The organism is Marinobacter adhaerens HP15, assembly GCF_000166295.1.
In the GTDB taxonomy this organism is placed as follows: Bacteria; Pseudomonadota; Gammaproteobacteria; order Pseudomonadales; family Oleiphilaceae; genus Marinobacter; species Marinobacter adhaerens.
This window is the reverse complement of the sequence record NC_017507.1, coordinates 57,672-115,342: the sequence shown is the minus strand read 5'-3', so window position 1 is coordinate 115,342 and position 57,671 is coordinate 57,672. Positions and strand designations below refer to the sequence as shown.

Sequence of the window (57,671 nt, the reverse complement as noted above, 5' to 3'; positions counted from 1 at the left end):
CCTGGAAGTCCACTACCGCACCGGTGAGACGCTCTGGTATGGCCTGAAGGAATGCCGTTGGGCTCGTCGGTAACAACTCAACAGGCAAAAGGCCCAGTCCAGACACAAGCGCCATCCAAGAGGGTATGAATGTGGCGTTCACGTTCCCACCGGTAAATACAATATCTCGGTAGCCGTCCCCGATTGGCACAATGGGAAATGATGCTTTAATCGCCGGGTGATTAAGCTGTGAAGTGAGAATCGCAGTAATACCCAGATATGAAATACCTTCAACGCCGATGCTGTCTTCAGCCCATGGTTGGTCCACTACCCACTCTACCACCTCAAGGTAATCCGCCTGCTCAATTTCACCAAACGCTTCCCAGTTCCCCCCAGAGTTACCGGTTCCTCGGACGTCGACAACCACGTGGGCATAGCCCCGTTTTACCAAGAACTCATTGGCACCGCCCAATTCTGGTATGAACTGCCCGACCGATGTGTTGTACGAGGTTTGAGTGAGAACCACTGGAAACCGGCCTTGTGCTGGCTCATTTGCTGAGAATCCCGGCAAAGATACTTTCACGAAGAGCTCAATGCCGTCTCTCAACGTGATTGTGTCTGCGGGCAGCGTGACTGCGTGGGTGTGGGTTGGTGCCCTTTGATAAGACTGCCAATTGCGAGCCTCGTGCTCGTTTACGGGCCGTGCCTGTGCGAGAGTTGCCCTCGACCCAAGTGCCATGACGGTTCTTTCCGGGCTCGGTTCGGAATTATCTGGGGCCAACTCCTCAGGCGCAGCATTTGCCGGGGATTCGGTCGTCACAGAATTTGCTCCGTTAGAGGAAGACCCTCCGCATCCTGTTACTACCATCGACACAAACACAGCGGTTAAAAGAGATTTGTTTAGCCATTTCTTATTCATGAAAAGAATCCTTTAGCCCGAATCAGTCAGAACCACGACCTCAAAGGCCAGTATTACGACAAGATTGGTTGCATCCTATGGCACGGCTGACGGTACACAATGGCAAGCCAGCACCTTAATAGCATCACCTCTTCGATGCTGACCTTTGCCATTTGGACCCAGGGAAATCCGACGGCTTTGAAGCCGCGTAAAGAATAACTCAAACGAGCACTGCCACTTACCCTCACTGGTATGCATTCATGCAAGAAACGATTCTGAGTGTTAGGCCACGCCCATCCGTGTGTGAATTAGCAAGGCAACGCAAACGTTTCAGGCGAGAAGCTGCGAGGTTAAACCGTAGGTTTCAAGACCACCCCGCTATTGACGTCGCAGACCTTACAATTCGGAAGGGTGATGGTTCGGTGTCGATGGTTCTCTCTGTCCAATCATTCAGGGGGTTACGCGAGCAGTGGCTGGAAGATGTGTTTCGGACTTTAACTCCGCATTCAAAGATAAACATAGCCTTAATTGAGGACACTCAAGACGGTGACCTCCAACCACGCACATTTTTCGTCGATTTATGGTTATTGCCCACTTTCAGTGTCTTGGCATGAGAAGGCCTGGATGACTCCTCTTTAAGTCTACCGAAGAGACCTTTATCGGGAAGCACTTTTCCATGCTAAAAGACCGTCGATCAGCCAATGCCAGGCGTGCCCTCGTTCTAACACTTATAGGTCTGTCGGCTTTGGCTGTGCACCTCGGGGACTTTAGCCATCTCGAAGCATGGCTTATCGGAGTGGCCACGGCTGTAGCCAGTCTCAAAATGGCGAACAAGTATAAGTCGTCAGCGAGGCAACGTGCCTAAAATTGTGTTAACCAACAATCTTCAAACCCAGTTTGCGAGGTTACAAAACACGGATAGCTGTTCCCTTTCCGGGTTCCATTGCCTGTACATGGCCCCCTAGGCAATTTCCCTTTCGCCTGCTGGCAACTGTTTTTAAAAAGGCTAATTCAATTAAAAAAGCCGCATATAAATGCGGCATAAACGGGACAACTCGATGCTAAGCTTCTGCTTTCGCAGACTTCAAAATAAATATAGCGCCTGAACATAAGTTTGTCGCCGCCAAACAGCTCAATGGCCTACAAAGATAATAGACGCTGACTTCAATCCAAGCTCTTACAGCAGTTAAAACGAACTGCGATGCAGCTATTGGCGGTGGAGCTGTTTCTGCGACTCCTCAGTCACTCGTTAACCCCCAATCACGGAAGATCTACAACGTTTCGAGGGCCCGGCACAGCGCACAGGCTAAGTGAATCCGTCTACAGGTCAAATTCATTTATAGTGCTGCACCGAAGGTAACCTCACCAATCTCAATACGTACGAAACCTTGCTCCCTTCCCGTTTAGGATATTTGCGTCCATACGAACATAGCCCGTTATGACAATAAAAGTCACGCGCTTGAAACATAAGACAGCCAAACTTCAGCGATTTAGCCAGAGTTACAACCATGAACCGAAGAAGCTTTATATTCTCAACAGCCGCCGTCACTACAGCTGCACTATCTGGATGCGGAGGAGGAGGGAATTCCTCGTCCCTCAATAGCACGGATGACGATGGGCAAGCGGTTTCAAATCCACCGACAGACAGCCCGAACGAAGCACTTAGGACCCCTATCGGTTCGTTTCAGCATGGAGTTGCATCCGGTGATCCAATGCATGACCGAGTCATCGTTTGGACCAGAATTACACCCGACGACCCTACGTCCGAAACTATTCCGGTCGACTTGATCTTTAGCAAGACGCCGGAATTCGACAACCCATTTGTCATCCAAACCAGTGCGAATGCCGAGCGCGATTTTTGTGTAAAAGTGGATGTAACCCAGTTAACCAGCAACACCTGGTATTACTTTGCCTTTAATTGTGGAGATGCGACATCCCCAATCGGACGGACCCGAACGTTTCCTGCCGAAGGTGAGCGGACGCGACGCGCCCGGTTCGCCACCGTATCGTGTTCAAATCTACCTTATGGTCATTTTTCAGTGTACACCGCGTTGGCAAAAGTTCCTGAGCGAGACCTGGATTTTGTGCTGCACTTGGGAGACTACCTTTACGAATACGAGCCAGGCAATTATGACGACCCAGCCTCGGTTCCCAACCGCGTGCACGAACCTGCTAACGAAATTGTTTCCCTGAGCGACTATCGAACTCGGCACGGACAATACAAAAGGGATCCAGACCTTCAAGCGGTGCATCAACAGTATCCCATGATTTGTATATGGGACGACCATGAGTTCACCAACGACGCATTTAAAGACGGCGCCGAGAATCACACCCCAGCAACAGAAGGCGACTGGGAAACACGAAAAAACCGGGCTATGCGTGCCTATTTCGAATGGATGCCCGTTCGCGAGTTTGCAAATGACGAGGGACGCATCTGGAGGCAGTTTCAATACGGTGATTTAATCGATCTGTGGATGTTAGATACCCGAATTGAAGGTCGCGATGCCCAGGCTTCGTTGCCCTTCGGGCCTGAGCGAACTGATGAATCGCGCGAGTTAATTAGCGAGGCGCAAATGCAGTGGCTTACTTCTGGGCTTGCGAACTCCCAAGCGCGGTGGAAAATGATCGGTCAACAAGTGATGTTCGGGCAACTCAATATTGCGGAACTTCCCCAGCCCGATGCCATTGCGGAATTAGTGCCCTACGGAACGACGCAGCAAGGGGTCAACATGGATCAATGGGATGGATACACATCATCCCGCAACAAAATCCTGGACGCCATTGAACAAAATGAAGTTTCTAACGTCGTCATTTTTACCGGAGACATTCACACCTCTTGGGCCAATGAAATCTATCGAAATCCTGCCACGCTCCTCGGCGACCTATTTGACTCTCAATCAGCGCTGGCCGTTGAATTTGTCTGCCCAGCAGTGTCCTCACCCGGCTTTCCAGATGGGTTGGCTGAAGCGGTTGCGCCTTTGCTCAGCGTTACAAACCCCCATGTTAAATACTCTGAATTGAAAAAACGCGGCTTCATTTTGATGGACGTGGATCGCTTCGGAACGCAAGCGGAATATCATTATGTAACGTCCATTAGCGATGAATCGAGGAAGGGCGAGCTCGAGTCGACGCGCAAGCTTGTCAAAGTCTTCGCCACAGAAACGGGTCGACCATACCGACTTGAGCAGGATTTCCTATCCGCAACTCGTCCCCGCACGACGCAAACCGCCTTTTTGGCACCGCCCGCCACTGAAGCTCAACGCCGAGCGTTAGGCGAGGCACTTAAAATGTCCTATTCCATGGAGCTTTACGCATGAAATTGTTTATAAACGCCCTGTGGGTCAGCTTTTTTCTGATTCTGGCTGGTTGTGGTGGATCGGGCGACGGCTCGAATGAACCACCGGGCAACGACCAGAACCCGGGTGTTACACCTGAACCTGCGCCAGATCCTGAACCTGCACCGACACCCGTTGCCACAACTCAGTTTATTGCGATGGGGGATTCAGGCTCCGGCAGTCCCGGGCAATTCGCGGTTGGCGAATCTATGGCCGCTGTCTGTGAACTAAAAAGTGTCGAGACTGGTCCGTGCGAATTTGTATTAGGCTTCGGTGACAATATTTATGAGGACGGCGCAACATCCGTTGAAGACGCCCAGTTCATCGAAAAATTTGAGAAGCCGTTTGAACCAATGGGAAACACTCCCTTCTACATGGTTCTCGGGAATCACGACAACACCGGCTATGTCGGTGGCGACGGTGCGAACAACAGCCGAGGCGATATCCAGGTCGACTATCACTACGAGGGGAATAGCCCTCGGTGGAATATGCCCAGCCGCTTTTACGCATTCGATACCAACGGCATTCCGAGCGTTCAAATGCCAAGAACTCGCGATGGAAAACCGCTGATCAATGTCGTTTCTCTGGACTCAAATCCTATCGCGTCGACTTTGGCAGATGCCGATTCCAAATACAGTTGGCAAAACTACGGCATGAACCAGCTGGTCTGGGCACAGGATGAGCTGCTGTCCTCTGAGGCCCTTTTCAATATTGCGATGGCTCATCACCCATACCTATCCAACGGTTTCCACGGCAACGCTGGAAATTACGACTTTATTCCTTCGTTCATTCTACCGGTTATATCAGGACAGCGATGGAAAGACTTCATCGAGGAGGCCGTTTGCGATTACGCCGACTTTATCATGACTGGCCATGACCACGATCTTCAGCTTTTGGAGCCTGTGGAGTCCTGCGGAAGAACGCGCTTCGTCGTGAGCGGTGCCGCAGGAAAGATGCGATCGCTTACCGATGAAAACCGCAACAACGCCATGTTCCAGCAGGGGGACACCTACGGCTTTTTCTGGGTGCAGGCATCAGAAAGCGACCCAGAGACTGGAACACCGGCACAGATGTGCTTTGAGGCCTACACCGTTGACGAGGACGTTGAAGGTTTTGGCGTGGTAAATGACGCTGGGCAACTGACACCGGCGCACACCCAGTGCATGGCAAAAGCTGACCCGATGGGCATCGGTCGAGGCAAAGATTTCTCTGGAGCCCCGATCTCAATGCCGGTGCCGCTGACCAACGGTGATCAGTTTGATCAGTCCTTTACCGGGCCTTTAAAAACGTTTCGAGAAGAGCTCGTCAGTGGCCTGAATACTTACAATATGGCGAACCCGAATCCGGAGACGCAGCAGGCGGTTGCGCAACTCATTAATGGAATCGATACGCTGCTCGTTGCCATCGACGCGGCTGCTTCTTCCATGACGGAGGGGGGATCAGAGTCCGACATAACGCAAGCAAACCTCGCCGTTCAGGCGGCCGCTGACCGTTTAAGTGCGATGGACACAAGCGGCCTACCCGCTCCCTTTGATCGCCTCGGCGATGCTTTTGACGCATTCTCCGATGGCTTCGGCGGTGTTGGTAACAACGACTCCGGACAGGGTTTGTCGCAGGACACCGCATTTCTGCTTGGTCCGGTGGTACAGCTCGCCATTAACATCGACAACATACTCGATGCCGTGGACCAACAGGCGGAACCCGTCCCCGTGTTGCGTGGGGTCACCGGTTTGCTTTCGACGGTTCTGCGCGGAGTAGGCGGCACACTCGAACAAGTAGCTGCTCTCGATAGCTCTGGCGGCACAGACGCTCTCGTCGGCAGCGTCAATGAGGCGCTGAATACCCTGGTGCTAGAAGTTCTACTGTTGGAGAACGCGCCGGAATCAATCAACCAAAACGCCACGTTACCGGCTAATTTTCTATCAGATATTCTGTTGACGGCCCTGCGGGAAGTGACCGAGCAACTTGATCGTACTGTGCTCGGCGTAGTCGATGGTTTGCTTGGCAGGCTTCTGTCGCCCGTAACGGGTCTGCTGGAGGGCATACTAGACAGGCTTTTCTAGCGGGAGCTGCAGGTATGAGGCAGTGGCTCGAAGCAAGGATGCTTCAAGCACTGATCCACCAATATAGGGTCTTCATTTTAAACGACAGGCTACTCGCTCACGCATCACTTTTGGGTTGGCATTCGTCGACCAGGAAGCTTCGATCAATCTATGCGAGTTCCTCTCTGGTTTCACCGAACACACGTAGACATAATTTTGCAACATTGTTCACTTATGTTATGCGATACGAGTATTATGTTTTGGCGCACCTTAGATGAGTTTTACCCTACCTCCCTATCTTTTTTATAAAAATCAAACCTGTTGCCACTTTATACTGCTAGTCGCATTGGCAGTCAGTAGCTGCGCCAGTCCTGCTTACAGTGAACCCCGATCCATTGGATGGAACGATCTCGTTCCTTTGGGATGGCCTGACAGAGATCCGCTCGATGGACGCGATATTTCGAACCTGTCGGATCAGGACCCTGAGGCCAAGCGTCTTTACGCCATCTTACGTGAATACCTCGACAACGCGCCCGTCGTCGAGGAACTTGATGGACAACAGGTCAGTATCCCGGGCTACGTTGTACCAATGGAGTTTTTCTCTGGAACACGCCAGATAAAAACGTTTTTGCTTGTGCCATTTCAGGGCGCCTGCATTCATGTGCCACCGCCAGCGAGCAATCAAATCGTTCTTGTTAATAATGATCGGAAAGATTTCGACTTCACCTACGATCCGGAAGTTCCGGTCCTGGTCTCTGGTCTCTTAACCATAGACCACATCGAATCAGATCTTGCCGTATCCAGCTACCAACTCGACGCATCATCGATTACCGAGTATGGCAATTGACATTGGAGTACCCCATGAGAAGTTTGTTACCAGTCTTCGCCTTATTGCTCAGCACATCCATTGTTGGTTGTGGTGGTTCCTCGTCGGATTCCACTGGGCCTATTCCGCCAAACAATATCAGCGACAATCCGGCTCCAGTAGACCCCAACGAGCCAAGCAACCCGACTTCCCCCCAAACTTTCAACGTCAATGCGGGTGAGCCGATCTCCGTTGATGAAGCGGAAGAATTCATTCTTGAAGGAACAAGTTCGATAAGCGGTCAGTCTGACATCACCATTGTACGTGTACTTTGGCGCCAGATATCTGGATCTCCAGCGTCTCAGCTGACTCAACCAGATCAAAATTTAGTAACCTTTCAGGCTCCGCAAATTGAGGGAGGCGCCGAAACCATCGTGTTTGCCTTTGAGGCAGAGACGTCCTCGGGAGATCTTTTTGAGGACACAGTGACCGTTACAGTAAGGGATACCATCGCTAATGCCCTACCCTTGGTTGACGCTGGCACAGATTCGCAGGTCATTGGTGGTGAAACTGTTACCTTGAACGGTTCCGCTGAGGATGAAAACGGGATCGCCTCCTTTGAATGGCGCCTACAGGAACCGGACTCTAATCTTACAATTACCAATGCGAACGAGCCTGTCGCTACAGTCACTCTGCCACGGACGGAACAACGTGAAGAGTACCGTTTCGCTTTACAGGCTGTCGACAACCTCGGCGGGGCATCGGTGGATTTTGTTACGATTACCAGCCTTCCTTCTAGCACAAACACAGCTCCTGTGATTCAGAGTCTGAGAGCCAACCCAGGCGTTGCGACGGGTGGAGAAGTCGTTAGACTTGAATCGAATGCCGTTGACTTTGAGAACGATCAACTCAGTTACCGGTGGAAACAAGCGCCATCAGATCCTTTCCCTCTGGCCATTGATAATGCTCAGGCTGACATCGCCCAGATCGTTATCCCGGAGATTAGCGATCCGGCAACGCTGAATTTTGAGGTTCTGGTTACCGATGGTGCGCTGCAGGATATTCGCACTACGCAGTTGCAAATTGTGCCCCGCAGTGAGCCCAAACCGGGCCTCGTTAGTTGTCTTTTTAACGTGTTCCAGCAAGGTTGCCCGCTGCAACTGGTCGATGATCTTATCGGTGATGGCGGAGCGTTGCGGTGCGAGGATAACCCCTTTTCTCTCGAGTGCCCGCTGAACATCCTGGCACGTATCAGCCCACCCATTGCGGACTGTATCAGTTCACCTTCTGTTGCAGGATGCGGTCAGATATTAGGTCAATTGGCCGACCCGCTTTTTGTATTCCGCTCTCTACCAACGCCGCAGATGGCATCGGAGTGTACGCCCGCATTCGACGAGCAGTCCTTTGAGCACTTTGCGGGCGTTCTCCATGGCCACACTGGTTATTCCGACGGCACGATTGGCACGCGACCGGCGACTGCGTTTGAACGGGTGAAAAACGAGGGTCTTTCGTTTTTCGGTATCAGCGACCACTCAGACAATGCTCGTTTGCCATTGACGGTAACCGGCGATTGCTTTTCCGCGCAATTTCTCGATTGTTTGATTGCCGATAGCGAAAACCCCGAGGACAGTTTTCGCAAATGGCGAGCAACCGCCGAACAAGCAGAAGCGGCCACAACGCCATTATTCACGGCTTTTCGGGGTTTTGAGTGGACGTCAGATCGTTTCGGCCATCTGAACGTCTTTTTCTCCGACAATGTGATCAACGCAAAAACCGGCCCCGGCTACCTGGTTTCAATGGGTTTGTTTTGGCAGTGGTTCTTGTACCCGGAGTTCCTGGGCGGCGGCAGTGACGGTCTCATTGTTTTCAACCATCCGGGTCGCGAGGATCTTTTCGAAGGTATCATTCCAAACATTCCGGGCGCGGGAGATCCAGCGTACACCTTTAACGATTTTGACCATGTGCCGGGCGCGAATATGCGAACGGTAGGCCTGGAGGTATTCGGTAAAGGCTCTGAATACGACACATCCGGCAGAAACGGAAGTTGGCTCTCTTACGCGTTGGATAAAGGCTGGTATTTAGGCGCCGTTGGGTCTGAGGACCATCACGGGACATCATGGGGAGCGCCATCCCTTCCAAAAACCATCATGATTGCCCGGTCGAACGATGCCCAAGATATCAAAGAGGCGATGCTGGCGAGACGGTTTTATGCCGTTGCTCAAAACTTCAACGACCTGAGGATGGAGTTTCGCATTGACGAAGCACCTATGGGCTCCAGGCTTGCTCGCGGTACCGGAGCAGCCTTGCCTGCACGATTCGAGTTAACACTTGGGGATGCGTTACTAGACGCGAAAGTCGAAGTCGTTACCTCCAACAATCGCGTAGTGTCCACTCTAGAGGGGTCTCAGGGCCTGTTTGAGGTGTCTGTGTCACCGGACGAGCGGTATTATTTCTTGCGAGTGTTAAACTTGGATACAGGACGCCCCATCGCTTTCTCGAGTCCAATCTGGATTGACGCCGATGCCGCTCCGAAGCCTTTTTGCAGATATGAGGCGCTCGATGGGGGAAGTTTACTCTGACGAGTGGTTAAAAAACACGTGAGGCATAGCGTTCGGACAATTTCTTAGCTCAGTCCGAACGCTACATTTATGTCTGTATTGCCCAATCAGCAAGACCTCTTTGGCCGCGGTGAAAGCAGCATGATAGGGCGCACAAAGCAGCATTGCTGCGATATAAGTGTGTGCTGTGGTGCCCCACGTTTGCTCTATCTGCAATCGAAAAGAGCCGTTTGCCACTCCCAGCGCAAAACGTCCCCTTCGCAATAAAAACTTCAAAAGAATTTAACTTTATAACCCATTGGTTTTACGAACATTTAGTTTTACGTCTTATTTGTGCACAAATAATTTTATCCATTACTGCATCCAATTGCCGCCTGCCAGAGTATACGCCTATGCAACATCCCAAACAGGATATGGAGTGTTATATGACAATCACGAAAAAACCTCTGGCCATTGGCGTAGCCTTGTGTGCGCTTACGCTACAGTCAGCGACCTCATTTGCTTCAAGCCACCGCGAAGCCCCATTTATCACGGAAATCCCAAAGGTCGATGGTACCGATTTCTACATGTTTCGTAGTTACGAACCCACGCGGGAAAACTACGTGACATTGATTGCAAACTACCTTCCTCTGCAAGACGCCTATGGCGGCCCAAACTACTTCGATTTGGACGAGGATGCGATTTATGAGATCCATATCGATAACAATGCCGACGGAGTGGAAGATTTAACCTTCCAATTCCAGATGCAAGATAACTTCCAAGACATTCAGTTGCCGATCGGAAACGAGATGGTGTCAGTGCCGCTTAAGAACATCGGTGACGCCGCAGATCCGGGGAACGTACAATTTAGCCAAAGTTACACTCTCAAGATGATCCAGGGCGATCGAAGAACTGGCTCCGCAACGACCTTAACGAATGCCACAACAGGGATGTCGACCTTCGACAAGCCGCTGGATAACATCGGCGAGAAATCTTTCCCGAACGGCTATGCCAATTACGCATCAGACTTTGTCTACGATGTAGATTTGCCAAACTGCAGCGCAGACGGACGTGTATTTGTTGGACAGCGCAAAGAAGCCTTTGCCGTTAACCTTGGTGAAATTTTCGACTTGGTCAACACCAACCCGCTAGGTGAAAGGAATGCCGAGGGCCCAGGGGATCTCGCTGATAAAAACGTAACTTCGTTCGCACTCGAGCTCCCGAAAGCTTGTATCACAGGTACCGCCGCAACAAGCAATGGACAAGCGATCATCGGGGGATGGACAACCGCAAGTGTGCGTCAGGCTCGGATCATCAACCCAGAACCTTCATTAGCAACCAGCGATATGTCTGGCCAGAAGGGTGCAACAGTTGAAGGCGGCGCCTTCACACAAGTATCGCGACTGGGCATGCCCCTAGTAAACGAGGTCGTAATCGGGCTGAAGGACAAAGACAAGTTCAACGCGAGCGAGCCGAAGGACGATGGACAATTCTTGACCTACGTCACCAATCCGACGCTTCCAGCGCTGCTGGAAATTCTCTTTTCCGATGCAGGTGCTGAAGCGCCAGCTATTGGGCCAAACGGTCGAACAGATCTCGTAGCAGCCTTTCTCACTGGCCTAGACGGGGTAAATCAGCCGAGCAATCCGACGCCTTCAGAAATGCTTCGTCTGAACACCGAACTGCCAATTACGCCGCTAAGCGAGCAAAATGATCTGGCAGCACTTGCGGGAGATGTTGGTGGCTTCCCCAATGGCCGTCGCCCCTACGATGATACTGTAGATATCGCCCTGCGAGTCGTCATGGGAGCTTTGGTCGATGGGGCTCCGAACCAAAACGTGCCCTTTACCGATGGAGTGCGTCTGGATCGTAAAGAACTGCCAAACGAGTTCCCGTATCTCGCCATGCCCATTGCTGGCTCACCCAATGATGAAGTCATGGTTGGAGGTATGAGATGAATCGGTGGATTAAGCTAGCCACTATACCTGCGTTGGCGTTTGGTTTAACAGCCTGTTTTGACGGGTCAAGTGGCGGTGGTGCAGCGCAAGCCGACGAGCCGCTCGAAAAAGTCGCTTTTGGTGAGTTCGTTGAAGGCATTTTTGCCAACCCCAACCCAAACCGCGAACCGGAACAAGTTAATAACAAGGAGTTTGTTTTTAATGACCAGGCTAACGACCAAGCGTTTGATTCGCTGCTCTGACAAGCCTGGCACCCAAAGCGTGAGGCGTCTTCGGACGCCTCCGCTCTCTGCGGGGCCATGCAAAACCCTTCTCTTTGGTTTGTTTTCTATAATGCTTGCCGTCTCGGCCCAAGCATCCATTCCTGCCGCTGAATCCTACGACGACACCGACGTTTTACTAACGATCACAGACACAATGGCAGCGGCTTCTTACAACACGTTTGAGGACGACGTTGAGTCTCGAGTTCGAGAACTCATCACATTACATCGAGAGACCGATGATCCGAGGTTCTTGGGTTACGCTAAGTCAGCCCTGCAGAATAGTGAGGAGTCGGGAACAAGTGAAGATCTGATCGTGCTGTCTGCGATCGTAGATCAATCACTTCATGACTTCGATTCTGCGCGCACCAAACTCACGGATATTGTTGCATCGTCTGAGAGTAAGGCGACCTATTTGCAGGCGCTGACTGTTCTTATCAATCTAGAAATTGTCAGTGGCCGCTATGAAAAAGCAGGGCAACTGTGTGCTCAACTTTCGGAAACGGATCATCCCTACATCAGGGCGAATTGCCAGGCCCAGATCAAAGCGCTCACAGGCGACCCTGAGCGGGGCTATCAAACGCTGAGTAGTCGAGCACAGCGTATGCCCGCGACCCATCCATACGCCGTTTTTATACAGAACACGCTTGGGGATATCGCCTCACAGGCCGGTCTACCGGATGCGCCAACACACTATAGTCGTGCTCTTGCGATTGATCCGACCGATTTGTATGCACGGACAGCGCTGGCAGATTGGCACCTCGAATCAGGAAATTTTGATCGTGTCGAGTCTTTGACTCGCCAATATGACGATGTCGATCGCCTTGCAGTTCTTCGCGCGATTGCTCAAAAAAGACAGGGGCTCACGCAGACAAATCTCATGGAAACGCTCAAACAACGCTTCGATGAGGCAGCGTGGCGCGACAGTTCTCTGCATAGCAGAGACCTTGCAAGGTATCTTCTTGATGTGTCGGATGCGCCCCAAGCAGCACTCACGTTTGCTTACAACAATTGGGCTGATCAGAAAGAGCTCATAGACACTCGCTTGCTTATCAGGGCCGCCAAAGCCGCTTCCGATGAAGCCATTACCGAGGAGGTGACGGCGTGGATGGAAAACCAGGGCCAGCACGATCACCAGATCAAGGACGTTCTCTGATGGGATTAAATAAAATAGTATTCTTTGTCTTTTGCCTCTTATTCTTGTTTGCCGGCCCAACCTGGGCCCATAAATCAAGTGACGGTTTTCTCTACATCGATGCCGAAAATAACCAAGCTCGATACGATATAGCGCTGCGCGACTTGTTACTCGTGACCGATTTGGATCTGAATGGCGATCGAACCGTCACGGGCAATGAATTGACAAACCGCTGGTCATTTATCGAAGATTTCGCGACGACGCATCTAACGTTCATGTCTGACTCCGGTAACTGCGGACTGCGTTATCAAGACCGTGGCATTGCTCGGCACAGCGATGGCGTCTATGCCAGCTTGACTTTGGATATCAATTGCAAAGACGGAGAAGCACCGAGTGTGGTCGCTTACACCGCCTTTGCTGAACAAGATCCACTTCACCGGGGTCTGATCAACGTGTCCGACGAAGCCAGCGAGCGACTGTTGACCGCGATTCCCGGTGGCGACGCTGTGTCCATTCGGCTCGATCCGTCGGAAAACCACATTTGGTCCATGTTCCTGACGTTCATCTACGAGGGAATCGTCCATCTGCTGATTGGGCTAGATCACATTCTATTTCTGTTGGTGTTGATAATACCTGCGACGCTTCGGGCTGCCGGCATAACCTCTGCCAAGGAGAGGGTCTTGCAGCTCGTCGGTATTGTAACGGCCTTCACGGTTGCTCACTCGATTACGCTAGCTCTCGCCGCCCTGGATATCGTACGACTCCCGATTGCATGGGTGGAGACCGTCATCGCGCTGTCGATTGTCTTGGCTGCCATCAACGTCTGGAAGCCTATCTTAGGCGAGAAAACGTGGAAACTAGCGTTTGGTTTCGGACTGATTCATGGTTTTGGTTTTGCCAGCGTCTTAGGAGACCTCACAAGTGGGGTTGGGAATCTTGCTGTGGCCTTGGCGGGCTTCAATATCGGCGTCGAATTAGGACAGCTTGCATTAATTGTTGTGTTGTTCCCGGTGCTGTATGCCATGGGGGATACCGCCTTTTATCGCAAAGGGATGGTTCCTGTTGCGTTGCTGGTTGTTTCTATCATTAGCATTAATTGGGTCATCGAAAGGGCACCCGTTTCATTTTAATCGCACGAATCAAGACGAAAGAACAATACGGTTAACGCCCTCAGTTTTATATTGTTAAAGGCGAGTTAACCGAACATCAGTGCTTTCCCGATAGGGCGGCAGTTTTGCCGCCTTTTTTTGGATTTCTGACCCGTCCTGAATAAGGTTTACACCTTCCTACTTGAGATTACGGAGGGTGTTATGAATACGAAGAGGCGTAGGAGTCAACGAGATTATTCCCTGGCCTTTAAATTGGCGGTGGTAGGCCAAGTTGAAAAAGGCGAGATGACGTACAAGCAAGCCCAGGAACGATACGGTATCCAGGGGCGCTCGACGGTGCTAACGTGGTTACGTAAGCATGGTCAGCAGGACTGGAGCCCGATGGCTTTGCTTTTCGTTCGCAAGGGGGCTGCGATGACCAAACCGGATCTTCCACTGACACCCGAGCAGCGCATCAAAGAATTAGAACAGCAGCTAGATGATGCCAACCAGAAAGCTCAATTCTTTGAATCCGTTGTGGATGTACTGCAGAGAGACTATGGCTGTCGCGTTATAAAAAAGCGGTCCGGCAAGTCCTCGCGCAAAAGCAGATCCAAAGCCTGAGCGTTACTCGGGCTTGCCGATATCTAGGTTTCTCCCGTCAGGCGTATTACCAGCACTTCAAAGCTGATGCGGTTCGTCAGGCCCATAATCGCCGGGTGCTGGACTTTGTACGGGAAGAGCGCCTGCACCAACCTCGTCTGGGCACCCGCAAGCTGCATTCACTCCTTAAACCGAAGGCCCTGTGCATAGGCCGGGACCGACTATTTGATCTCCTGCGAGCCCACCGACAACTGGTTCCTCGCAAGCGGGCTTATCATAAGACTACGCACAGCCATCACCACTTTCGCTGCCATCCTAACTTGCTGAAAGCAGGGCCGGAGCAGGTCGTGCCAGACGCGCCCGAGCAGCTCTGGGTAGCAGACATTACCTATTTGCCGACACGTCAGGGCTCAGCCTATCTCAGCCTGATTACCGATGCCTTCTCACGCAAAATCGTGGGCCACCACGTGCATGACACGCTCCATACGGCGGCCGTAATACAAGCCATGCAAAAAGCGTTGAAGGGAAGGCAATACTCTGGAGGGCTGGTTCACCACTCGGATCGGGGCGTCCAGTACTGCTCAGCCCCTTATCAGCAACTTCATGCCAAATACGGCATTCGTTGTTCGATGACAGATGGCTACGACTGCTACCAGAATGCGCTGGCCGAGAGGGTGAATGGGATACTAAAAACAGAGTTCTTACTGGTGCTTCCCAAAGACTTGGCGGAAGCTCAAAAGATGGTCGATCAGTCCGTGCAGACCTATAACACAAGGCGGCCACATCTGGCCCTAAAATACAAAACGCCCGATGCGGTGCACCGGGCGTTTCGATAGAAATAGGTGTAAACCTATTTCAGGACTAGACATTCTTCTCTTGAACTTCAGCCCTCCGGACACCCTCACATTGCGTTTCCAAACAGCTTCTAAAGACCGCGCCTGGCCTCTTAGGACAAGGTTGTTTCAACCACAGATCATTTAAGCTAGAAAAGCTTACAAAACTGGGAAAGATGCTTCGATTAGGGCACAGACAGTATTGTTAGCAGCCACTCGAAGGAATAAAGGCTTATGAAGCTGAATAACAAGGCTACCGTCATACTACTACACGGCATGTGGAGTGATGCTGAAAGCCTGGTAGAGGTCAAGCGCGCCTTCGAAGGGGCGGGTTATACCGTCCAGTCACTCACGCTTCCGAACCACTGTCCACGTGACGACCACACAGGAGCAAGTCGTGCAGCCCTTGCAAAGTGCACTCTCCAGGACTATGTGCAATTCGTCCTTGAAAACATCCAATATTTAGAGGCTCCCCCAATTCTTGTGGGCCATTCCATGGGCGGGCTTATTGCGCAGCTCACGGCTGCACGTGTGGAGTGTAAGAGACTGGTACTTCTTTCCACCGCGGCTCCAGCTGGAATCTATAGCCTGAGTTTCTCGGTTTTTAAAACACTGGGAAGAAACCTTTTTAGATTCCCTTTGTGGAGAAAACTGACCGGATTAACTTTGAGTAGCGTCCAGTACGGCATTGCCAATTCTCAAGACAGATCTCAACAACAGGACATCTACGAAAGGTCTGGCTACGAGTCAGGCATGGCCACACTTCAAATGAGCCTGGCGGCCTTCACCAACTCCAGTTTCGCAAGCGTTAATCCTGAGCGCATCGGCTGCCCGATCCTAATGATCGCCGGAACAGAAGACCGCATCACACCCATTAAAGTTCAGCGCCGAATCGCTCAACATTATGGAAGCCAAGCTGAGTTAGTTGAGATCCCTGGATGCTGCCATTGGACGATCGGCGGCAGCTTTTTTCCTCACGTCAGCTCTGCCCTGTTCAACTGGCTGGAATTAACCTGTACTAAACTTTCAAATCCGTCATAACAGTATTAGTGTTCATCAGCAGCGGAGCTCTACCAAGAGATGCAACTCCTGGGTGTTAGCGCGACGATATGCATGAGTGCAGTGTTCAGGCCCACTACACTCACACGACATTTCCTACACGTTACATGGCTTTCCAGAATACATAATCAGCTGTATACCCACTGATATATCGACGGCCCTCGGCCATCGCGGTGCAACCTCCTGCTGGCGCTTTGCCACCATTCAGGTTGATCCGCTGGATATAGGTGACCCCAGACATTGCGCCCTGCCCCATTGCCGGATTGGCCTTCACGAGCTGCATCGGAATGTTGCCTTCTCCAGCCGGAGCGGTTGCCAGCTGTTTCCCAGTTACCTTCGATCCGTCCACGGACTCCCAAGTTGCAGGGGGGCCGTAGTAAGAACCGAGCTGTTCACCTGATGCGTCCATGAGGTTTGCACTTGGGCCCGCAAATTTCCAATCATAACGGCCATTGTCTTGTTGAGCACACACCCACGCAACGTTACCGTTCTCGACGGTACCGATCATCGCAACTGAGTTTCCAGCCGGCACTTGAATAGCGGCGGGCAGCTCGCTTTGCGAAAAGCCATCGGACATCATGTTGTCCAAAGTGCTACAGCCACTCAACGCCAGGGCGCAGGTCAAACCCGCAAAAATAGGCATTTTTTTCATATCACGTATCCTATATTGACTATGTAAGATGCACCGTCGTCAGATGCATTATCAAAGACGTTTCGAGACCTGTATTGGATTCAAAAGTTGGCAACTTTTCTAAAAATTGATGACTCAAAACTACACAGAGGCTTCTGAATAACGGCTGGTGCGAATCTCCTTACTAACAAGAAATCATTTTTTATCGGCTCGGCCGTTTTACGCTGCATCTGAAAAGAACTCGGATCAGTATAGATCAATGGGCAATCCGCTCCTCTTTTCATATGAGACTAAGGAACAAAATATGAAGTCAGTATACAAACCTTTATTCGATCGTCATAAGCTGGTCGTTGCGGTAGCCACGACCTCGCTGATCCTTTCCGGATGCGCTCTAGAGGGTGATGATGGGCAGAAGGGTGAGCCGGGGAACCAAGGCAGAGCCGGCACACCTGCCTTTGCACCGGCAACCTTATTCGTTGCGAGCAACAGCTCAACCGACAAAGCTGTGCGGGTCCGCAACGAAACCTTCGGTTTATTGAATACTTATGAGACCGGTGGGAATGAGGGCATCGTTGTTTCCAGTGCCGGAGCTATTATCCAGGCGGATGATAGCGGAACGAATGGACGCATCATCACAGCGTGTAACGCATTCGATCGAACTACAAGCGGCCCTTCCTATGCAATCTCTGGAACCAACACAGGTTTGGTCAATCCTAAAGGCGTTGAAACGATACCGAATCTTGGTTTGACCTTGGTCGCCAATAATGGACAGTCGAATATACTGATCTTTGGGTCGGCTGCATCAGGCGACGTAGCCCCTTTCGCAACGCTTGGGCTTACCAATGACGCATGGGACCTCACCTATGACGGAAAAACTGATACCTTATTCGTAGCCCTGGTCGATGGCAGCGTCGCTGTTTTCGATAGGTTCGCAGAAAACGAGGGACAGGGCGGCATTACTCGTCTGTTTTGGATTGAAGATGCAGACGGCGAAGTGTCAGTCAACCTGCACGGGATCGACTACGATGCAGTGACTGACTCACTCGTTGTGTCTGATGTCGGGCAAGCCTCATCAGCGGACGACGGAAAACTGTATGTCCTTCAAAACGCAAGCTCCATTGCGAGCGGCACCGTGAAAGCGGCGACTACATGGAAAGGCTCTGAAACACGCCTTGGAAACCCAGTGGATCTTCAGATTACTGGCACAGATGTACGAATCGCTGAAAAAGCCAATGCAGGTGGCGCCGTACTCGTCTACCGCAACATTTTTGAAGCTGCAGGCGGCAATGTCGCCCCAGACGTCATTTATGACACGCCAGCTCCAGAGTCGATTGCCGTGGTATCTGAACAACTCTCACCTGTTGGCGCGACAGATGTCGTTAACTCCCAACTGTCCTATCAGCTCCTAGCAACGAGCAACCCCGCGCCTGGTTCACGGACGTCTGGGGCTATCTTTTCAGTGGATCGCAATGTTGCACAACTAGAAACTGTTTTCGACACCACGCAGGATAGCATTGAAAACATTACGCTGGATCGACAGGGCACTGCCTACGTCAACTTCAACAACACAGTCAACGGACCGGGGATTGCGGTGTTTGGCGCAATTGTTGAACGCGATGAGGCGGATCCACAGCTCGACCGCATCATCCAAGGTGACAACACTCAACTGATATCGCCTAAGGGTATTGAGCTAGCCGATGACCTTGGTTTACTGATTGTGTCTGACACCGGGACTCAATCAATCTTGGCCTTCAGCGCCTGTGCTGCAGGTAACGCGACACCGATCGAGATAGACACCGGAGGCATCGCGCCTTGGGACAGCGATTACGCACCATCGGTGGATACACTGTTTGTAGCCCTGACCAATGGCACTATTGCCGCTTACGATAAATTCTCTCAGACGCTTGGCGCCGGTGGCCCAAGTCGAACTATCGAGCCCGCCAATACCGTGAATTTCCACGGTATTCGGTACGACCAAATATCTGACACGCTGATTGTAACCGACGTTGGGAGTGCTCAGGATAACAGTGATGGTGCTATTTTGACGATTCCACAAGCGTCCAATGTCTCCGGGCCAGCGGCTGTCGGTAAACGGGTTACGTCACCCTCACCCACCGGGCTTCTCGGTAGTAGTCCGGACGAAAGCATCCTTGGAAATCCTGTAGACATTGCCTTTGATGGAAAAGACTTGTTCGTGGCAGAGAAGGCAAATGATAGTATTCAAGTGTACCGTGACTTTTTGACAGATCCCTCTGTCAATGGAGTCACTGCACCGACGGACACCATTGCCGCAACAAAACCTGAATCCCTTATACTGTCTATTAAACGATAATATGTAAACCGAAGGGCGGAGCGAACTCTCGCTCCCCCCTTTTTAATGACCGGAGGTCAGGCGGCCGATAAACAGGATTTCTCCGGTCGGCAAGCCGGTCGGTGACCCTCCCGGAGGTTCCAGTGTTATTTCAAAGAGTTGGTTCTCTTCCACACTGTTGAATGCGTCGGCGCGTATTTCCTGTTGCCTGTCTGAACCAAGTGTGCCCAAGCTAATCGGTTTCTCCCAACTATCAGCTTTTGTCCAAAGCTCCATAACACTATTTTCGGGTTCTGGAAGGTGCGTCAGCGCCTTCAGGACGCCTGACTGAGAATTCTGAGTGCGCAAAATCAGACCAGGCTGGTAACGTTCAGGCGTCACGAGAACGACGAATGGTTCTCCCTCTGTAGGCGATGAAGTTTGACCCTCGAACATCAGCATCATCGCGAGCAACGCAACCGCAAACCCCGTTGATACACGCCAAAGCCACAGGTTAGTCAGCATCCCTTTGAGTCGTCCGACTTCAGACGCCTGCGGCTGTACTGCTTGACTGGTCTGTTCTTTTGCAATTTCTTGCTGAATAACTCGCCAGACTGAATCCGGTACATCAACAGGTTCAACCGACTCTAACAGCGGAGACATTTTTTCCTCGAGAAACAAAACCGCGCTTCTCAGCTCAGAGGACCTTTCCATACGCAAAACGAATTGCATACGCTCGTCGTATGGGAGAGTTCCAAGAGTGTACTCCCATGCCTGTTCCCACTCCGTATCGCTCAGATTGATTTTGGTCATTTCAAACAGTCTCTAAGGAACTTTAGGCTCCGCCGAGCCCATGATTTCACCGTACCCAGTGGCGTGCCCATTCTTTTACTGATCTCTTCATGGGTGTGGCCCTCGACGAACGCCATGTAGATCGCGGTTCGCCTGTCCGTTTCTAGACGTTTAAGGCACTCGCTTAGATTCACTGTCGCCTCGTTCAGCTCCAAATTTGCAAGTATGCGTTCATCATTGACCAATGAGGGCAACTCTTCGACTTGTTCGCTTGAAGTTTGGTTCAAAGGTTGCGCGCGTCGACGGATCTCATCCAGCGCATGGTGACGAGCAACACTGTGAATCCAGGCTCGCCCCCGACTTCTTTGCGCATCAAAGGTGTGCGCCTTATCCCAAATTTTCAGGAAGACATCCTGAGTGAGGTCTGAGGCGAGGTCTGGATTGCCGACAATCCGAAGGATGATGCCTCGTATTTTTGGGGCCTCAACTTGGTACAACGTGTGAAACGCATAACGTTCCCCGCGCGCACAGGCACAAAGGCACGCCGAGTAATCAAAGACAGAAGACGAATCATTGTGAGAGTTCAAAACAACAACCGGTGTATTTTTTGATCAATCCGTCAGGCCTTTCGCAGACACACTCGCTTAGACATGACGATGCGATAATGCGTATTCCCTAAGGTCTCAAAATTATGATCAATAATCCAATGAACTTACATCTAAAATCGACGCACGCTCCTCGTTTACTCAAGGGAAACTGTCAACCAAGATCTGCCATCATGTGTGCAAGATCCGCGATGCCCCGATCGACCTCAGAAATACCCTCCGATAGAGACGCAATTCGCTTGGAGCTGCTTGAGGACAACTGACTGACATGGTCCATTCGGCGTCTCATGTCCGAGATCATTTCGTTATTGGCCTGAACAACGTCTGAAATCTGTGCGAGCGATTCAGCCGTGCGGGCTGCCAATGTGCGCACCTCGTCGGCAACAACGGCGAAACCACGTCCGACATCACCGGCTCTTGCCGCCTCAATGGCGGCATTTAAAGCAAGCAGATTGGTTTGGTCAGCGACCGCCTGAATGGTTCCTACAATACCCTGAATTTGAGCGGCTTGATCGCCCAGGCTTTCACTCAACCGCAGAGCCCCAGCGACTTCGTCTGCTACATGAGCGGAAGCTTCGACGGCCTCTGTGATCGCCCTCGTTGTTTGACCCGCTATCTGAGAGGTTTGCTCTGATGTAGCTGCCGCGGACTCTCTGGCCACCTCAGAACGTCGCACCTGCTCTGTGATATCCATCGCAAACTTCACGATCTTGCTGATGCGACCGAGTTCATCGTAAACGGGGCTGTATGTTGCCTCAAGCCATATCACACGGCCTTGAGCATCTTTTCTCTGAAATCGGCCAGAGAAGCTCTCACCGGAGGCCAGCCGTCGCCAAAAGTCAGGGTTGTCACGATAAAAATCATCCAGACAGAAAATTCGATGAGCCTGTCCGACAATCTCACTTAATTCATAACCCATTGCGTGCAAGAAATTTGAGTTTGCATCGAGGACGGTTCCATCTGGTGTAAACTTAATAACCGCCATATACGAGTCTAGCGCCGTCAGCAATGCCTCCTTGTCGGCACTTTGGGTTTGGGCATCCGTCACATCAGCAGCTATTTTTACCACATTGATGACTTGTCCCGTTTCGGTCTTAACAGGAAAGTAACTGCCCTCAAGCCAAACCTTTTCTCCGCTTGCGTTCAGTCGCGGAAACTGGCCGTGAATAAACTGACCTGCCCGTAAAGATTCCCAAAACTCAGCATACTCCGGGCTCTGAGCGTAGCTCTGCTCAACAAGCACTTTGTGGTGCTGACCAATCACTTGTTCACGGGTGTACCCGAATATGTGAAGCAGTTTATCGTTTACGTCTTCGACGATGCCGTCCGGTGAAAACACAATAAATCCAACTGCCTGTCGGATTGCGTCTAACGTCCTCTGTACCTTGCTTTGGCCAGCCTGGCACTTCTTTAAAGCAGCTTCAGCGTCACGTAATTCTTGTTTGTTAAAAAAGCCCACGCAGACCCCCTAACCCAGTTCAGGCTCAATGCTTACGTTCTAAATCTACCACCTTTATCGTGAACGTGGTTGCCGATTCACATTTCATAACGAAAAGCCACACAACACTGCGCAATGAGGTGATACGTGGCATCAAAACGAGATACCTGGCGTCTGAACTACCGCTGATCATATGAATTCGGTGTTGAGGATCTATTATCTCGACTCTGGCAAAAAAGAGCGCCTTGCGAAGCGGCTTACCACAAGTGGCACGAAAAACCTGCGGTACAGATCAGGAAGCCATAGGCGTTCACGCCCAGCAACATAGCGTATTTGCCATCGCCAATGGCCCAGCTTGACGGAATCAGCCCAACCGCAAGCAACACACCAAGTCCCAGGCCGGTCCAGAAACTCAGGTGGAAACTCCAGGGCGACCATTTGGTGAACCCATAAAACAGGAACACCGGCGCCAGCCCCATCACCATGGTGCCGGAGATGGTGGTGGCCTTGAGGATATCGGTGCCGGCGAACATTGGCAGGTTGCCCAGGAAGGCAAAGATAACCATCACAATCGCACCTACCCGCATGCTCGGCAGCTTGTCAGAAGCACGTTGCGCCAGCCTGGGCAGATCCACCGCCAGTGACTTGGCTAGCGACGTGAAAGTGGAATCCAGGGTCGACCCCGCCGAGGTCATCATTACCACGCTCATAAAGAACAACGCGGCCAGGCCCAGCGACTGGCCCACGGCAGCAGGCGCGTTGCCCATCGCCTCAATGCCGTTAAGCCGGGCGTGAACACCCACCAGACTGAAGATAAACACTGCCACAAAGCCCAGCAGCCCGGCCACCACAAAGCTTTTGAGCATGGTCTTTTCCTTGTTCACAAAACCCCGGTCGGTCAGCACCGGATCGTGGAACGGATAGCTGAACAGCTGCAGCAAAGCCACCAGCAAGAGATCAAAGCCGGCATTGAGCCGGAACTCGCCATTGGTCAGCAGGGCGCTGGTATCGTTGGCCGGAATGATCAGGAAGAGCACGGCACCCACAAAGAACACAAACACGAACGCTTGAATCACATCGGTGAAAATCGACGACCGCAGCCCGCCCTTCAGGCTGTAAGCCAGGGTAAACACCGTAAACAGCATCGCCGCCGCGTAATACTCCCACTCACCGGGCAACCCGAAATAACCGCCCACCACCGCCGTATTACTCCAGACTTCGTTATAAAGCCGGATCAGAATCGCCGCCGCAAACGCCAGACTCGCCAACCGACCAAACCGGGAGGTCAGAAAATCCTGCAAACTCCGCGCCCCGGTCTGCGTCCGGATCAGGTAGATCACATACCCCGCCACCGGAATCGACAACCAGTAACTGGCATAAGCCAGACCGCCCACCACGCCATAAGCCGCACCCAGGTTCGCCGCATTGGTCACCGACTTGGCAAAGATCCAGCTGATAAAAATACTCGCCGTCAGCGACCACTGCCCCACCGGGTTGCCCTGATCATCGGCGCCTTTATAGAACGAATTCGCGTTCTTGCTCTTGGGCGACAGCCAGTACATCACCACGCCGTACACCAGCAGGAATCCCCAGAACAGGGAGGCCTCTGTGAAATTCATGTTTTCTTTCCTTTGTTCTTTGTCGTCTTCCGGGGCTTATTCCGGGGTTTCTGGTTTGGGTGCCTTTCGGGACAGGCCGGTAGGGATTTCAAAAAAACGCCCGTGAACCCATCCATGGGGGGCTTGGTCGCGCCGTCCATGGCGCTCCACATTTTTTGAAATCCCTACCGGCCTGTCCCTTGTTTAACCTCGGTGTTGGCATCCCCGGCAACGGAAATAGGCTCCAACGAACTCTGACGGACCTTTCTTCTTTCTTTTCTTTCCCACTCAGCAACCGAATAGCGAAGCCGTACCCGCGGTCTGGGTGGTGAGGTTATTTTCCCGCCAGGAAAAAGATGTCTGAGCGAAGCGAGTTGTTTTTCCCAAGGGAAAATAACCTCACCTCCCAGGCCGCCAATGACCAGCCATCAGTCCTCCAATCGACAATGCCCAAGCCTAGGCAGGCGCCGAACAACTAGCCCCAAAGCGGTAGCAGGAAAAACACCGGTGGTGCCGCAACATGATCCGCTCATCCATACTCTCCGCGAGCGTGCCACCCAGATCGTACTGCGGATCATCATCCACCAGCGTGCAGGCATACACCCGAACCTGGTCGCCCTTCTTCACCAGCATCCGCGTATAGGTGCACATGAAGTGGGAACGAGCCTCTTTGGTCGGATACTTCTCCATACAGGTCTCGGTAATCTCCGGGCTGCCGTCTTCCGAGCCGGGGGTACCCAGATCCGGAAACGCGGTAAACGCCAGGTCCTCCGGAATATTCCATTCCCGGAAGATGTCACGGAAAGCCGCCTCGACATCTGCAGGAATTTCCTCCGGATCGGTCTGGCGGGCAATGGACACCTTGAAGCCCTGTTCAACCAGCCAGCGGATGCCCTGCAAGGCCTCATCAAAGCTGCCGTCACCGCGGTCCTTGTCGTGACGGGCCCTGTCCGGGAAGTCCAGGCTGACCCGGAAATGAATCGGGTAGGGGTTTGTCCAGCAAAGGCAGTACCTGATGCTGGCGCTTGTGCAGCGGCTCGGTGGCGTTAGTCAGCACGAAGCAGGGCCGGTGCTGGCTGGCGTAATTCAGAATATTGACGAAGTCCCGGATCACGAAGGGCTCGCCACCGGTGAACGAAAACTGCTCCACCCCCATGTCGATGGCTTCGTGGATAAACGGCTTCACATCGCTGAGCTTCATGCCCGGGATCCGGCCATCGCCGGGGTGCGAACCTTCCAGGCAAAACGGACACGCCAGATTGCAGGCGGTGCCGGTGTGGATCCAGAGCTCTTTGAGCTTGCCTGCATCGATGTAACCCCGGGGGTCGCCGTTGCGAGTGTGAGTCCAGCTATCACGGGCACGGGGTTCCAGAATCTCCACGACTTTAATCTTTTCTCTCGTCACCCCAGTAGCTACAGCGTCCGCGTAGCCCTCTTCAAGTTTCATACTGATCAGCCTTAGCAATTTATTGCCTGTTAAAAGCTTGCGTACCGTCTCCATTGCACCTTGCAGATGATGCAATATACTCTGAGGGGTAAACCTAGCATATTATCGGATAACCAAACATTATTCATAATCCTCATTCTTTGGCCGGCGCCATTGTTCGCCTTGGCAAAGCAGAGCAACTCAGGAGCGCGAGCTTTTCATGGTTTGGTATGTCATACAACATAAGCCCGGACAGGGTGATCGAGCAATGCAAAATCTACTTAATCAACATGTGGATTGCTTTCACCCTAAAATTTTGGTGGAAAAAGTCAGGTCGGGAAAACGCACACAACGCCTGGAACCTCTTTTTGCTGGCTATTTATTCATCAAATTAAAGCCGGGAGAGCAAAACTGGAACAAATTAAGGTCGACGCGGGGCATCCTACGGATTGTTGGATTTGGCAATACACCAGCAACCATTGACCAAACTGTTATTGATCAAATTAACGCCCGCCTTGCCTCCGTAACAACACAAGGTGGTCTTAAATCCGGCCAAGCCGTCGAACTCGACGATGGGCCTTTCAAAGGCCTCAACGCAATTTTCCAGTGTTACGATGGTGACGAGCGAGCGGTAGTCCTCATCAACTTTATGCAAAAGCATCAACGCCTGAAAGTACCAATCACGTCACTTACCTTGGCCAACTAACCATCTGCGTGTACGTATCGCGCTGAACCTCGATGATATCGCCACAGAGATGAAGCTCGTTTTACAAGGAGTTGACGAAAAGCCTCCCCGTTTGCGAAAGGGAGTTGTCAACTCTGCATAGACGCAGCCAAGTTCGCCGGCCTTGGTGCATGGTGCCAAGGATTCTGCGCCCTTACCTCACGTTACATACGTTGCGCAAATTCCGAGTCTGGCAACAGTTCCTGACATTCGGTAAACCCAATCGAACTGACTTTTGAGGCCCGTGTCGCATTATGTCTAAAGACCATACGCATAGGGTTATACGATGTTTTTCCGACACCAACACATGTCCAGCGTCCTTGAACAGTGTCTCGACGCCGTTGTGAGTATTGACCAGAAAAACCGAATTATTTTTTCAATAAAGCGGCTGAACGACTCTGGGGCTATAGCGCCAAAGAGGTGCTAGGAGAAAACGTCAAAATCCTGGTGCCCGCTTCGGTAAAAGACCATCACGACGCGCACATCGAACACAATCGTCAAGGCGGCAGCGACAGGATCGTTGGCACGAGCCGAGATGTGTGCATGGAGCGCAAAGATGGGTCTCAGGTTTGGGTCAACCTCGCCTTGAATAAAGTTGTGTCCGGGCGCTCGATTACCTATACAGCTTTCGTCCGAGACATTACGGCTGAACGAGCCTCACGGGAAATGATCAATCAGACGCTTGAACAGGCATTGGATGCTGTCGTCACGATTGATGAAAACAACGTCATTATCTTTGTCAACTCGGCCGCTGAGCATCTGTGGGGATACGATCGGCAAGAAATGTTGGGCAACAATGTCAAAATGCTGGTGCCTCATGACATTCAAGGCCGGCACGACGAAATGGTCAATGCGAACCGGCGCACTGGCGTTGATAAAATCGTGGGGACCTCCCGAGAGGTGCCCGTGTTCAGGAAAGATGGGGCCCGACGCTGGGCAACTCTAGCGTTGTCTAAAATCCAACTGGATGATCGGATCCTCTACACGGCGTTTCTCAAAGACGTGACAGAAGAAGTCGAACGCCGGAATGAATTTCGTATGCTCTCCATGGTCGCTAACGAGACCGACAACGCAGTCATTATAACAACTCCAGACCGTAAAATTGTCTATGTGAACCGGGGCTTTACCCAACTGACGGGCTACGGTTTGGACGAAGTTGTCGGTAAAAATCCCGGTGATTTTCTTCAAGGTCCACACACCGATCCGGAGACCATTGACCAGATCCGTCAAAAACTGAGGCACCATCAACCGTTTTATGACGAGGTGCTTAACTACGATCGTAATCAAAAGCCTTATTGGGTATCGCTGGCCATTAACCCGGTTTTCGATGAATCTGGCACATTAACCCATTACATCTCGATACAGGCTAATGTGACAGAGACAAAAGAAAAGTCGCTTGAATATACGCGACGCTTCGAGGCAATTAGCGACAGTAACGGCGTCACGGAATGGGGCCTTGACGGCTCATTATGGCATTGCAACGCATACATGCTTCGCAGTTTGGGCGATGGGTCTGCGGAGCAAACCAAGGCTCGGATTAAGAATTTAAAAGAAATTATCGGTACGGACAAATTTAATACACTTCTCGGTGGCTCTCAGATATCCGGTTCGTTCGCTTTCCCTGACGCGGACAACCAGGCGCACTGGTTCGATGTCACTGTTTGCCCGATCGCTGATTTCTCGGGAAGTATCAAATATTTCGTCGCGTATGGAATTGATGTTCACTCCAAGATGCAGGCGGTTCAGGTGACTGATGAGGAAATGAAATCTGTCTTAAAGTCCTCTGATGAAATTTCGCAAATCGTCAGTGCCATCAATCAAATCGCCGAACAAACCAATTTACTCGCTCTTAACGCAGCCATTGAGGCTGCGCGTGCAGGAGAGGCAGGTCGCGGCTTTGCAGTCGTTGCTGATGAGGTTCGACAACTTGCTCAAAAATCCGGTCAGTCGGCCGATGAAATCAATCGGTTAGTCACCGAGACAAATAATCGAATCGAAAGCCTGGCCGAATCACTCAGAGCTCTGAACGACATTTCCCAGGAGTAACTAAATGACCGGCGTACTAGCAAGCGTAGACGAGCGGACCAATCTGGCCGGACAAAACCGGCTTGAAATGCTCCTGTTTTCCCTCGACTCTCAACAAGCCTACGGGATCAACGTTTTCAAAATTCGAGAGGTCATTCACTGTCCCGAGTTATCTGAAGTTCCGGGTGGCGGCGGAAACATTCGTGGAATCGCTTATCTGCGAGGTGAAACCGTGCCAATTATCGACCTAGGCAAATCCATCGGAAAAGCGCCTTACGATGGCGAGGGTGGGTTTGTCATCGTCACCGAATATAATCGGAATATTCAGGGGTTCCTCGTCAATAATGTTGATCGTATCGTTAACCTAAACTGGAACGACATTTCGCCGCCGCCACAGGCTCTCGGGCAAGAGCACTACCTGACCGGTGTCGTGCAACTCGACGATACTCTCGTTGACATCATAGACGTTGAAAAAATCTTTGCCGAGATTGCAACAATCGACACTGCCGTAAGTCCAACCGTGACGGCGGCCGTCGAAGTTTCAGAGTTTAACCAAATAACGATCCTTGCGGTTGATGACTCCAGCGTCGCACGGAATCAAGTGAAGCGATCTTTGGAAGACCTTGGATTCCTGGTTGAAACCGCAAATGACGGTCGCGAGGCATTGGAAAAACTTCAAGCCATTGAAACCCGTCTGGGCAACGATTTTCTAGCGTCTTATCCACTGGTCGTTTCAGACATTGAGATGCCCGTTATGGATGGGTACACGCTAGCTGCGGAAATCCGAAAACAGTCTACGCTGTCTGGGTTGAAGGTCATCTTACGCTCCTCGCTCTCAGGACAGTTCAACGAAAGCATGGTAAAGAAAGTGGAGGCCGATAAATTCATTGCCAAGTTCAATCCAGATGAGCTGGCCAAGGAAATTCTCCATTTGCTGGAAGTGCCAAGGAAACAATAGCCAGAAGGTACACGCCAGCGATCATGATTTCCGCCAAAAACGCTCCGTCGTTTCGTAGCGAGGTAATGCAGGCTGGTGCCATCAAACTGTTTGAAAAGCCACTGCGCATGTCGGAATTGCAGGCATCGGTTCGGGGCCTGACGAGAACCTGAAAGGGACACACAAAAACCGTCGACAGCAGAGTCCATTGGCAGGTCCGTTCGCTCTTTGAACATCTACCCAACGCCTTTTCTGGACATTCGTTCAGACTCTGACTTACATTGTCGTCTTGGCCATCATCAATGTGGATAAACAGTTTGACTTCGCTACTCATTGACCAATCCGCTCCCGTTCATGCACTGAAACGTATGTTCGAGGACGCTGCAACGAATCTAAGAGGCGCCGAACTCGGCCCGTTTCAGCGTCGAGCAAAACAAACGTTCTGTCAGGCGTGCTTCGACGGCGACGTAGACAAAGTCTTATTCTTTTTAGACGGACTGCCTGAGTTTTTTACATGGTTGTCAAAAGAGTGCGCGAACGACTCCAACGCTGTGTCTTGGGCGTGTTATGGAAAGCAAACAGAAATCGTGCGTTTGATTTCCGAACGTCAGGATCCCGAGACGTTCATTGGGTTCGACTTTGACGTTGCATTGGAGATCCTTGATCAGGCCCGAGATGACGAGGCTCCCCTTAAACCGATCGATTATGACCAGTGGCATGGGCGCTCAACGGCAGAGGCCATTCACAAGGTGGCCATACGGGAAAATGACAAATCGCTGCTGCGCGTTGTCGCCGACGTTCTTGAGAAGAATCTCGATAAATTTTTCGAACAAATTGGTGTATGAAGGCCGCTCGGCGGAATATCGATGTTTCTCGAATAGCCAGAGCAGATTGAAATACTTTCCCGCGGTAATCAGCAGCCGATTGGCCCTTAAACGACAACTTCGGTTACGGTTTTGCATCGCCTGGGCAGCATCAAATGGAAGGTTGCGCCCTCCCCTTGGACCGATTCTAAAGCGATCGAAATACCCAGAGCGTCAGCGGCTCGCTTGACGATATAAAGACCGAGTCCGCGTGACTCAGCATGACCGCCAAACGACTGGTAGGCCTCAAACACCCGAGACACCCTATCCGGGTCGAAGCCCGGACCACTGTCTGCAACCGTTAATTCTAAGCCGTCACCAAGACGACGGCTACGAACCGTCACGTGGCCCTCATCCGTGTATCGTAGGGCATTACCTATGAGGTTCTCCAAGATTTGAACGAATAACACTTTGTCCGTGAAGATCGTTTCGTTTTCGAGCTCAAGCCTCAAGTCTAACTGTTTTGCTTGAGCTTCAGCGGCGAACACACTCACCAAATCACTTTGGACGTCTAAGAGTTTTACTTCCTCTGGTGACACCGCCAAAGCCTGGCTTTCAAAATGAGTCACACCAAGAAGATGATCTAGGAGACGATTGCCTTGATCCAAGACCGAGCGGATTTTTCCAATTGTATTGACCTGGGAGGGTTCAGCAATCGTCGATAGTTCGGCAGAGTAAAGCGTGGCTGCCTGGATGGCGTGCCTTAAGTCATGACTGGCAATCGCCAGCATACGAGTTTTAGCCAGATTTGCCGCATCGGCCTCCTCTCTGGCGTCTCGTAATCGAATTCGCAGGATGATTGCGCCAACTTGGGTTTTAAAAATCAATAAGCTGTAGACGACCAATGATAACCACGCAGCTGGAACCAGCCATTTATGCAGCCACCCCTCCATTGGCAGTTCTACCATATGATAACCAAACGAGCAGAATACCGGCGTCAGAAACGTTACATAAATTTCAGGGTAACACCCCATCGTCACCGAAGGCGTGGAAGACAAAATAATGATCATTAACAGGACAGAAAAAATCTGGACGAGGGACGCATCTGGAAAAAATAAAAACGGTGCAAGCGACCACAGGGCACCCCAGATAACCGATAGGTACAAGTTAAGAAACCGCCAGGTCGCCAAGAACCGCGGATTCGCCAAGTCGGCTCTGGGGCGAACGCGATGGTAATGGCGGATGATCAACCACGAATTGAGAGACACGAAAGCAATCATGCCAAACCACAGATACATCTCAGACAGATCAAGGTTAGAGACGAACAACACACCGATCACGAGCGCAGCAATAACACTCGAGACCATGCGTGCCCCAACCTCTTGCATGAACAAATGATGGCGCTCGGCGTTGACCTCAGGGGAGAGTCGAAATCGATTCAGCTGTTGCTTTATCACGTTTTTGTTGGTGGTTGGGTGTTGTCAAAAACGCCAGAACTTAATAAAGCATCTGGCAATTAGGAGCGGCTGTCTGCCAATGCCAATGGCTTCTTAGCCTACGACCCCTCGAAAATCGCCTGACAAAATAACCGTTGCTACGCTTCTATTCCAGTTTTTTTAGACTTTCGATACAGCACTACAGTCAACGCCGCCCCATTGATACTGATCCAGAGTCGTGTTCTTACCCAAAGATGGCGCTCGATGGCTCCAAAGACTGAGGCATTGGATATCATGGCCAATGCGACATCGCTTGGCCTTTGGTTTTATCTCATCCCTCATTCAGGAGCGATTGACACTGCCCTTATGCCGATTTTCTTCTTCTGCTTGGTCTCGTTAATTGCACCATTTCCGATTTACGCAGATTCAAGCTGGCCCCAAAAAATGACTGACTTTAATTACACCGCAGATAATCTCAGTGAACATTGGCAAACACTAACGGGAGGGTTTCGGGGGCCACTCCCGTCGGGTTCTTGGGTCGAGACAAGCGCGGCCCAGTGGCCAATGTTGGAGGCGGCGACGCGGATGCACCTCGTAACACTGGCAGATTCGCATCCTTACATCGTAGAAGGTCTTGAAGCCGATGAGAAAGAACAATATGGACGTTATGCCCATCAACTCCGAGAAACTTGGGCGCTGATATTTAACGGTCAGCTCGAGCGTGCCTCTGAACTTGGGCTCTCGTTAGGGGCTGGGGGCTACTACCCAGCCCTGTACGCACAAGCACTTCGAGCAACGCTGACGGAGCAGGCACCAGCCCAACGACGGGCTTTACTGGAGGAGATTGCTCATCGTACAGACGAGCTGCTAAACATCGCACCAGATCACCCGACCATCCGATTTGGGAACGCGTACGCAAAAGCGCGGATTCTGGAAACCCTGTCAGTTACCGAGGCACTTTCCAGCGGCTACACGTCAGAGGTCCTGTCCACACTCGACAGGCTGCTAAGCGAAAATCCGAATCACATTTACGCAATGACATTGTACGGCGGAGTCCACGCCGGCATCGTTGATAAAGCCGGCAAACTCATGGCAAAACTCAGTTACGGCGCAACCCCAGCTTCCGTTCAAGACAAGTTTGAGCGAGCCCTATCACTCGATCCCGATTCGGCCGCCATTCGTTTTGAGTACGCAAAAGCGCTCCTGAAAGTTGGCGATCGCAGTGGTAGAAAGATCGCTAAAGCGCATCTTGAGAAAACCGCAAACCTGGTACCTGCCAGTGCCGAACAAGCCCTCTACGTTGATGCGGCCAAACGTGCGCTCGCATCATTTAAGGATTGATTGGCTGCAAAAGCCAGCTCTTTTTCCCGAGCATGCATCGACATAAGGCAGACGAGATCGCAGCGAGCGAGAGTCACCTCTTGTCGAGGCGATTCGTCTTTAATCCTTGACGCATGCATTTGGCGTCGATGGCGAGGTTGATCAACCTCGCCCGTAAAACGTTTCACCGGCCTGTACATCGTTTCTCTTATGTCGTAACTTTATTGTCATCATAGGTTAGTCCATCCGATGCATTAATATTCCGACGGCGAGAGAATGGCTTGCGACGATTCCCATTTTCAGTGATAACGACAATCACAACGATGAACGCGCTCAGGAAAGCGGCGTTTGAATCGGTGACACGGAGAGTTGCTCGCGTTCAGCGTCCTCATGTTGACGATCGGCATCACCCAAGGGCAGGGTTGGAAAGTCTGATGGCGCCAGATCTCGTTGATGCAGATGCACGTCTAACGCTCTTGTACCAACGGTCAGTTGAACAAACGTATGAGGATGCAGTGCAATCTCTGCGCGCAAGCGTAGCGCTTCAATTGGTTCCAGATGAAATGCGTATCCTGGCTTACGCAACATCGCACTCAGCAATCCCCATTTCTCATGCCGTTATCGGTTCTCGACTTGGTGCCCAAACCATGAGAGTCCACTCTTACCTGAGCCGTATGCCTCAAGAAGCCGGCCTCATGCTACCTGATCACGCTCCTTACTATTTGCAGCACCTTTGCCAGCTCAGCTTACTCGACATTGGACCTCCCCTGCTTAAGTCGGAAAAAGAGTATGAGCTAATTGAAAATGGGCTTGAAGTGCGTTCAAAGGTGCAGGCATCACGTCAGCAATGGGGCAAAAAAATGAGTTTTGAACGCCTGTCGGTATCGGTCACAGAGCTAGGTGCCCAAATTTGGGAGCAAGCATCCAATCAACGCTACCTAAGTCAATCGGCCTCCCGACGGGCCTGAGACACAAAACTGAGGACTTATGGACTCCATACTGGCCACTTTTTTGGCGAACCCATTTGTGTACTTGTCCATGCCACTTATTAGCGGTCTGGTCGGTTTTGCAACAAACGTTTTGGCCATAAAAATGATGTTTGAGCCGGTGGACTTTATAGGTCGAAAGCCACTTCTAGGGTGGCAGGGCATCATCCCACGCCGTGCACCCAAAATGGCGGCTATTTCGGTTGAAACCATCACCCGACACCTCATCTCACAAGAGGAAATCTTCAATCGTCTAGACGCTAATAAAATCGCCTCGGCACTGGAACCAGCACTAAACGATCTCGTACCCGATCTTGTCGACGACATTATGGAACAGTATCAACCCAGGCTGTGGGAATTCACACCGACGCTGGTCAAACGTCGCGTCTATCACAATGTACAACGTGAGGCCCCCGCGCTCATTCATGACATCATGGATCAGCTGACGCGAAATATTTCTCAGGTTTACGATCTTGAAGATATGGTTGTCACAACGTTGAGTGACAACAAAGCCCTTCTCAACCAAATCTTCCAGGAAGTGGGCCACAGTGAATTTCGATTCATTAGCCGGTCTGGATTCTACTTTGGCGTGTTATTTGGTGTCTTGCAGACGGGCATTTGGCTCTTTTTTCCAGGAGTTGTGGCTGCTCCCCGCGTTTGGACTCCTTGTCGGTTACGCAACGAACGTTATCGCTCTGCAGATGATCTTTAAGCCTCGTGACCCCATAGGTGTGGGTCCATTGAGTATTCAGGGCCTGTTCATAAAGCGCCAAAGTGAGGTTGCCCGAGATTATGGCCGTCTCGTTGCCAATTCTGTTCTGACACCCGCCAATATCATCAAAGGGCTGTTGCAGGGGCCACATTCCGACCGGTTTTTCAGTATGATCACCCGCCATGTGCAGCGCGTGGTGGACAACCAATCCAGTGTCGCCAAACCCGTCGTTACACTCGCTGTTGGAACACAAACATATCGAGATATTAAACAAAGTGCGGTCAATTTACTGATCGAACGATTACCAACGACCCTCCAGCATATTGAAAAGTACGCCGACGAAGCTTTGGACCTGGAAAGCACGTTGTCACATCGGCTTCAGCGTCTGAGCCCAGCAAAGTTTGAGGGTATGCTTAGACCGGCATTTGAACAAGACGAATGGCTATTGATCCTCGTCGGTGCTGCACTTGGGTTTTGTGTGGGAACGGCTCAGCTACTGTTTTTTCTCTGATCAATCGCTGCGCCTCGGGTTCTCGAAACGCAAGTATCGCTGCATCTCATAGTGATCAGGCCGATAAAAAAGGGCGCCTTTTGGCGCCCTTGACTTTTGCTTAGTGGCTACTGAAGCCTAGGCGCTTGCGGTACCGCTTGAGAAGGAACTCTGTGTCGTGATCCCAAGGATGGAAACCCGGCTTAAAATAATCCAGAAATTCAGGAATGATTTGTCGGAACATACCCTCCTTACCCCACAGATTGCGCAAGCCATCCATCCAGAGTTTCGGCTTAAGCAATTTTCCGTCCTGGCGAAGTAGCTCCGCGGTAAATGCGTGAATTGCGACCATAATCAGTACCGTGGCCAATACCATGGTCCCCATTCGGATCGCATAATTGATAGCACCCTCACCGTACACCAATTTATAGGTGTCAAAAGCCACAGCTTTGTGCTCGTTTTCTTCCACACAATGCCACATCCACAGGTTTCTCATGGACTCATCAATGGACTCCACCACGTCTTCCCGACGAAGCAGCTGTGCTGACAGGATGCCAGTAAAGTGCTCAAGTGCAACTGTTGCGGCCAACTGCGTCCGCTTGTTGTTGAGCCCAGGCAAATCGGCAACGGCCAGGAATTTCTGAGTCCACGTTTCAAGGCGTTCGACTTCGTATCCATGCTCAATCGCGCCGCGATTGAAGGCACTGTGCTCTTTGGCGTGCATGGCCTCTTGGCCAATGAACGCACTAATATCCTTTTGGAGCTGTGGATCCTCCACGGCCTTCCTCACCGCGCGGACGCTTGCAACGAAAAAGCGCTCTCCGTCCGGGAACAAGGCTGATAAGCCATTAAATAAGTGCGTCATGAACGCATCATTCCCAACCCAGTACTGCGGCACTTCTTCAAAATCGAAATCTTGCCGACGCACGGGGAAGGACGCGACTGCTGCATTAGTTGCCATGTAATCTCTCCTCTGTATGTCTTGCTGCGCGTCAAATATAGGTGCCCTTTCTCACTCTGGACTTGCCATTTTAGGACAACAATTTATCTCACCATCTAATTCCTCGCGTTTTACAACTTTAGCCTCCCCCGATTTACGTCATATCAGTCGCTTGGCCGTCTCGTGTCAAATGTTTGTCAAATCTCGCACCTTAGGATTTTAATTTCGCATCGCACCACTTATACTGACGTACGTCATACGCACAAATAGGAGAAATCTCGATGCGCAAGACCCTTTCGACGGCGATTACTGCCGCCTTATTTATGCCCCTAATTGCAGGAGCATCTCAAAGCTTCCCAATCAGCTATTCGTCAGTCGGTGTTGAGGGTAGTTATGTCGACTCTGGCAACTCTGACAACAAAGGCTCCGTTCAAGATAATCTTTCAAATTATTTTGAAGGTGGCCTGAACGTTACGCATCAATTCAATCCAACGTTCAGTGTACTGCTGCAGGGTAGCTACGCAGAGCCGGAAACCCGGACTCAGAATCTTGATACCGAGCTGTTCCGTGGATCCCTTGGCGCTCGCTTGCACCCAGGTAAGTTTCGTTTGGGTGGCTGGCGTCCTTTCGGTGGCGCGGGTTACAGCTACACAGACATCGATGTGGATCAGGGTGGCGGCAAGACTGAAGATGCCATTTATCTTGAGGGTGGCTTTCAACGGATGGTTGCGCCACGGTTTATGATCGAAACGGGTGTTCGGGCTCGCACGGAACTCGAAGAGGGTTACGTCGATGGTCAATACTTTGCAGGTATTCATTACCTGTTCGGTCGTGAATTTCCCGCTGCGCCCAAGCCGGTGGTTGCGGTTCAGCCCAAACCAGAGCCCGTTGTCAGGCCGCCCATGGATACTGACGGCGACGGTGTAATCGATGATCTTGATAAGTGCCCTGACACACCGATGGGCGCGTTGGTCGACTCCGATGGGTGCCCGAAAGAGCTTACCAAAGATATCAAAGAGACTCTCTACGTAGAGTTCGATCTCGACAAAACAGAGGTCAAGCCTCAGTTCTACCCCGAGATTGGTGAATTGGCCAAGGTTCTCAAGCAGTACCCCACATCGACCATCTTGCTCGAAGGCCACACGGATAGCACAGGGTCCGCGTCGTACAACCAGCAGCTGTCTAAAAGTCGCGCCGACGCAGTCATGAAGGTGTTGATCGATCGCTTCTCTATCCCCTCAACTCGAATCAGCACCACCGGCATGGGCGAAAGCCAACCGATTGCCTCAAATGCCACGGTAGAGGGCCGGGCACAAAACCGTCGAGTAGAAGCCATTGTATCTGGCGAATACTCGGAAATTATCAAAAATAAAGGGAGTTAATTAACATGGCGACGCAAAAAATTTCGTTACTAGCGATATCCATGGCATCGGCGCTTACCTTGACCGCCTGCGGTGGTGGAGGCAGCGGTGGCCCCAGCGAACCCCGTCTAGATACTGGCGGCAACGACGTCGACAACCGAACGCCACAAGAGCGTTTTTGTGACGATCCCAACTCAGTACTGATGGTCGAAACCAATGGCGTCATGCCCGCCGACGGTGCCGGGGATGTCCCCCTCAACAGCTCTGTTCGGGTCACATTCAACGCACAGCTTGATCCAACCACGGTCAACATGGCTAACGTCATGCTCAATGGTGGATCATCAGGTTCGGTGCCATCTGTTTTGGCACTGAATTCCGATACCATCACGATCGATCCGAACATGAACCTCGAACCTGGCACTGCGTATGAGGTCAATCTCGGCAGCGGCATTATGGCAGCCTGCGAGGATGTCGCAAAAAATGCCGAACCGTTTATGTCCACTTTCACCACGAGTGACGTCGTTGACACTACTCAGCCTAGGGCGTTGAGTTCCGTACCCGTCAATGGTGAAACCCTGGCCGCGACAGACTCACAAGTCGTCGTAGAGTTCGACAAGCCCATTGATGCCTCCTCAGTGTCGGAATCATCCTTCACTGTTACGCCGACGCAACAGAACGGCGATGCAATTGCCGCTGCGGGGCCGGTTTCTGGAACATTCAGTTTCAACCAGGGCACCGTAACCTTCATTCCAGATGAAAGCCTCAACGGTCAAACCTACTACAATGTAAGCGTCTCTACTAACGTACGTGACCTTTCAGGCAACGCCCTCGAAGCACCCTTCTCTGCCGATTTCAGAACCGGTGGGCTTGTGGTTGCATTGAATGATGGTTTGGTAAGTCAAATTCCTGGCCTTGGAGATGGTCTTAACCTCCTGGTCGGCCAGCTGTTCGGATTGCTCGAAACCGGCGATCCTGACGATGGATTGAGCAGCGCGGACAACTTGCTCACTCTGAAGCTACCGCTTGTCAACGATTTGGCCGAATTGCCCGCAAACTTCGATCCGGCGAACTTTGACCCTGCCGATTTCTTTGGCGAAGGCAATCTGCCAGAGTTCGACTCAGCCGTTGTTGCGGTTTGTGACCCAACGGCTATCGCACCGGGCGGAAATCCTGAGTGCACCGTATCGTTGGACCTGGGCCTGGACGCCACACAGCTCCAGAGCTTGGCTGACGCCTTCACCGGAGGGGACCCCAGCCAAATTCCCGAACTGTTCGCAAACGCTCTTTTTGCACAGAACGACGGTCTCGGTCTTGATCTCGCCGTCTTGGATGATAGCGGGCTCCCGCTCCCGACAGCAGTTCAAGATGGCCTCGGCGTCGTACTGGACGGACTGAGCATGATTCCGGAGCTTGGCGTATTGTTCGACCAAACCGACTTGCAGTCCCTGGCTCGTATCGGTCTGCTTGAGGGCTCTTTGCTCAGCGTCGAAACAGGCGGTGATCTGATCAACATCGATCTTTTGAACTCTCGCAGTTTCACAGGCGACGGTGGCTTGATTACAGTAGGTGGCGGTCTAGTTGACTTGCTAATGCTCGACCTGCTTCTTGATAACGTCACCTGTCCAGAGGCCCTGCCCTTTGGTCTGATCTGCCGAGGCTGATAGGGAACTTGGGGCAAGCCCAAGTGTGGCTTGCCCCCGTTGGACCGCCAATTTGGATGGCATTGTGTTAACTCGATAAGTTCGTCTTTGGCCCGCACCCGCCTGCGGGTCTTTTTTTATTAGCGCTTTCGTCGCGACTTTTGGAACTGGGCGATCTCCTGCTGCAGTCCCTGAGCAAACGATGCAACATCGTCGAGCGCCTCCGCCGAATTCATCACCTTTTTCTGTAATGTTTTACGCAGAGTTCCCTGCGTTGCTCGGCGTTGCGTTAACTTCGTCACTCGTGAAGGGATCCGCTCAGAACCAGACTTGTTTAAGTGATTCCGCAGACGCTCAAACGCATCAACCGTCGGAACATTTAACAACACTCTCGCAATATCTTTCTCACGAATCTCGTATTGTCGGCCCCAGGTTCTCACGGCTCTCTCCCAGGCTTTATTTAAAGGCCGGTCTGACGTGATTGCCACTTTTGTGATCGTGGATTCCAAGCCCACAACGAAATAACACAGGTAATCGTTTGACGAACCCTCAAATGCAATCTCTAGTTCGATTCCATGGACACCGGATCCTCTCAAGCCCGCCTTTGGCGAACTTGTACTAATAAACCTTAGGTACTGTAGCGCGGCCTCACGGGCTTTCCATCGCGCGTCATAATAGCGCGCCCGTTTCTTTTGGTACTGATTCCAAATTTCAGCGGTTGGCTCGCCTCCTCTCCTCAGTGGAAAAAACTTTTCATATTGCTTACCGGCCAGTCTAACAGTCGTCAACCAGCCCTCGGTGCTAATGCCATTCTCTGTCACATAATGTTTTCGAATCACAAAAGAATCACCTGAAATAGATCTATACCCAAGAGCTATATTAACAGTAATCATTTCGTTCAGCATCATGTAAACAAAAGGAAGGCAGCAATTTCCGACTGCTATTGGTAGAGCGTTGTTCAAAATGGGATTTTATTTGTTGTTAAACATAGACCATTTTAGTCTGACGTTATTCTTCAATAGAATATCTGTCGAGGGCTTTTTATCTGTCATATTTGATGGGCAGACGGAGAAGTACCGAAAAACAAGGGACGTGGAGGTTTAAGACAAAAGCGAGGAATGACACGGCCTGATTTCTTGCCCTTCAGGCTGTGTAAAAATGGCTAATCCTATCTTTGGCTAACGAACTTACGTTGCTACTAACCAAACGACGAAAGCGGTGGCCCTCATCCCCTCTCGAGGGACAAAAAACCACCGCTGCAGTCATTATTACAGCACTTTATGTTGATCAGCGACCGTTCGTTTCAACGGGCAACTGCTTTATCGGAAACGACACAAAGTTGAGGTTAATCCCACCTGCCGGGATCTCCAGAGGAATGTTTACGGTTCCCTCAGCCTGGCGGGGTTCGTCGCAGTTTGGGTCGAGAAGGCAAAGCAGTCCGTCCACAACGTTACCCACCTCCGTCAGCAAATCATCCGTCACCAGATTCAACAGATCCCCAAGAACAGGCACATCGCCGACGAGTGGGAGCACGATGTCGACGTTAACATCCAAGGGGATCGCCTCTACTGACAATAAGGTCACTTGCATACGACCATCATCAAAGAAGCGGATCGGGCCCTCAAGCTTGAGTGTGATCTCTTTGCTGTAGAGGTCATGCTCGAGGAGCTGTGCGGCAGGCAAGCTGAGATTGGGGCCGTCTAGGTATAGCTGCGCAACCGTTTCAAACCGAGTCCCTCCATCTGGCCCCTCAAATATGCGGCCAGGGATTAAGCCCTCTGGGTTGTCTTCGGTACGGGGCTCATACCGCATTCGAAGAATGGTCGGTCCTGTCGCCTGCTCACCAAAGACGTCCAAAAAGACACTCAAGGACGTTGCAGCGAGCTGCGTTGGGTAGAGCAGAACCCGCACACCACTCTCAGGATCGGAAGGATCGACCGGCCCAACCACTTCGGTGTTCAACGCAAATGTTTGATAGATGAACTTATTCCTCGGGCAAGACTCGCCAGGCGAACACCCGACATTAGCTCTCAGCGGAATGCCCAAAGCCGACGCGTTCTCGTTTTCACGCACGACTAACTTGGCGGCGTTTTCAGACGGCAGGAACTCTCCTGCGTTCAATGGGTCAGCCTCGTGATCAAATGGTTCAAGACATTCCGTTGACCCAAGCGACCCGCAATCCACCTCATAGTTGGAGTTTACGTCGCGAACCGGCAGATTGCGTAGTGGTGTATAAACGGCTCGTATGGGATCTTTTCCACGGAAAGCAATCTCGAGATCTGGCCCGCCAACATCGCTAGGATCGACCAGCAAATCCGTTTGAATCGGCAGACCGTCTTCGGAGCATATGGCAGCGGTACAATCGCCGACTGTGTTAGACCTGAGCGTGTACCGGTACGCAGCACCTGGTTGCCAGGGTTCATCGGGGAAGAATCGAATCCGCTGATGGCTCAGTTCCAACCGTCCAGCGACAGTTTCGGCAGCAGAGCCGCTCTCATTCAACCGTTCAACCGTGAAGGTCTCACCCAACCGCACGGTGCTGAGATCAATTGAATTTGAAAACACCACGACGATCGGCCGGTCAGACGGTATCCGAGTGATGGGCAAAACGTCACCAAGAGGACCGCCCGGCGCATCATCTAAACACTGACCGTGATTATCCGCCTGAAGATTGACACCCGTCGTAACACAGGGGTATCCGGGGTAGGTAGTCAACGGCAATGGGGACACCCTCGCCACAGAATTGCCACCCAAATCAGGCAACTCGAATTCGAGAGACTGAGAAACGACACTGTTACCCGCCACATCCGTCAGCTCACCACCAACGGCAATCGTATAAGGCACACCATGCTTGAGCCCGCCGAGTGGGTTAACCGTCACCGCCGTTCCATCGACCTGTACTCGCGCAGGCACCTCTACACCGCCCTCGAAAACAGTGATGCCCTGCTCTGCAGAAGCCGGCAACAGGGGCTCGTCATAAAACAATGACACCGGATCACCTGGCCGCTGAATCTGGTCCCTGTCGCCTGGAAACACCTCATCAGGCCCCGGTTGCCAACTGACAAGCTGTGGTCCTTGTGTGTCTTCAAGCCGCTGTTGAATAGCTTCAAATTGGACATCCACATCGGTGTCCGCCTGGATCTGAAAGGCGACCGTCGCGTCTGTGACCTCTTGGCCCAACAAATTAGGCTCAACAATCGACAACGCATCGATTGTGAGAATGCCATCCTCGACAAGGGCAATACCGACCAACTCAACATGCAGAAGGTTTTGGGAGAGCGAAGCGTTCGGCTGAGGCCGTTCGGTATTCATCGCCACATCCATAAACAGACGAACGTGCTTCGGCGCAGCTTGGTTATCGGTATAGGGATTTGGCAGAAGATATCCAGTCGCATCGGACACCATCACAACGTTGATGTCACCGGTACGTTGCAGGGCCTGGGTTTCCTCATCGATGATCGGGACCGTGCCGTTCACTCGAACCGGCAGTGAACTGCCAAGCAACCGACTGCCACGAGGAATCCGCAACGGCAACGCCTCGTCGGCCTCAAACGTCGGGGCAAAGGCCAATTCGGTAAAGAGACTGCCAAGCGACTCTGACTGATCCGTTGTCCCTTGAAGGACCGAGTTCAACACAATACCGTTTACGGCCTGATCGTTTAGGCGCGACTTTATGACTGGGCCGCCTTCTGTGACTCCAGGGTCGGTCGCGTTCTGAAACTGAACCGCGGTCGGTTCGGTTTCTCGAACACGGAAGGTCTGCGACTGATTCAGACGCTGCCCGCTCAAAGACGCAAGGTCGGTAATCTCAAGTGTGTACGCCTGACCGCCGATCAACTGATCATCCGGACTGCCACACCCTCTCTCCGTCGACGTGGTGCAGGGGTCGACTGTGATTAGGCGATTGTTGATCAAGACATTGACGGGGACCTCGGAACCGTCCTGATCGAGCAGTCGTATCGAGCCACCCTTCTCTCGCCAGGACGGATCGATCGCTTGTGAAAGTTCGAGCCGAAATGCCGCCAGATCCGATGGCTCAAAGGGCGTGCCATCGGCAGGAACGACCGAACGGATCGAAAATTGTTCGCTCGTTGAGTCGAGACCGGCAATACCCGTCAGCCCTGCCCGGGTCGAGAACTGAATACCCGCTTGATCGTTGTTACCCCTCACGGGATTGGCGATCTCAGCCCCAGAAGCCGTTATCACAGGGCGCTCGAAAACCACCTCGAAGTCAGCGCCCTGAGCCAATGACTCAGAAAACCGCAAAACAACACTGCGCCCTCCATCGACCGATTCAACCGTAAACGGGAGTTGAAAGTCTGCTTGACGCACCACAACGTTGTCTGCCACAGAATCCAAATCAACCGACTCGCTGAAGCGCAAAACAACGTCCGCCACCGGGCTGACATTGCGCTGTGCATCAGCGGGGTACGAGAATACCAATGCGGCTGGGTCGGCTGGCGTTTCGATCGATTGAATTTCGTTACCACCGCCACACGCTGTGAGCAGGAGAACGCTGGATACTGCTCCAAAAAGTGCACGTTTCATACAACCCTCCTACTCAGAACTTCAGCGTGATTGAGCCGCTGAACACATGGATATCACCATCGGCGACGACCGACGAATCCGTTGTACGTCCAGACGAGTCAACGGAGACAGTCGTGAAATCGCGCTCAAGCAATCGCTGATACTGGTAGGACAGGTCCAACCGTACCGGGTAGCTGAGAATCCGAGTGCGGTTGTACAACGCCGTCAAACCAAGGCCAAAGACCGCCTTGTCGGTGTCAAAATAATTCAATTCCTGGTTACGGGTCGAATCCAGAGGCGATTCCTCATAGGCGATGCCGGAGGATACGATGAAGTTCTGATTCAACTGATACTCTGCACCCAAACGAGGAATGATGATGTCGCTGAACTGAATGCGTTCGGCAGGAGAAAGACTTTCCTGATCTTTGATGGTGTCCGAGGCAAATTCGTCCTCCAGTTCCGACCACCGCTGTTGTTCAACGGAACCACCGACGCGCCAACGGTCGCCTTTGTACTGCACACCCAGAGCAAACGTCTCCGGTTGGAAGGAGTCAATCGTGGATACGGCAATGGTTAACCCGGGATCGGGAATGGTTTGATTGACAATAACGTTGGAATCAACGGACGTCGAAGCGGCCGATTTGGTTCGATACGCCAGAGCCATCTCCCAGCCATCCCAAAAACAATCAGACTCGCAGAACAGCTCCGCGGGCGTAATGGTCGCGCCCAGAATCGCTTTGAGTGAAGGCTCTGCGTTGACAGATAACCGCTCCTGAGTGGTCTCACCGTTTAGCTCAGAGACCGCCTGAAGGTTGGCCGCTGCTTCTAGCGTCACCCGAGCAGAGGCACCGACAGACAAGCCATCCATCAACGGTGCTGCGCCACCGACATTCAAAAACAGCGGCTCGCGTCCAAATTGAAGAAACTGCCCCGTTTCAGACGTCTCTGACTTGAATGCCAGCATTTCCTTACCGTACTTCTCAACACCGAGTACCAGCCCCAAATACAAGGGCCGCTCAGCACGGGTTAAAGACGCCAGATTGGTCTTGAATCCAAGTAAAACGTGCTGGGAAGGTGAATCGGACAGTACGTCGCTATTGGCGCCCGAACGCGCGGCACGAAGCTCCTGGTCGGCATGCAGAATACCTGCGGTCATTTCGCCACGTTCATCTGCTGTGAGATAGGACGGGTTATAGTAGGTCGCAGAGGCTTGCTCATTGAACATGGACAGGGCCTGAGCCGTCGCAATGTCTCCTGGCATCAAGCCATACGTCGTGCCAAGGTTACCCATACTGGCCTGCGAAGAGCCCCAAACAAACGGCAATGCGATCGCGAGTGACAGGCGGCTTTTTTGTTTTCTCATAGAGATACTTCCTTTATTTTATTTTTGGCATTCGGAAAGTTATCGTATCGTCCATCTTATGCCAAGGGCTTATTGACATGTTTTACATTTTATCACTCAAAACTCGTCGCCGTTACGACTCTTGCTTGCATGGACTTACAATGCTTTCTCGACGTACCATAATGTCGATCCGGTTCACGCAACCACACACCACCGTTGCGTCGATGTCGCACGTAAACATGGCATACACATCCATTACGCTCGTTAACCTATGACTACCAATGCTAAATTGCGTCCAATGAGGCGACTGGTCCAAATTCTTGAAGGTGACGCAGACACCAAAACGCCCACTCTGTTTCGCACAACAGGGCTCTGGCATCTGTTCCCTGAACAATCAGAGGCTTCTCATCGATCTTTGATCAGTCGAGCCAAGGACTTTGGCTTCATTTCACAAGTCTGCCGGGGTTTTCTAAAAAACGAACTCACCAGTGGCGACGAACAATGGTATCTATTCCATTTAGCCGACCTACTTCGGCCACATTGCTTTAACTACGTTAGCCTGGAAAGTGCGCTGGCTATTCACGATCAAAATGAAACATCCTTCAACAAAACAGTCAGCTTCATTACGACGGGCCGATCTAATCGAATTCGGTGCAACGGCCTCGGGACACTTGAGTTTGTGCACAGTTCGACACCCATCGAACTGCAACGTCGGGGCTTGGAGTATGACGATACTCGGAAAGCGTGGATTGCATCACGAGATATTGCCTTGAACGATATGGTGAGGCATCGCCGAAACCCCAGTTTCTAGGGGCGAGCTCCATGAGAATGTGTATACAGGCTGGAAATTGCCATCAGATTAGGCTTCGAGCAAAACCTTTTCGTTGCGACAACCAAAAGCAATAAAGCCGCCGGTTTCACCCGGCAGCTTTGTTAGACCTCAGCACAACACGCGTTATTGGGGGCTAATATTCAACAGCAAATTTGGCGAGCCTTTCAGGTCCGTGAGTTGGTTAGAGCTACCCTGCGAGATAAGCGCTTCGGCAACCTGCTCGGGCGTCATCGAGGGATCCTCGCTGAGCAGGAGCGCGGCCGCGCCCGCCACGTGAGGCGATGCCATCGAGGTGCCACTGATCGTGTTGAAATCCATGTCGCCGGTATGCCAGGCAGCAGTAATGCTGCTACCGGGCGCCATAATATCGACGCATTCCCCGTGATTTGAAAAGCTGCTTCGACGGTCGCGACGGTCCGTCGCGCCAACCGTGATGGCTTCCTCAACCCGGTTCGGTGAACCACCACACGCGCTCGCGTCACTGTTACCCGCCGCCACAACGACTGGGATGCCCGCCGAGACCACTTCACGGACGGCGTTGTCTAGCGCTTGGGAATTACCTCCGCCGAGCGACATGTTGGCCACGGCCGGATATTCTGCATTTACAACGAGCCAATCAAGTGCCTCGATAATGGCGCTGGTTGCCCCGGAACCGTTACATCCCAGTACTCTGAGGCCTACAACCTGACTTTGTTTTGCGACGCCGAACAAGGTGCCGGTGGCCGTGGACGCCACGTGCGTACCGTGCCCATTGCAATCCTCCGCCGAATACGCGGAAATTGCCTCTTCATCAGAGAAAGGAATTAATCCCCCGAACAACAGGCCGAGTAAATCGCCCAACAGCGGGATTCCTCCCCCGCCTCCACCAGCCAACCCGCTATCATCATGGAAATTGACGCCCGAAGCCCGGCCCTGAAAATCCACGTGATCTGTTCTGATCCCTGTGTCCAAAACATACACATTCACGCCCTCACCTGAAACCGCGGGGTACGTATACTGCGAGTCTAAGGGCAGCGTTACCTGATCGACACGGTCGAGGCCCCAAGTGGCATCCTGCTGTGTCTGAGTATTAACGGCGGACATCCACGAGTCTTGCTCAACGGACAACACACCCGGAAGGCTTTCCAAGAGGCGCGCTTGACGCTCAGTCAGTTGCACCGTCGCCCCCTGCATCACGTTCTCATAAACGAAAAGAATCCGCCCACCTCCAACAGCAGTCAGCAACCGATCCAAAGCCGCCTGCACACCGTCCGTAATGTTCAGAATGCGGTTAACGTTTGGCGCAAGCGTCACAATGTAACGCTGTTCCATCACAGACACAGCGTCCCGCGTCGTTTCTTCGACGGGGACTGGCGCTGGCTTTGAAAACAAGGAGGAAAACAATCCGGCATGTGCGGACAGCGGTGTCGCGGCCAACACCGCGGCTAGGCAACTTGCTGGGACCATCGTTTTAAATGCAATATTCATAAAACACCTCTTCGTCTGTTTTGCCTTAGTCTATACTATGCCCATTACAGTTTGTGCCGCAGCCCCCGCCTTCTCACGTCATAAGAGGCCAACAAAAGGTTTTAATCCACAAAACAGGTCATCACGGTAATGACCGAAAGTTGGCCCAAGGTGAGGACAACTCGTTCACATCGGGCGCGTATATTCAAAATGTGAACCGCGTTTAATATGAATCATTGAACCGCATCTATTCCATTGGGAGAGCCAGATCATGAGCACCAACTTCAACCGCGCAATCGGTTTGACTCGTGAAAAAGAAATTGAAGAGGCGTGTGGCGTCATGGATCTACATATAGGTTGGCATCTGGAAACCGACCAACAGGACCAAGTGGGGCCAGACGGTGAACACTATCGGGCGCCCCTTGTGAGCTGGGTAATCAACGACAACCGCCAAACGTTCGTACCGGTTCTGCAGTTTGTGGAAAACACGGACAAGTTGGCCTGGATTAAGGAGTTGCTGAGCATTGATTTTGACCCACAATACACCATTGATGTTCAAAAACTTGAGCAAGACATCAAGGCGCAACTGAATCAAAAACGTTGATACGATCTGCCAAAGATAAAAAAACCCCGCCTGGGGCGGGGTCGTCAATACGCGACGATATTCTCGACTGTGCTATGCAGTTAGGGATTCACCGAACTGCAAAATAAACGTATCATCACAGACTCGATTTGTACAGTCTCAAATAGTCCATGCGATGATATTGGAATAGTTAATGTCGAACGAATTGAGCGAACGCGACCAGCACGTGATTCACGTCGTCCTCAACAACGGATTTCGTCAACCCCAACCTGAAGTGTGTATTGCCGGCTTCCCTATGACTTTCAGAAGGGTCATGCTGGGAGACAACACTGCACTTTGGGCACCGAGGGGGTTCAGTCGGCACGGCAAAGCACGTGCCTGGCGCTTCAAACGCAATCATACCCACGGTTCTATATCTGCTTATTGCTCGGATCAAACAGATGATCCCGAGGAGTCACTTAAACGATTGTGGGTGCGTGCGTGCCAGAAATTAGCGGAGGTGCAGTGCCCTACGACGTCATTAACAGCACCCGCCTCATCCCTAAGAGCCCGCGATCCGCTTCTCGATACCGGGATTACCGGCGTAAGTATTCAGCAGCGACGGTGCCCGTTCTCTGGCGAGTTTTCAATATTCATTGCCGTACTGCAACGATTGCGAGCCGCTAACGGTGACCACTACAGCCACTACGAGTGCATTCGAAATGTCAGCGCCAAAAAATTCCGTCAAGACCCAGACTCCGAACAGGCTGACTTTGACGAAGCGCTGGTTACCGCGGCGATGATTCGATTTGAATACAACTACTGGATAACGGTCGGAGCCAGACCCAGCGAGCCAGTCACCTCAAAGTGGATATCAGAAACTACTTTGGCACAGCGTGCCTGGATCGCCTCTCACATTCAGCCTGTCAGCCTGAGAGCTATTTTTGACCGCGAGAGACAGGCCGAACCGGCTCTGGCGACGCCTGAGGATCGCCAACAGCTCCCCACAGACACGTTTTCCGAAAGAGTACCAGCAAACGCCATACATGACTGAGGGCTCGGTCATAGAGCATGAACAGCCCCAAAAAACCGGCAAACATGATCCACTCAGGCACCTGATAAACCTCTCCGGTCAGCCCGACGGCCGCGAGAACGGTTGCAACAAACGTGATCGTAAGCAGTGCCTGACGCTGGTTAAATCCTGCCCTCAAGAAGATATGGTGCAAGTGCTCCCGATCGGGTTTCATCAAGGACTGCCCCTTGCGCGCCCGACGAACCATAATAGCGACCATATCCATCAGAGGAACGGCGATAATCCACAATGCGGTCACCGGCCTGAACGCTTGAGCATCAGATTGTGTTCCGCATACCAACAACCACACGATGGCAAAGCCCACAAAGATAGAACCGGCATCACCCATGAAAATTTTATGCCGAAACAATGGCAACTGCAGATTCATTGCCATATAGGGTCCGAGGGCGACGCAAATGCCGAAAGCCAACATCAATTCAAAATCAAAACCAGGACTGGCACTGAACAAATAGGTCAAGGCGAGCAAGGACACCAGGCTCATCATACCCGCCAAGCCGTCAATGCCATCCATCATGTTAAAGGCATTTGTCGCGCCGATGACGGCTGCAATAGTAACCAAGGCCCCCAGCCATGGCCCGAACTCAATGACGCCAAAGCCCAACAAATCCCCGAAGCCGTCCAGGTATAGTCCGGTGCCCGTCACCAACACGATAGCCATCGCAATTTGAGCCCCCAATCGAAACTTCGCCGGGAGATCACGCGCGTCATCGATTGCTCCAATCGATACCAACACAAAGGAACACCAAAAAAACAGCTGGAAATGTTCGTTAGATGGCATCAGAACAAACCATGCCAGAGCAAGGGCTGCGAACGAGCCAACGCCTCCAATGAGTGGAATATGGCCCGTGTGTTGTTTGCGATCACCCGGCACATCGATCAAACCAACCCGAGTCGCCACTGGCCTCAGAACCAGCAGCATTAACAGAGCCAGTGCCGTTGTGGTCAACCACATAGTCCATTGCGCGTCCATGCTGTGCCCTTTCTACGCATACAAATGGGAGAGGCGTGTATCACGCCAAAAAATTACTGAAAGTATTTTGAGTGGTCATTAGTTTATCAGATAAACTATGACATGCCATATTTTCAATTTTAAGACAACGGAAAAGAGGCAGAGTAGTCGATGAACGATCAGGCAACCAAGATAGCTGACAATCTGCCAGGTGCGGTCTCAGAAGACGAATGGCGGCGGGCACTCCCCGCGCTTCGCAGAGCGGAAAGTCTTCCGATATGGCATTCACACGTGCCTGCATCCCTATGCGAGGAGCTCGACGTCATTTTCAGCGTGCTTTATCGCGTCGAACAACAGCTCGACACGCGGGAATGGGCAGCATCGAGGCTGGTTGATAGGGTTTAACGCCGGTCAGTTAGGACCCATTACGCTTGGCTTGTATTGCCGCCGCCTTCTCGGCGGCCTCGATGCAGACCGCGCACACCTCCCGTGTGCACGCCTGAACATCGTGAACCGAATAACCTAACTTATAATCATCGCTTTGTTCTCGGCTGGTCGCTCGCGCCCTGTGTTTGATGAATTGGCTGAGCGCTTCCTGGGCCATAGATCGAGATTCGAAGGGACCAAGGTCCTGATTTTCACGTGTTTTCACAAACCAGCCCTGCTGTGTCGAAACATACCGGGATGTTCGTGGCGGGGCGGCCTTTTGGCTGTCTCGCTCTGTGTTACCGTGCTCAGCAGATGCTGTTTTTTCAGAAGCAGCCGATCGCTTAAAACCTTTTATGCTGAACTTTTTCATAGTAAAGGCTCTGGATCAGGCTTGAGAGATCGTCCGGCCGCCGACGGCCGGCTCTTCGGGCACGACCTCGCTTATAATGGGCAAGTCGTGCTCCATGCGTCCTGCCAATTCGTGCAACACTTCATTTTGAATCGTGTCCAGCTGCTCGCGACGGTCAAGATAAGCCTCGATGCGCGTTTGAAGTTCGATGCGAGCAATGTGCATCTCGCGCACTTCCTCAATGAGCTCGTTAATCAATGAAGAGGCCGATCGCAATGCCACTTGTTCGTTCGAGCGAAGACCCGCACGATCGATGTGGTACTCAACCAATGTGGCAATGCTTTGCGGCGTATCAACGCCTTTTAACACGATATTATTTACGCTTTGGTCGGCGTATTCCAAAACAACGTTGCCATAGCCAAACAGGCGCCCTAAAGGGCTTTCCTCAACCCTCACCGCATAAACTTGATCGAGCCTGGCACTTCGAATCGTTCGGGAGAGCAGCCCGCGCACCTCTTGAATTTGATCATCCGTAACATGGTACTGCCTCCCTAATACGGGCAATGCAACAAGGGAATAGAGCAACACTGCGACAGTCAAAAGCCCCAAAACCCTGAATGACCCTTGCAGAACGACATCGAAACCGAACCCCAGCAAAAAAGCTTCCGTGGGTACCGCCACGTTGTTCGAAAAAATCGTAAAAATCGTTGCGGCCAGTACCAAACAATACGCCAGGGACAAAGACTTCAAACTTTGGCGAACCTCGGTTGACTTTGACTCATTCATCATGAATTTCCTTTATTATTAACAAAGTCTCGGGCTTACTAGCATTACGCCGCCAATGCTCAATTGGACTGCTAAACTGGCGCTGCGGCAGAGACGATGAAGAACTACTTGGCCGTTTGTGTTCCTTTGCGTTGAGAGCAACAGGCCTCATTCGACTGTTACGCTTTTGGCTAAATTTCGAGGTTTATCGACATCCGTGCCTTTAACCAACGCAACATGGTATGCCAACAACTGCAAGGCGACGACGTGAAGCACGGGAGACAACTCGCCGTAGTGCTCAGGCATTCGCAAGACATGCAAACCGGATGCAGAAGTCACCCGGGTATCACCGTCGGCGAAAACGTACAGTTCCCCGCCTCGAGCACGAACCTCTTCCATGTTCGCCTTGAGCTTCTCAAGCAGCTGATCATTTGGTGCCACGACCACCACCGGCATGTCATCATCAACCAACGCCAGCGGACCGTGCTTAAGCTCACCCGCCGGGTACGCCTCCGCGTGAATATAGGAAATCTCCTTGAGCTTAAGAGCACCCTCCAGCGCGATGGGATAGTGCCTGCCCCGACCCAGGAATAGCGCGTGCCGCTTTTGGCTGAACCGTTGAGCCAGTTTGCGAATGCTTGGCTCCAAGGACAAAACCTTCTCGACCGCGACCGGCAGATGTCGTATCTCGCCCAGGTACCGCTGTTCGTCCGAGGCGTCTAAGGTTCCCCGTGCTTTGGCCAGCAAAAGCGTCAACAAAAACAACGTAGCAAGCTGCGTGGTAAATGCTTTCGTGGACGCTACACCAATTTCTGGCCCTGCCCGGGTGATAAATCTCAAAGCCGCTTGCCGCACGATAGCCGACTCAGGCACGTTACAGATGGCGAGCGTGTGCCGATGCCCAAGGCTTTTCGCATGCTCGAGCGCCGCAATCGTATCCGCCGTTTCACCAGATTGAGAAATAACAACGATCAGCTGACGTTCATTTGGCACCGACTGACGGTACCGATATTCGCTGGCAATTTCGACCGAACAGGGTATGCTGGCAATCGCCTCGACCCAATAGCGCGCCACCATACCCGCGTAACTCGACGTGCCGCAGGCCAAAATAAGAACCGAATCCACCAAATCGAGCGTTTGTTCAGCATCAGCGCCAAGCAATCCAGCCTGCACACCCTCGACACCACCGAGCATTTCAAGCGTATTGCCCAGCGCCTGCGGCTGCTCAAAAATCTCTTTTTGCATGTAGTGGTTAAATTCGCCCAGCTGCACCGCATCGGCAGCTATTGTCGAGATGACTTCTTCACGCTCAACCGCGCGGCCGCTGCCGTCCACAATCGTCACAGCCTGACGGGTCATTTGGGCGACATCGCCGTTCTCCAGGTACATCAGCCGCCGCGTTTCGCCAACCAACGCCGACGCATCCGATGCCGCGAAGTACCCATCGTTTCCAATACCCAACATCAAAGGCGAGCCCTCGCGAGCCAGGACAAGGGTGTCGGGCTCATCCTCGCGAATCACGGCAAGCGCAAAGGCGCCTTTCAGGTGCTTGACGGCCTCACGAACGGCCCCAAACAATGAGTTGGAGCTGCTACCAAGTTTGCTTTCTAAGTACGCCTGGATCAGATGAGCAATGGTCTCGGTATCCGTATCGGAGGTGAACTCATAACCGAGAGCCTTCAACTGCTCTCGAAGCTCACCGTAGTTTTCGATAATGCCGTTGTGCACCACGGCTAGTCCACCGGAAACATGAGGGTGCGCATTTCGTTCGGCAGGCACCCCATGCGTGGCCCAGCGTGTGTGCGCAATCCCCAACCGACCAGCCAGCGCGTCCTGTGCTACAAGAGACTCTAGCTCCGATACTCGTCCAACGGCGCGCGCACGCCGCAGGCCATCGTTCAGTAACGCCAATCCGGCGGAATCATAACCCCGGTATTCGAGGGTATTGAGTCCGTTCAACAGAAACGGTGTAACGTCTCCGGCGCTCACTGCGCCTACAATTCCACACATAAAGGACACTCTCTGAAAAATGCTTTCGAAAAAGGCTCTATCCGTACCACTGCACCCACGTCTATCAAGGGACAGCTTACTCGTTATAACCTGAGATCCGCCTCCCCCAGCGGCAAAGCGCCCTTCAAATCAAATAACACGGCTCCTTGTTTGGCGAACCCCCGGAGGTCTGCGGCCGACATCGCTGCATAGTCGTTATGCGGCACGGCCAACAATACGGCGTCATAAAAGCCCTGCTGTGGCTCAGCCACCAGTTTCAGGCCATACTCATGCTTAGCTTCGACCGGATCGGCCCAACAATCGGTCACATCAACCACGCAGCCATAGTCCCTTAGCTCGTCGATCACATCCACAACCCGCGTGTTTCGCAAATCCGGGCAATTTTCTTTGAAAGTGAGCCCCATCACCAACACACGGCTATCTGCGATCGTAACGCCCCTCTTGATCATTGCCTTTACGAGCTCTGCCGCCGCGTATGGGCCCATACCATCATTCACACGGCGGCCAGCCAGAATAATCTCGGGGTGATATCCAATCGCCTGGGCTTTATGCGTGAGGTAATACGGATCCACGCCAATACAATGGCCACCCACAAGGCCCGGCTTAAACGGTAAAAAGTTCCACTTGGTGCCAGCTGCAGCCAACACCTCGTGCGTATCGATACCCAGCCGATTAAAAATCATCGACAACTCATTCATCAGTGCGATGTTGAGGTCCCGTTGGGTGTTTTCGATGACCTTTGCCGCCTCAGCGACTTTGATGGAACTGGCTTTGTGAGTGCCCGCTGTGATGATGTCTGCGTACAACGCATCCACCTCCGCAGCAATGGCGGGCGTCGAACCTGACGTTACCTTCATGATGGTGGTGACTCGATGTTCCTTATCCCCCGGATTGATTCGCTCCGGGCTATACCCAGCATAAAAGTCTTCGTTAAACTTCAAACCGGATAAGCGCTCAAGGACCGGAACACAAACTTCCTCCGTCGCACCGGGGTACACGGTGGACTCGTAGATCACAATGTCACCCGGCTTAAGGACCACGCCCACAGTTTCGCTCGCTTTAATTAACGGCGTTAAATCAGGTGTTTTGAACTCATCAATTGGCGTCGGGACGGTGACAATAAAAACAGTGCAATCTTTCAAGTCGTCAAGTGAATCGGTACATCGAAGGTGCGAGGCGTTAGCAAGCTCCTCAGAAGACACCTCCCGTGTCACATCGTGGCCACGTTGAAGCTCACCAATTCGTTTGGCGTTGATATCAAAACCCACCACAGGGCGTTTCTCTCCGAATGCGACAGCCAGCGGCAGCCCAACGTAACCTAGGCCAATAACAGCTATGTTTCTCATCGTTCACTCCTTTGATCACAAGTTTTGATCTCAACTATACCGTCGTTTGACATATTTTATACTGAACTTTTTCGAGCTAAAAAAAGAGGCGAAGAAGCCGCCAAGCAATCGAGATACGCCTTTACCACTAACGTCTCGCTGAACTGGGCTTCCATACGTCTGCGCGCAGAAATACCGGCCCGCTTTAGGGTCTCCTCATCGCTTTGAGCAACCGCGCGCATCTGGGCCGCCAACGAATCCGCATTACGCACCTCACATAACCATCCGGTCACCCCGGGTTCAATGGCATGACGACAACCCGGTACATCGGTCACAATGGCTGGGCGTCCCATAGCGGCGGCTTCCAAAACGGTGCGCGGCATACCCTCACGATAAGATGGCAAGACCAACACGTGAGCTTGCTCGATCAATAGACGGACATCGTCCGTAGCCCCCGAATAGTCAACAATACCCTCGGATTGCCACTGACGAACCTCATCTTCCGAAATCGCGGTTCGGTTACTGACTCCCAGCGGCCCCACCAACAAGCAACGGACGTTCAAACCGTCGGCCTTGAGCTTACGGCTTGCCTCAGCGTACTCGCGTACACCCTTATCTCCCAGCAACCGAGCTATCATGATAAATGTAAAGGGTAAATCTTCTGGGAGCGGACTTAGCCGGAAACGAGCCAAATCAACACCAGAGCCGGGTAGCAGGGTGTAGGGCGTATCGCTAAGCAACCCTTTGCTTTGGAAAACCCCAAGATCTTCCTCATTCTGAAAGAATAACTTCTGCGAGCGTCGATTCACCAGGCCATACACCTGCCGAACCCGCCTGAATAGCCAGGAATCATGAATAAACGCGGTGCCCAAGCCCGAGATATTGTTGGCAAACGGAACCTTCTGAAACGCACACACCAGACCGCAATAAATGTTCATCTTCACCGTGAAGTTGAACACAAAATCCGGCCGGTACTCGCGCATCACCGACCAGATAAACCGCAGACTGCGCAGCTCCTGCACCGCTCCCGTGCTTTTGCCATCCAGCGGCAAGGCAATGTGCTCCGCCCCCAGATCATCCACTAGTCGCTGGCTGAAATCGTCCGACGGGGACAGGCAAACGACCCGGTTACCTTGTTCACGCAACGCCTGAATCGTGCTTGCGCGAAAGTTATACAAGTACCAGGACGTATTCGACGTCAGGAAAACCACCGGATTCAAAATCGTGCCCCCTTGAAGATTCAGTGCTTCAAATACCAAGGCATCGCCTTGGCAATCCCCTCAACAATCCGAAACTCTGGGTTATATCCGAGCCTGCTGGACGCCTTACCAATATCCGCCTGAGAGTGCCGCACATCCCCCGGCCGAAAATCCCGGTACACCGGCGCTTTGTCATACACCACGCCATTTTCAGCCAAGGCACTCTTCAGAGCGGCGAACAGATCATTCAGCGTGGTGCGATCACCCACCGCCACGTTGTAAACCTCGTTCCTGGCAGAATCCTCCGCCGTGGCCGCCAGCAGGTTAGCCTGCACTGCATTCTCGATAAAACAGAAATCCCGGCTGGTTTCTCCATCGCCGTTAATGAACACATCCTCACCCCGCACCATGGCGGCGGTCCATTTCGGAATCACCGCCGCATAGGCACCGTTTGGATCCTGGCGCTTGCCGAATACATTGAAGTACCGCAGGCCAATGGCCTTGAAGCCGTAACTGCGGGCGAACACCTCGGCATACAGCTCATTCACATGCTTGGTAACCGCATAAGGCGACAACGGCTTGCCGATTTTCTCCTCCACCTTCGGCAAGGCCGGGTGGTCGCCATAGGTAGAACTGGACGCCGCATAGGTGAAACTCTTCACCCCCGCATCCCGCGCCGCCACCAGCATATTCAGAAAACCGGTAATGTTGGCGGCATTGGTGGTGATGGGGTCATTCAAAGACCGGGGCACCGACCCCAGTGCGGCCTGGTGCAGCACGTAATCCACACCCTCGCAGGCCCGGGCACAATCTTCCGGATTGCGGATATCGCCCTCTATAGACTGAAGCCGCGTCCATTGTTCTGTAGACACCAAACTCCGAACCTCATCCAGGTTGCTCTGATGACCGGTGGCAAAGTTATCCAGGGCTATTACGTGCTGGTTCAGCTTCAGCAGGTGCTCCAGAAGGTTGGAGCCGATGAAGCCGGCTGCGCCGGTGATTAGCCAGGTTTTGGGTTGGCTGGGGAGTTGGTCGAGAAGTTGCGGGTAGCGCCGGTTATCAGCAGACAGCATCAAAGAACCTTTAAAAATTTATTGGCCACAAAAACCACGAAAGGACACGAAAAATACGGAAGAGATAGTTAGTGCCCCACCAGGCGCCCGACAATCTCCTTGATCACCCGGCTACTTCCATCCAGCGCACTGGTTTCAGGGAGCAGGCTTCGCCACAAAGGCCGTGACAACACCTCGTGGTCGGTAGCGACCAGAATAACCTCCAGGCCCTGAGCCTCGAACAAGGCCTTCGCCCTTGGCATGTGATAGGCAAAAGTGACCAGAAGAATCCGGTTAACGCCCTGCTCTGTGAGTATCTCAGCAGAATACTCCGCATTCTGGCTGGTATTCCTGCTCCGGCTTTCCAGAACCAAGGCCTGGCCGGGGACCCGGAGATCCCGCATAAACTGACGCATAGCTTCAGACGCAGCACTGTGCGAAGGATCGCTGCCACCGGTCAGCAGCACCAATGGTGCCTTAGAGGCATTAAACAACCGGGCGGCATGCCAAACCCGATCAGCACCGGATTCCAGATTCGGATACAGCTCACCAATGCTGACAGGCGACACACCTCAGCCCAACACCACAATAGCCTCAGCCTGGGGCACTCCCTGAACCGCCATGGGCGGGTGTTGATCTTCCAGGTAGCCTCGTACCCAGTTACTAGCCACAGGCAAGGACCAGAACTAGAGCCAAAGCAACGCTAAAATACCAAACCATAAAGCAAGGCGCTTACGACCTACCAACGCCAGAAGCAGCGCGAGCAGGCCGCCAAATAAAGATGCGCCCAGAAGCGATATCATTGCTATGGCAACCTTAGAGACTACAAACATAGTTTATGTCATCAATCAGTCTCGAGCCGCCCCAACCTCAAAACTCTTAGCTTTCGCCCGAAAATACTCGTTAGTTTTCGATTTGCACCAAGTAACAGCATGCTTTTCATAAAAAGCGAAATAGATAATTCCGGCGACCAGAGACGCGCCAGTAATAACCCAAAATGCCAACACTGGAGACCAGTTTTCGGAAAGCATCGGAAGGATTCGAGCAATCACAGACTGGGCGGGGTTGTGCACCAGATAAACAGAGTACGAAGCTGCACCAAGAT

At 52.2% G+C, this 57,671-nt stretch carries 43 protein-coding genes and 3 pseudogenes (2 of these 46 cut by a window edge); 23 read left to right on the top strand and 23 right to left on the bottom strand.

Features of this window, described 5'->3' with window-relative positions:
* Positions 1–898, bottom strand: the 5' end (the start) of a protein-coding gene (locus HP15_RS21360; protein WP_014579401.1) for a CocE/NonD family hydrolase. It extends 1,100 nt beyond the left edge of the window; only the first 898 of its 1,998 coding nucleotides appear in the window; it begins with the start codon at positions 896–898; the stop codon falls past the left edge of the window.
* Between the two features lie 1,691 nt (positions 899–2,589).
* Here HP15_RS21360 and HP15_RS21350 point away from each other — a divergent pair.
* The 10 genes from HP15_RS21350 to HP15_RS21300 all read left to right on the top strand — a co-directional run bounded on the left by HP15_RS21350 (position 2,590) and on the right by HP15_RS21300 (position 16,514).
* Positions 2,590–4,194 carry an alkaline phosphatase D family protein gene (locus HP15_RS21350; RefSeq protein ID WP_219496239.1) on the top strand — a complete coding sequence of 535 codons (1,605 nt, stop codon included), beginning with the start codon at positions 2,590–2,592 and terminating at the stop codon, positions 4,192–4,194.
* The gene (locus HP15_RS21345; RefSeq protein ID WP_014579399.1) at positions 4,191–6,275 is read left to right on the top strand and encodes a metallophosphoesterase; all 2,085 of its coding nucleotides are present in this window, start codon (positions 4,191–4,193) and stop codon (positions 6,273–6,275) included. Before HP15_RS21350 ends, HP15_RS21345 begins: the two co-directional genes overlap by 4 nt.
* A gap of 253 nt (positions 6,276–6,528) precedes the next feature.
* A complete protein-coding gene (locus tag HP15_RS21340; RefSeq protein ID WP_014579398.1) occupies positions 6,529–7,101 on the top strand; it encodes a DUF3299 domain-containing protein in 573 nt (190 codons plus the stop codon).
* Positions 7,102–7,115: 14 nt separating this feature from the next.
* Complete coding sequence (locus HP15_RS21335; RefSeq protein ID WP_014579397.1) at positions 7,116–9,638, top strand: PKD domain-containing protein; 2,523 nt, start codon at positions 7,116–7,118, stop codon at positions 9,636–9,638.
* 404 nt (positions 9,639–10,042) lie between these two features.
* Positions 10,043–11,554 (top strand): DUF4331 domain-containing protein, encoded by a 1,512-nt coding sequence (locus HP15_RS21330; RefSeq protein WP_041646798.1) that lies wholly within the window; start codon positions 10,043–10,045, stop codon positions 11,552–11,554.
* Positions 11,551–11,796, top strand: a complete 246-nt coding sequence (locus HP15_RS21325) for a hypothetical protein (RefSeq protein ID WP_014579395.1) — start codon at positions 11,551–11,553, stop codon at positions 11,794–11,796. Before HP15_RS21330 ends, HP15_RS21325 begins: the two co-directional genes overlap by 4 nt.
* Positions 11,756–12,970: a tetratricopeptide repeat protein gene (locus HP15_RS21320; RefSeq protein ID WP_169702252.1), complete on the top strand. Its 1,215-nt coding sequence runs from the start codon at positions 11,756–11,758 to the stop codon at positions 12,968–12,970. Before HP15_RS21325 ends, HP15_RS21320 begins: the two co-directional genes overlap by 41 nt.
* Positions 12,970–14,079 carry a HupE/UreJ family protein gene (locus HP15_RS21315; protein ID WP_081449885.1) on the top strand — a complete coding sequence of 370 codons (1,110 nt, stop codon included), beginning with the start codon at positions 12,970–12,972 and terminating at the stop codon, positions 14,077–14,079. Before HP15_RS21320 ends, HP15_RS21315 begins: the two co-directional genes overlap by 1 nt.
* A 180-nt stretch (positions 14,080–14,259) precedes the next feature.
* A protein-coding gene (locus HP15_RS22120) for an IS3 family transposase (RefSeq protein WP_085987859.1) occupies positions 14,260–15,476 on the top strand; the annotation gives its coding sequence in 2 pieces (ribosomal slippage) (positions 14,260–14,623 and positions 14,623–15,476; 1,218 coding nt in all).
* Between the two features lie 231 nt (positions 15,477–15,707).
* The gene (locus tag HP15_RS21300; protein WP_041646793.1) at positions 15,708–16,514 is read left to right on the top strand and encodes an alpha/beta hydrolase; all 807 of its coding nucleotides are present in this window, start codon (positions 15,708–15,710) and stop codon (positions 16,512–16,514) included.
* Positions 16,515–16,635: 121 nt separating this feature from the next.
* On the opposite strand, the gene HP15_RS21295 is transcribed toward HP15_RS21300, so the two are convergent.
* Complete coding sequence (locus HP15_RS21295) at positions 16,636–17,184, bottom strand: DUF3455 domain-containing protein (RefSeq protein ID WP_014579389.1); 549 nt, start codon at positions 17,182–17,184, stop codon at positions 16,636–16,638.
* Between the two features lie 283 nt (positions 17,185–17,467).
* Here HP15_RS21295 and HP15_RS21290 point away from each other — a divergent pair, with 283 nt between their 5' ends.
* On the top strand, positions 17,468–19,495 hold the full coding sequence (locus tag HP15_RS21290; RefSeq protein WP_041646791.1) for a hypothetical protein: 2,028 nt from the start codon (positions 17,468–17,470) through the stop codon (positions 19,493–19,495).
* Between the two features lie 42 nt (positions 19,496–19,537).
* On the opposite strand, the gene HP15_RS21795 is transcribed toward HP15_RS21290, so the two are convergent.
* The 6 genes and pseudogenes from HP15_RS21795 to HP15_RS21265 form a co-directional block, all read right to left on the bottom strand.
* A complete protein-coding gene (locus HP15_RS21795; protein ID WP_014579387.1) occupies positions 19,538–20,266 on the bottom strand; it encodes an anti-sigma factor in 729 nt (242 codons plus the stop codon).
* Positions 20,263–20,742, bottom strand: a complete 480-nt coding sequence (locus HP15_RS23115; protein ID WP_049784538.1) for a sigma-70 family RNA polymerase sigma factor — start codon at positions 20,740–20,742, stop codon at positions 20,263–20,265. The genes HP15_RS21795 and HP15_RS23115 overlap by 4 nt, the downstream gene beginning before the upstream one ends.
* A 262-nt stretch (positions 20,743–21,004) precedes the next feature.
* A pseudogene (locus HP15_RS23110) lies at positions 21,005–21,361 on the bottom strand (methyl-accepting chemotaxis protein); the annotation flags it as partial.
* 213 nt (positions 21,362–21,574) lie between these two features.
* A pseudogene (locus HP15_RS23105) lies at positions 21,575–22,189 on the bottom strand (PAS domain-containing protein); the annotation flags it as partial.
* A gap of 356 nt (positions 22,190–22,545) precedes the next feature.
* On the bottom strand, positions 22,546–23,907 hold the full coding sequence (locus tag HP15_RS21270) for a sodium:solute symporter family transporter (protein WP_014579383.1): 1,362 nt from the start codon (positions 23,905–23,907) through the stop codon (positions 22,546–22,548).
* A 435-nt stretch (positions 23,908–24,342) separates the two neighbouring features.
* A pseudogene (locus HP15_RS21265) lies at positions 24,343–25,333 on the bottom strand (radical SAM protein).
* Positions 25,334–25,580: 247 nt separating this feature from the next.
* On the opposite strand from HP15_RS21265, the gene HP15_RS21260 reads away from it, so the two are divergent.
* The 5 genes from HP15_RS21260 to HP15_RS21245 all read left to right on the top strand — a co-directional run bounded on the left by HP15_RS21260 (position 25,581) and on the right by HP15_RS21245 (position 29,843).
* The gene (locus tag HP15_RS21260) at positions 25,581–26,018 is read left to right on the top strand and encodes a transcription termination/antitermination NusG family protein (RefSeq protein WP_014579379.1); all 438 of its coding nucleotides are present in this window, start codon (positions 25,581–25,583) and stop codon (positions 26,016–26,018) included.
* Between the two features lie 438 nt (positions 26,019–26,456).
* Complete coding sequence (locus tag HP15_RS21255) at positions 26,457–28,082, top strand: PAS domain S-box protein (RefSeq protein WP_014579377.1); 1,626 nt, start codon at positions 26,457–26,459, stop codon at positions 28,080–28,082.
* Positions 28,083–28,086: 4 nt separating this feature from the next.
* Positions 28,087–29,019, top strand: a complete 933-nt coding sequence (locus HP15_RS21250; RefSeq protein ID WP_014579376.1) for a chemotaxis protein — start codon at positions 28,087–28,089, stop codon at positions 29,017–29,019.
* 23 nt (positions 29,020–29,042) lie between these two features.
* On the top strand, positions 29,043–29,171 hold the full coding sequence (locus HP15_RS22445) for a response regulator transcription factor (RefSeq protein WP_014579375.1): 129 nt from the start codon (positions 29,043–29,045) through the stop codon (positions 29,169–29,171).
* Between the two features lie 144 nt (positions 29,172–29,315).
* Positions 29,316–29,843: a hypothetical protein gene (locus HP15_RS21245; RefSeq protein ID WP_169702251.1), complete on the top strand. Its 528-nt coding sequence runs from the start codon at positions 29,316–29,318 to the stop codon at positions 29,841–29,843.
* Positions 29,844–29,929: 86 nt separating this feature from the next.
* On the opposite strand, the gene HP15_RS21790 is transcribed toward HP15_RS21245, so the two are convergent.
* Positions 29,930–31,258, bottom strand: coding sequence for a sensor histidine kinase (locus tag HP15_RS21790; protein ID WP_169702250.1), 1,329 nt, complete (start codon positions 31,256–31,258; stop codon positions 29,930–29,932).
* 243 nt (positions 31,259–31,501) lie between these two features.
* Between HP15_RS21790 and HP15_RS21235 the strand changes: the two genes are divergently transcribed.
* The 4 genes from HP15_RS21235 to HP15_RS22110 all read left to right on the top strand — a co-directional run bounded on the left by HP15_RS21235 (position 31,502) and on the right by HP15_RS22110 (position 34,766).
* Positions 31,502–32,578, top strand: coding sequence for a tetratricopeptide repeat protein (locus HP15_RS21235; protein WP_014579371.1), 1,077 nt, complete (start codon positions 31,502–31,504; stop codon positions 32,576–32,578).
* A 413-nt stretch (positions 32,579–32,991) separates the two neighbouring features.
* Positions 32,992–33,525, top strand: coding sequence for an Abi-alpha family protein (locus HP15_RS21230; protein ID WP_041646786.1), 534 nt, complete (start codon positions 32,992–32,994; stop codon positions 33,523–33,525).
* A gap of 19 nt (positions 33,526–33,544) precedes the next feature.
* Complete coding sequence (locus HP15_RS22115) at positions 33,545–34,255, top strand: DUF445 domain-containing protein (RefSeq protein WP_081449883.1); 711 nt, start codon at positions 33,545–33,547, stop codon at positions 34,253–34,255.
* A gap of 28 nt (positions 34,256–34,283) precedes the next feature.
* Positions 34,284–34,766, top strand: coding sequence for a DUF445 domain-containing protein (locus tag HP15_RS22110; RefSeq protein ID WP_406564833.1), 483 nt, complete (start codon positions 34,284–34,286; stop codon positions 34,764–34,766).
* 100 nt (positions 34,767–34,866) lie between these two features.
* On the opposite strand, the gene HP15_RS21220 is transcribed toward HP15_RS22110, so the two are convergent.
* Positions 34,867–35,706, bottom strand: a complete 840-nt coding sequence (locus HP15_RS21220) for a metal-dependent hydrolase (protein WP_014579368.1) — start codon at positions 35,704–35,706, stop codon at positions 34,867–34,869.
* 260 nt (positions 35,707–35,966) lie between these two features.
* On the opposite strand from HP15_RS21220, the gene HP15_RS21785 reads away from it, so the two are divergent.
* Positions 35,967–37,067 (top strand): OmpA family protein, encoded by a 1,101-nt coding sequence (locus HP15_RS21785; RefSeq protein ID WP_014579367.1) that lies wholly within the window; start codon positions 35,967–35,969, stop codon positions 37,065–37,067.
* A 5-nt stretch (positions 37,068–37,072) separates the two neighbouring features.
* Positions 37,073–38,707, top strand: coding sequence for an Ig-like domain-containing protein (locus HP15_RS21210; protein WP_169702248.1), 1,635 nt, complete (start codon positions 37,073–37,075; stop codon positions 38,705–38,707).
* Positions 38,708–38,826: 119 nt separating this feature from the next.
* Here the strand turns inward: HP15_RS21210 and HP15_RS21205 are convergent, their stop codons facing one another.
* The 4 genes from HP15_RS21205 to HP15_RS21190 all read right to left on the bottom strand — a co-directional run bounded on the left by HP15_RS21205 (position 38,827) and on the right by HP15_RS21190 (position 46,854).
* Positions 38,827–39,525, bottom strand: coding sequence for a hypothetical protein (locus HP15_RS21205; RefSeq protein WP_169702247.1), 699 nt, complete (start codon positions 39,523–39,525; stop codon positions 38,827–38,829).
* Positions 39,526–39,973: 448 nt separating this feature from the next.
* Positions 39,974–43,234, bottom strand: coding sequence for an Ig-like domain-containing protein (locus tag HP15_RS21200; protein WP_014579364.1), 3,261 nt, complete (start codon positions 43,232–43,234; stop codon positions 39,974–39,976).
* Between the two features lie 13 nt (positions 43,235–43,247).
* On the bottom strand, positions 43,248–44,576 hold the full coding sequence (locus tag HP15_RS21195; protein ID WP_014579363.1) for an outer membrane protein transport protein: 1,329 nt from the start codon (positions 44,574–44,576) through the stop codon (positions 43,248–43,250).
* Positions 44,577–45,510: 934 nt separating this feature from the next.
* Complete coding sequence (locus tag HP15_RS21190) at positions 45,511–46,854, bottom strand: S8 family peptidase (RefSeq protein ID WP_014579361.1); 1,344 nt, start codon at positions 46,852–46,854, stop codon at positions 45,511–45,513.
* 250 nt (positions 46,855–47,104) lie between these two features.
* On the opposite strand from HP15_RS21190, the gene HP15_RS21185 reads away from it, so the two are divergent.
* Positions 47,105–47,437 (top strand): hypothetical protein, encoded by a 333-nt coding sequence (locus HP15_RS21185; protein ID WP_014579360.1) that lies wholly within the window; start codon positions 47,105–47,107, stop codon positions 47,435–47,437.
* 896 nt (positions 47,438–48,333) lie between these two features.
* Here HP15_RS21185 and wecA read toward each other — a convergent pair.
* The 9 genes from wecA to HP15_RS21135 all read right to left on the bottom strand — a co-directional run.
* Positions 48,334–49,458: a UDP-N-acetylglucosamine--undecaprenyl-phosphate N-acetylglucosaminephosphotransferase gene (wecA, locus tag HP15_RS21180; RefSeq protein WP_049784536.1), complete on the bottom strand. Its 1,125-nt coding sequence runs from the start codon at positions 49,456–49,458 to the stop codon at positions 48,334–48,336.
* 394 nt (positions 49,459–49,852) lie between these two features.
* Complete coding sequence (locus HP15_RS21170; protein ID WP_014579357.1) at positions 49,853–50,236, bottom strand: DUF6316 family protein; 384 nt, start codon at positions 50,234–50,236, stop codon at positions 49,853–49,855.
* Between the two features lie 15 nt (positions 50,237–50,251).
* Positions 50,252–51,004: a PH domain-containing protein gene (locus tag HP15_RS21165; RefSeq protein ID WP_014579356.1), complete on the bottom strand. Its 753-nt coding sequence runs from the start codon at positions 51,002–51,004 to the stop codon at positions 50,252–50,254.
* A 144-nt stretch (positions 51,005–51,148) separates the two neighbouring features.
* A complete protein-coding gene (gene glmS, locus HP15_RS21160) occupies positions 51,149–52,990 on the bottom strand; it encodes a glutamine--fructose-6-phosphate transaminase (isomerizing) (RefSeq protein ID WP_014579355.1) in 1,842 nt (613 codons plus the stop codon).
* Positions 52,991–53,073: 83 nt separating this feature from the next.
* A complete protein-coding gene (tviB, locus tag HP15_RS21155) occupies positions 53,074–54,336 on the bottom strand; it encodes a Vi polysaccharide biosynthesis UDP-N-acetylglucosamine C-6 dehydrogenase TviB (protein ID WP_014579354.1) in 1,263 nt (420 codons plus the stop codon).
* Between the two features lie 56 nt (positions 54,337–54,392).
* Positions 54,393–55,574: a glycosyltransferase family 4 protein gene (locus HP15_RS21150; protein ID WP_014579353.1), complete on the bottom strand. Its 1,182-nt coding sequence runs from the start codon at positions 55,572–55,574 to the stop codon at positions 54,393–54,395.
* Complete coding sequence (locus HP15_RS21145; protein WP_014579352.1) at positions 55,556–56,587, bottom strand: NAD-dependent epimerase/dehydratase family protein; 1,032 nt, start codon at positions 56,585–56,587, stop codon at positions 55,556–55,558. Before HP15_RS21145 ends, HP15_RS21150 begins: the two co-directional genes overlap by 19 nt.
* 68 nt (positions 56,588–56,655) lie before the next feature.
* Entirely contained in the window at positions 56,656–57,135 is a 480-nt protein-coding gene (locus HP15_RS21780) for a YdcF family protein (protein WP_014579351.1), read from the bottom strand.
* 279 nt (positions 57,136–57,414) lie between these two features.
* Positions 57,415–57,671, bottom strand: the 3' end of a protein-coding gene (locus HP15_RS21135; protein ID WP_014579348.1) for an acyltransferase family protein. The gene runs 727 nt beyond the window's last position; 257 of the gene's 984 nt are visible here — the last part of the coding sequence; the start codon falls outside the window, past its right edge; its stop codon occupies positions 57,415–57,417.

Coding starts and splice junctions, on each gene's coding strand:
- HP15_RS21350 (WP_219496239.1), top strand. CDS start 2,590: ATGCATGACCGAGTCATCGTTTGGACCAGAATTACACCCGACGACCCT.
- HP15_RS21345 (WP_014579399.1), top strand. CDS start 4,191: ATGAAATTGTTTATAAACGCCCTGTGGGTCAGCTTTTTTCTGATTCTG.
- HP15_RS21340 (WP_014579398.1), top strand. CDS start 6,529: ATGAGTTTTACCCTACCTCCCTATCTTTTTTATAAAAATCAAACCTGT.
- HP15_RS21335 (WP_014579397.1), top strand. CDS start 7,116: ATGAGAAGTTTGTTACCAGTCTTCGCCTTATTGCTCAGCACATCCATT.
- HP15_RS21330 (WP_041646798.1), top strand. CDS start 10,043: ATGACAATCACGAAAAAACCTCTGGCCATTGGCGTAGCCTTGTGTGCG.
- HP15_RS21325 (WP_014579395.1), top strand. CDS start 11,551: ATGAATCGGTGGATTAAGCTAGCCACTATACCTGCGTTGGCGTTTGGT.
- HP15_RS21320 (WP_169702252.1), top strand. CDS start 11,756: ATGACCAGGCTAACGACCAAGCGTTTGATTCGCTGCTCTGACAAGCCT.
- HP15_RS21315 (WP_081449885.1), top strand. CDS start 12,970: ATGGGATTAAATAAAATAGTATTCTTTGTCTTTTGCCTCTTATTCTTG.
- HP15_RS21300 (WP_041646793.1), top strand. CDS start 15,708: ATGAAGCTGAATAACAAGGCTACCGTCATACTACTACACGGCATGTGG.
- HP15_RS21295 (WP_014579389.1), bottom strand. CDS start 17,184: ATGAAAAAAATGCCTATTTTTGCGGGTTTGACCTGCGCCCTGGCGTTG.
- HP15_RS21290 (WP_041646791.1), top strand. CDS start 17,468: ATGAAGTCAGTATACAAACCTTTATTCGATCGTCATAAGCTGGTCGTT.
- HP15_RS21795 (WP_014579387.1), bottom strand. CDS start 20,266: ATGACCAAAATCAATCTGAGCGATACGGAGTGGGAACAGGCATGGGAG.
- HP15_RS21270 (WP_014579383.1), bottom strand. CDS start 23,907: ATGAATTTCACAGAGGCCTCCCTGTTCTGGGGATTCCTGCTGGTGTAC.
- HP15_RS21260 (WP_014579379.1), top strand. CDS start 25,581: ATGCAAAATCTACTTAATCAACATGTGGATTGCTTTCACCCTAAAATT.
- HP15_RS21250 (WP_014579376.1), top strand. CDS start 28,087: ATGACCGGCGTACTAGCAAGCGTAGACGAGCGGACCAATCTGGCCGGA.
- HP15_RS22445 (WP_014579375.1), top strand. CDS start 29,043: ATGATTTCCGCCAAAAACGCTCCGTCGTTTCGTAGCGAGGTAATGCAG.
- HP15_RS21235 (WP_014579371.1), top strand. CDS start 31,502: ATGGCTCCAAAGACTGAGGCATTGGATATCATGGCCAATGCGACATCG.
- HP15_RS21230 (WP_041646786.1), top strand. CDS start 32,992: ATGGCGCCAGATCTCGTTGATGCAGATGCACGTCTAACGCTCTTGTAC.
- HP15_RS22115 (WP_081449883.1), top strand. CDS start 33,545: ATGGACTCCATACTGGCCACTTTTTTGGCGAACCCATTTGTGTACTTG.
- HP15_RS21220 (WP_014579368.1), bottom strand. CDS start 35,706: ATGGCAACTAATGCAGCAGTCGCGTCCTTCCCCGTGCGTCGGCAAGAT.
- HP15_RS21785 (WP_014579367.1), top strand. CDS start 35,967: ATGCGCAAGACCCTTTCGACGGCGATTACTGCCGCCTTATTTATGCCC.
- HP15_RS21210 (WP_169702248.1), top strand. CDS start 37,073: ATGGCGACGCAAAAAATTTCGTTACTAGCGATATCCATGGCATCGGCG.
- HP15_RS21200 (WP_014579364.1), bottom strand. CDS start 43,234: ATGAAACGTGCACTTTTTGGAGCAGTATCCAGCGTTCTCCTGCTCACA.
- HP15_RS21195 (WP_014579363.1), bottom strand. CDS start 44,576: ATGAGAAAACAAAAAAGCCGCCTGTCACTCGCGATCGCATTGCCGTTT.
- HP15_RS21190 (WP_014579361.1), bottom strand. CDS start 46,854: ATGAATATTGCATTTAAAACGATGGTCCCAGCAAGTTGCCTAGCCGCG.
- HP15_RS21185 (WP_014579360.1), top strand. CDS start 47,105: ATGAGCACCAACTTCAACCGCGCAATCGGTTTGACTCGTGAAAAAGAA.
- wecA (WP_049784536.1), bottom strand. CDS start 49,458: ATGGACGCGCAATGGACTATGTGGTTGACCACAACGGCACTGGCTCTG.
- HP15_RS21170 (WP_014579357.1), bottom strand. CDS start 50,236: ATGAAAAAGTTCAGCATAAAAGGTTTTAAGCGATCGGCTGCTTCTGAA.
- HP15_RS21165 (WP_014579356.1), bottom strand. CDS start 51,004: ATGATGAATGAGTCAAAGTCAACCGAGGTTCGCCAAAGTTTGAAGTCT.
- glmS (WP_014579355.1), bottom strand. CDS start 52,990: ATGTGTGGAATTGTAGGCGCAGTGAGCGCCGGAGACGTTACACCGTTT.
- tviB (WP_014579354.1), bottom strand. CDS start 54,336: ATGAGAAACATAGCTGTTATTGGCCTAGGTTACGTTGGGCTGCCGCTG.
- HP15_RS21145 (WP_014579352.1), bottom strand. CDS start 56,587: ATGCTGTCTGCTGATAACCGGCGCTACCCGCAACTTCTCGACCAACTC.